The organism is Methanolobus psychrotolerans (assembly GCF_002243045.1).
GTDB lineage: Archaea > Halobacteriota > Methanosarcinia > Methanosarcinales > Methanosarcinaceae > Methanolobus > Methanolobus psychrotolerans.
In genome coordinates, this window is sequence record NZ_MBKP01000001.1 from 1 (window position 1) to 57,671 (window position 57,671).

Consider the following 57,671-nt stretch of genomic DNA (forward strand, 5'->3'; position numbering starts at 1 on the left):
CATCTTTAGACACAGATTCCACAGATTCCACAGATTAACTAAAAGAGATAATAAGTAACCATTCATTCAAGGAAAGTAACTGCCATATTGGTGTAAAAAACCATTTAACGCAAAATCAGTGTTAATCAGTGTTAATCTGCGTCTGGAATATAGTTACAATCCACGATGCTCATCTTTAGACACAGATTCCACAGATTTACACAGATCAACTAAAAGAGATAATAAGTAACCATTCATTCAAGGAAAGTAATTGCACATTGATGAAAAAAACCATTTAACGCAAAATCAGTGTGAATCAGTGTTAATCTGCGTCTGGAATATAGTTACAATCCACGATGCTCATCTTTAGACACAGATTCCACAGATTTACACAGATTAACTAAAAAAGACAATAAGTAACCATTCATTCAAGGAAAGTAACTGCCATATTGATGAAAAAAACCATTTAACGCAAAATCAGTGTTAATCAGTGTTAATCTGCATCTGGAACATAGTTACAATCTACGGTGCTCATCTTTAGACACAGATTTGATCTAAATTCATTTTGTGCCCTGCGATAGGATATTTGTTATTGGGAATAAGCTAAGTTTCCAGTGTATCTCTGTTCATATTTGGCCTGAATCTGTGTTGATCTTTTTATCTGGGTCTGAAAAACGAATGATACATTGCAAGAGATGTTACCCGCACGATGTAAAAGATAATCATAAATTAGTGCAGGGGATGATTTGTGTAAATCTTTAGCCATATCACTGAACGGGCCTCAGAGGATGTATACCCTAACCAAGAAGAGCGCATTTAGTTTTCGATCAGCCTCTTCCTGAATATCCTTGCAGCAATGAACATGGCAACCACTACAGTACTCATGTAAACAAAGCTAATGCCGGCTACAAGGAGGAATTTGAAATCCTTCAGTATGAATGTGACCGCTACAATAATTCCGAAAAGGATTACAGAATAGGACACAAAGCTGAACAGCATTGCTTTTTGCCAATTCTTAAGACTTCTAAAGAAATAATTGATCTCTGATAGCATGATAACACCTCTGTTCAGTTTATGCCAGTTCCTTCGATTGCCCTCAATCTATGAGACAGGTCCGGTTTCATATTAAATAGGGACAGGTGAACATCCATAAAAGAATTCACTTTCACAGGGTTTATTGCAAAAAGGTGTACATGACCGGGGTTGAAATATTCCACACAGTTCAGGTTCATATCTGTTTGTGCTCTTTTCAGGGCCGAAATAAGTATTTTTTTATTTCCAAGCGTTTTGGCAGCCATCATGTCTGAGCGCAAGGTCATGTCAGCAGAACCCAGGTACACCACCAGGGCTGCCGGGAGCATCACAATGCCCATTGCAAGAAATCGTATGAATTTAGGCGCAGGATCGTTCTCCTGCCCAAAACCACTAAGCAGGGACATCCACAGGATGATTGTAGAGAAAGATGCGATAATACCTGCAACAAGGGCTGCAAAAGTATTTTGGGGTACACTTCCCTCTGACACTCTTGCCATCTCACGTGCAAATAAGGCCTCCAGTTCTTCACTGTCCAGAAGATCCAGTATCCGGGGAGACATAACGATTTCACATTTCCTGGCAGATCCTACTGTAAAGAGAATTGGTACCGATGATCTTAACATATAGGGTATGGGACATTTAACATCAAACTTTTCTGCAAGCCTGTCAAGGGTCCGGTGTACGTCTGCATATTTAACAGGGGGCATCTTCTCACACTGGTACCATCTAAGGATAATGCGCGAAGCGCAAACATATAATTGCCTGTCCAGTATGAGCATGATCAGCAAGCTTGCACCTGCAGCTACAATCCCCAAAAAATAATATGCCAGAAGGATTACAGGCAGGGAAATTACAATGAACAGCAGATATATCCAGAGTTTATTTCTAATAGGAGACCCCTCTTTTATTTCATATGACGTATACCAATCTTAAGGATTAATACAATAGCACCCTATACTTATATATTTTAGCAAATAATTACATTAAATCTCTAAATTATTCATTATATATTAATCACTCTGCAAGGATATCGTGAACTGATGTTTGGCTCTAACAAATGTGCATATACCCAGGACCTTAAGCTACTCTTAGCAGCATCGCTATTATCAGTTATATGTATCCTTGTCCCGCCTTTTAGTGATATAGCGCTTTTGAGGATAACCTTTGCCTTATTGCTGATATTCTTCATCCCGGGTTATGCATTCATATCTGCCCTGTTCCCGGGTAACAGGGAAATATCCGGAATTGAAAGGTTTACCCTGAGCGTTGGTTTTAGCATTGTCATCATGGTATTTGATGGATTTATCATCAGTCTTACGGAATGGAAGTTCAGGCCCAATTCCATAACGATCTCACTTGTGGCCCTTACATTTATCTTCGTTATTCTTACATTCTTATCCAGGAAACGTATTCCTCAAGAGGAGCAATTCAGTTTTTCATACAATGCTTTTATCCAGTCGCTGAAATCTGAAGAGACAAACAATGCAGCAATAGAAGAAGAAACTCTGAAACCAAACCAAAATATCGAAGCTGAAAAAAGATTCTCTACAACTAACAGGAGAAAAGTCTCATCGGTACGTAAAAAGAAGGAGTGCCGCCCTACCTCGATAAACTCAACTATACATGAGATATCCCCCAGGATAACAAAAGCACTTATGATAGCAATGGTACTTTCGATAATCATTGCAGGTGCAATGTTTGCCTATGCAAAAGCAACAAGGGAAAAAGAAACATTCACCGCCCTCTATATTCTGGGACCTGACGGAAAGGCAGAAAATTATCCGCAGACCATCTCAGCTTCAAATCCTGCCCGCGTAATTGCAGGTATAGAGAACTATGAACATGCAGATGTGAACTACATACTGCAGGTGAAACTGGATGGCTCCGTACTGGAAGAGATCAAAATAACCCTGGGACATGAGGATAAATGGGAACAGGAACTTGTACTCACTCCGGAGAGGATTAAACAGGAAAGACAGAGACTCGAGTTTGCTCTTTATAAAGATGAAGTCAGAAATTTTGCTTATCGGTCAGTACACCTATGGATAACACAGGAGATAAGTACGGAAGATGTAGAATCCACTGTTTCCCAGATAATAGACTTTATCCAGATGGAAAACCCGGACATGGAAACAGATGAAGGATGGGAGTTCATTTCAAACAATGAGACAGCATTCTCTGGCTCATACGTGAACGGTTCAGGTATTTACTCATCAAGGGCCTTTGTGATCAATAACACTTTTGAAGGAACGATGGGCCAGTTTGGTAATGACCAGTACTATCTGCAGCAGGAAATTTACAGTGATAAAAAAGAAGATGTATTGCTCTCGGTTTATCTCAGGGACAGTTATACAAAAGGCACCCCGAATAAAGAGGAATCTCAGTTCAAGAGAGTCATCTTTAATGATCAGCTGCTATGGTCCGATGGAATATATGGTGATGAAGGCTGGCAGCGCCTCATGGTACCTGTCACGATACAGGAAGGAAAGAACACACTAATATTTGCCCTGTCACAGAACCGCAACATGGACCTTAAAGCGGTCAAATTTACCATTGATGAAGTAAGCTTCATGCCACTATCAGCCTTATCCCCATACATCCGGGAAGACAACACCGTTGAATTTGACCTTCCGGTGTCCAAAGTGCTTCCGTTGCCAATAAGCGTGGGTAATAATAAATTCACTGTAAGCTGGAACGGCACTGATAGAACGTCAGGTATCTACTACTACGACATCGATTACAGCACAGATGGCAGCACCTGGAAAAGGTGGATAAGCAAGACCACTGCAACCTCGGCAGAATTTGAAGGAAAACAGGGCGAAACATACTACTTCCGATCAAAGGCAGTTGACAACGCCCTTAATGAGGAAGCAGTTCATCCTGTTGCAGATACCAGCACAAAGGTTGACAGCACAACACCACAAATAGAGCTTGACATCACACCAAACCCTACCAGCGATACAACTTACCTGACAGTGACAGCAAGCAAGCCTTTGAAAGAAGTGCAATGCCTGATGGTGCCATGGACCTTTGGAGATTCCGAGTCTGTAAAACTTACAACAACAGACAACCTGAAGTGGACTGCAAAATACACGGTCAAACTGCAGGATAACTACAATGTGGAGATCACTGCCAAGGATTATGCAAATAACACTGCCTACACATTTGGCACACTATATACAGATGAATCCCTGGAAGAGCTAACAATAGATGTAAAACCGGAGAAGACCTCCGTCGATGTTGAGATCATAGTGACGTCTTCCACAGCACTTAAGACAGAACCGACCATCGTAGTAAGAGACCGAACTGGACGGACACTTGATGTCAGCTTCCAGAATATGGACGGGAACAAGTACATATATAAAGCAGAAGTGGACGATGACATCTATGACGGTGTTGCACGTGTAACAGCAACTGCAAAGACCATAGATTCGCAGAGCCTCTATGAAGAAGAAACATTTATCATCGACAGGGTAGATCCGACAATAAAGAGCTTCAGCCCGGCCAATGGTGAAATTGTCAATACGAACAGCCCGTCTATAAGAGCTTCATTCTCCGATGACCGCGCAGGCATAGAAAGAAGCAAGATAACCATGCGGGTGAATGGAAATGATGTCACAAATAGTGCAGAGATCACTTACGCATCCCTATATTACAGCACAGCAGCACTTGACGAAGGAGAAGTGAAAGTGATTCTTAGTGTCACAGACCAGGCAGGAAACACTATTGAGAAATCATGGAGCTTTTATGTGTCAACAGGATAAAATGCAAATATCATAATAATGATGAGTATCATTTTAGGTTACATCCACAAATGTTTATATAGATGAGAGATATAATAAGGTGTTTGACAGTAAAAAACCTTAACAATCAATAGGTGGTACGAAAATGAAGAAATTAATAACTATAGCAATTATAGCGCTGATCGCTCTGGTTGGGACTGCAAGTGCAGGACTGACCCACGGAGCAGACATATGGAATGCACTAGGAAATGCACCTGCTGACAACCCACTTCAACTAAAGCCAGGACAAACAATAATACTTAGCTACCAGGCAACCAATCTGGTTAACCCATCTGGCAGTGAAGCATATACATATGCAGCAAGAGCCCTTAGTGGTGGACTTGACAGTGATGTCACAATAGTTTTCGATCATGACTTTGCACCAACAACATCACCAACATACACAGATGTAGGCGTAATTGCACTCACCCTGGATGAGGGAGTCCTTAATGGCGCAACATATGAAGTAACTATACAGGTTGCTGACAATGATCCGGTATTCATTTACGGACAGGCATCAAGAGAACTTACAGCAATCCCTGAATTCCCAACCATTGCACTCCCAGTAGCTGCAATACTCGGTCTTGCATTCTTCATGCAGCGCCGCAAGGAAGAGTAAGTTAACAAACTTACTTCTATCTTTTTTTATTCTTTTTTAATTATCTCATTCTTTTCTGACTCTAACATTTATATTCATTTAACCCCCATACGTCCCTGAATAGCATCAGAAGATGATCGTCATGGAAAAATTAATCACAAAATTATCAAATGCTCACGGCATATCCGGTAGCGAAGGGAACATCAGGACCATCCTTGAGGAAGAGCTCAAGCCATACGTGGATGAGATGAGAGTTGACAAGATGGGCAATCTCATAGCTGTCAGAAAGGGTGAAGGACCATCCATCATGCTTGCAGCACACATGGATGAGATCGGACTGATGGTCAAATACATTGATGACAAGGGATTTCTCCGGTTTGTGAAGATAGGCGGATGGTTTGACCCCACATTACACAGCCAGAGGGTTGTTGTCCATACCACAAAAGGACCTATCCCCGGGGTTATCGGTTCAAAGCCACCACACGTCATGAAGGATGAGGACAGGAAAAAGCCGGTCAACGCAGATGATATGTTCATTGACGTCGGTGCAAATGACAAGGAAGATGCCATGAAGATGGGAATTATCATAGGCACTCCTGTATCCATGGACCGTGAGGTCAAAAAACTTGCAAATGGCAAGATAACCGGCAAAGCATTTGACAACAGGGCAGGCTGTGCCATAGTCATCGATGCCATGCGCCAGCTTTCAAAACTGGACATTAAAGCAACCGTTTATGCTGTGGGTACCGTGCAGGAAGAAGTAGGCCTTAAAGGCGCACGTACAGCCGCTTTCGGACTCGATCCGGACATTGCCATAGCCATAGACACCACCATTCCCGGAGACCACCCCGGCATCGATAAGAAGGATTCCGTACTGGACATCGGCAAAGGCGGAGCCATAACCATAGCAGACGCAGCCGGACGGGGCATAATCTCAGCACCCCAGGTCGTCAAATGGCTCGTAGAGACCGCAGAGAAGAACAACATCCTGTACCAGACAGACGTAGGGGACGGCGGTACAACCGATGCAACAGCTATCCACCTTACAAGGGAAGGGATCCCATCCACAGTCCTCAGTGTCGCAACAAGATACATACACTCACCTGTAGAGGTCCTTGACCTTGCAGACCTTCAGCACTGCTCCGACCTTTTAGCAAAGGCAGTGCTCAGTGTCAACGACTATTTCTAAACCGGGAGATGATCTCCCCTTTCTTTTTCCGTGATGGGGTGTCAAAACAATGCAACAACCACGGCGAAGCCGGCACAGTCCATTGCTGCGGTTATAAAGAGAATGCATTGGTCTTCGGTTAAGGAGTTTTTTTGACTTATTGATAGTGGTTTCGGACAATAACGACCATTGGCACTTAGTAATTTCAATTAAGAAGTTATCGTATACTACCGGTTTTGTTACTCACACATTTTAGACGAAGTTGCAAAACTACATGCTATTTATCACGATTCATCTCTTAACCAATGACACATGAAAGAGAATGCATTTGTTTCAACATCAAAAAGCACCATCCTTAACACATAAAACTACCTCTCAATAAATTACCGATACAAAAAATAAGTATTCAGTAAAACTTACCGATACAGAAGTAAATTATATATAATCTGGTTGTCCATGAGTAATATTATGGAGAAAAAAGAAATATTAGAACTACTCATAGATTGGAATTTCTGGACAAAAGAGCAGTTTACTGGCACGTTAAGGAATGAACTGTTGACAGAGATCGAAAGAAAATCCAAATCAAAAGAGATAATAATAATTACCGGCGCAAGAAGAACAGGTAAATCTACGATCATCCTTCAATATTTGAAGAATAAGATAGATGCCGGAATAAAAAAAGAGAACATCCTCATAATAAACTTCGAAGATCCTCGTTTCAGGAATCTGGACCTTGGATTATTGAATAAGATATATGAACTATATATGACTGAGATCAAAACAAATTCCGGCGAACAATATGTGGTTCTTGACGAAGTCCAGGTGGTAGACGGTTGGGAAAAATTCGCACGATATCTGCACGAAAACCGTCGGATTCATGTATTTGTGACCGGTTCGAGTTCAAAGCTATTAAGTTCAGAGTATTCAACAGTCCTTGCAGGTCGCCATATGGATACAGAAGTATATCCTCTGTCTTTTAAAGAATACCTGGAGTTCAAAGGAATAAGTATAAACTCAAATCTTGATATGATAGCGAAGCGTCACACAATAAAAAAGGAACTAAAAGAATACATAAGGATGGGGGGATTCCCAAAGGTCACGCTTGAAGAAGAGGAAAGAAACAAAAAAGAAATACTTTACACATATTACAGGGATATAATAATAAAAGATGTTACAGTCAGATACAAAATAAAAGACATACAGAAACTGGAAGAACTCGCTAAATATTATATGACAAATGTATCCGCCCCAAACTCGTACAACCGGATCAAAAACATCTTCGGCATGAGCCTTGACACAGTTGAGCGCTACTCTTCATACATTGAAAGCACTTACATGCTGTTTTTCATAAAAAAATTCTCTTACTCTCTAAAAGAGCAAGTGCTCAATCCAAGAAAAGTATATGCATTGGACACAGGCCTGAGGAATACTGTTGCTTTCTCATTCTCAGAAGATTATGGCAGGCTAGTTGAAAATGTAGTGTTCATGCATCTTAGAAGAGAATACACAGACATATACTACTGGAAAAATGAAACTCAGAAGGAAGTAGATTTCATAATCAACGAAAATAACAAAGTAAGTCTTGCAATACAGGTCTGCTGGGATATGAGCAACGAAAGTACAAGAAAAAGAGAGGTTGAAGGTCTTGTAGCAGCCATGGAAACATACTCAATAAAAGAGGGGTTCATACTCACCGATGACATCGAAGAAGAAATAGAGATGGATGATAAGAAAATATTTGTAGAACCTATCTGGAAATGGCTGTTGACATAACTGCTTCCACAACTGAATAGTTAGCAGTACAACAACCACGCAGAAGGCGGCGCAGTCCATTGCTGCTGTAGAAAGAATATCTTTTGTAGCATTAAACTTAAAATCAACAACATTTTATTCAACCGTCTTTTGTTAAGCTTAACATTGAAACCAGATAAGCACATAATTCAAAATGGCATGCATTGGGCAGCTCGGCTAGTATGTTCTTGGTGGTGTGGCCCACCCATACTTACCGATATACAAGAGAAGTATTCTGCAAAACTTGCCGATATATAAGTGAATTTTATGTGATCGGGTCGTCTGATTAATATCCCGGGTTTGGCAGTTTTCACTTTCCTGATGTGAATTCATCCCCAATAATTTGAAAAAACAGGTTATACTATGAACTGAGTTTCAGAAAATAATATGGCATCCCCCATGAGGAATCATGATAAATTAATCGTTATACATATATAGCACTTCAGTGTATCCCTTTAGGCTGCTACCTAATGGCAGACAACTATCGTGAGGGATTATATTATTCGAAAATGTCCGGTTTTTAGACACAACTCTTAGAGACGGCGAACAGACACCAGGTGTAGCACTCACCAGCACAGACAAAGTAGCTATTGCTACAAAACTGGATGAACTTGGTGTAAACGTTATCGAGGCTGGTTCGGCCATCACCTCTGAAGGTGAGCGCGAGTCCATAAGAGCAGTGGTTGCCCAGGGACTTAACGCAGAGATATGCAGCTACTGCAGGATAATGAAGCCAGATGTAGACTATGCACTGGCATGTGATGTGGATTCTATTCACCTTGTAGCCCCGGTATCAGATCTTCATATCAATGTAAAGCTTAAGAAAGACAGGGAAACCGTAAGGCAGATGGCTGTGGAGGTAACCGAATATGCAAAGGAACACGGCCTTATAGTAGAGCTTAGCGGAGAGGACGCTTCAAGAGCAGACATTGAATTCCTGAAGTCATTATACAACGATGGCATTGAAGCAGGAGCTGACAGGTTATGCTTCTGCGACACTGTGGGATTACTTGTCCCTGAAAGGACAGAAGTCATTTTCAGCGACATCTGCTCTGCAGTAAAGGCACCGTTAAGCATTCACTGCCATAATGACTTTGGCCTTGGAACAGCCAATACTATAGCAGCCTTAAGAGCAGGCGCACAGCAGGCCCATGTGACCATCAATGGCATTGGTGAAAGAGCAGGTAACACTGCCCTTGAAGAAGTTGTGATGACCATTGAATGGTTATACAAATGTAAGACCGGAATCAATACTCAAGAGATCTTCAAGACATCCAGACTTGTAAGCAGGCTCACAGGCTTACCTGTGGCACCAAACAAATCACTTATCGGCGGTAACGCATTTACCCACGAGGCAGGCATTCATGTACATGGCCTGCTGGCAGACACATCCACATACGAGCCGATAAAACCCGAGGTACTTGGCAGGGAAAGAAAGATAGTGCTTGGAAAACATGCAGGCAAGAGTTCAGTAACATTAGCTGTCAAGGAAATGGGATTTGAGACCGATGATGCACAATTGCATGAGATACTTAACCGCGTCAAGGAGCTTGGAGACCACGGTAAGAAGGTCACGGATGCAGACCTGCAGTCAATTACCGAAACTGTGCTCAATATCCAAAGGGAGGCAAGAGTTCTCCTTGAAGAGTTTACAGTCGTGTCAGGCAATAAGGTAACACCGACCGCTTCTGTCAAACTCATGGTAGACGGAAAGGAAATCGTGGAGGCAGCAACCGGAGACGGACCTGTTGATGCAACACTTGCAAGTATAAAAAAGGGCATATCAGGCATTGCCGATGTGCAGCTTGAGGAATATCATGTTGATGCCATCAGCGGAGGAACCGATGCACTTGTAGAGGTATTGGTGAAACTCTCAAAGGACGGGAAGATGGTTACATCCAGAGGATCACGCACAGACATAGTAATGGCATCTGTGGAAGCAATCCTTAACGGAATAAACCGCCTGATCTGACCAATAAAATGTCAGAAACTTAAAGTCAGATAATATTCAATTTACGCGCAGATCAGAATTAACATTTAGAGGTTTTATATGACTGAATCGACGGAAAAAATGACAGGTGCACGAGCCCTCATCGAGTGCCTCTACAGAGAAGGTGTTGATACCATCTTCGGATACCCGGGAGGAGTACTGCTCCCCATATACGACGAACTGTATGATGCGAACATCCGTCACATACTTGTCCGCCACGAACAGGCTGCAGCCCACGGGGCAGAAGGATATGCAAGAGCTACCGGAAAGACGGGCGTATGTTTAGCAACCTCCGGACCCGGTGCAACAAACCTTGTAACCGGCATTGCAAACGCATACATGGACTCCATACCCATGGTCGTTTTCACCGGTCAGGTCCCAAGCAACCTCCTTGGCAATGATGCTTTCCAGGAAGCAAATATTACCGGCATCACGATGCCAATTACCAAGCATAATTACCTTGTACAGGATGCAAATGACCTTCCAAGGATAATCAAAGAAGCATTTCATATCGCATCCACGGGCAGGCAGGGTCCGGTGCTCATAGACCTCCCAAAGGACATCACGCTTCAGGAAATTGAGTTTTATTATCCGGACAAGGTAGACCTGCGAGGCTACAAGCCCACATACCAGGGCAACCTCCAGCAGATAAAAAAGGCAGCTTCAGAGATAGAGATATCTAAATGTCCAGTGATCTACGCCGGTGGCGGCATCATCAGTTCAGACGCCAGCAAAGAGCTCCTGGAATTTGCAGAGAAGATCAAAGCACCCGTAACAACAACCCTTACAGGCATGGGAGGATTTCCTGCAGAGAACCCCCTGTTTTTGGGAATGCCCGGCATGCACGGAACAAAATACGCCAACTATGCCATCCAGGAATCAGACCTTTTGATAGCCGTGGGCGTAAGATTTGATGACAGGGTCACAGGCAAACTGAAGGCATTCGCAGCCAATGCAAAGATAATCCATATCGATATCGACCCTGCAGAGATATCCAAGAACATAAAAGTGGACATACCAATTGTCGGAGATGCAAAATGGATATTGCAGAAGCTTTTGAAATATGCATCACCATCTCAATCCGAAGCATGGATCAAGAGGATAGACCACTGGAAGAAAGACAATCCGCTATACTACGTAGAACCTGCAACCGGCGATGGGATCAAACCTCAGTACATAGTCGAGCAGATATGTGAGGCATGCAAAGATGCTATTATCGTTACAGAGGTCGGACAGCACCAGATGTGGGCTGCCCAGTACTTCAAATTCAGCAAACCAAGGACATTTATCACATCCGGTGGGCTTGGGACCATGGGCTACGGATTCCCTGCATCCATTGGAGCGAAAGTAGGAAGACCTGACAAAGTGGTCTTTGACATTGCAGGTGATGGCTCATTCCAGATGAACTCACAGGAGCTTGCAACAGCAGTCCAGGAAAACGTACCGGTCATCGTGGCTATTTTCAATAACGGGTACCTTGGAATGGTCAGACAGTGGCAGGAACTGTTCCACAACAAGAGATATTCTTCAACCTGCATACAGAACAGTGTTGACTTTGTAAAGCTTGCAGAAGCCTATGGTGCACTGGGACTCAGGGCTACCAAACGGGAAGAAGTGCGTCCGGCCATAGAACAAGCAATTGCATCCGGAAGACCTACGGTCATTGATTTCATCATCGAATGCGAGGAGAACGTATCACCGATGGTCCCGGCAGGTGCTGCTATTAATGAAATACTTGACCTGGAGAGGAAAGAATGAGACATACACTTGCAGTCCTGGTTGAGAACAAATACGGAGTGCTCTCAAGAGTCGCAGGCATGTTCTCAAGAAGAGGGTATAACATTGACAGCCTGACAGTAGGAGTTACTGATGATCCCACCATTTCCCGTATGACCATAGTGGTAAGAGGAGATGATGAGGTCCTGGAACAGGTCACAAAACAGCTCAACAAGCTTATAGACGTTATCAGGGTCACAGACCTTAAATCAGAAGATTCCGTTGAAAGGGAACTGGCACTCATAAAGGTAAACTCTGATGTCAGCAACCGTTCAGAAATAATGCAGATAGCAGACATATTCCGGGCCCGCATAATCGATGTTGCTTCAAAGTCCATGGTCATCGAAGTTACAGGCGATGAAAGCAAGATAGCTGCTATTGAACAGCTGCTCAGGCCATTTGGAATAAAAGAAATGGTCAGGACGGGAAAAGTAGCCCTGAGAAGAGGACAGAAGAGTTCTTAATTATTCAGACGCTTATAGATATTTCACTTAAAGAGGTACATAAAATGGCACAGATGTATTACGATAACGATGCAGATCTTAACTTACTGAAAGGTAAAAAAATAGCAGTAATGGGCTACGGAAGTCAGGGACATGCACAGGCACAGAACCTGCATGACTCCGGACTTGATGTTACCGTAGGCTTAAGAAAAGGCAGCAGAAGATGGAAACAGGCAGAAGAGGATGGCCTTAAGGTCATGACTGTTGCAGAAGCCGCAAAGATGGCTGACATAATCCAGATACTGCTACCTGACGAAACACAGTCACAAGTCTACTACAGCGAAATTGAGCCAGGACTTGAGCCGGGCAATGCAATAGTATTCTCACACGGATTCAACATCCACTACAACCAGATAGTTCCACAGAAGGACATCGATGTTTACATGGTAGCTCCAAAGAGCCCGGGACACCTCGTAAGAAGAACCTACAGGGACGGGGCAGGCGTACCTGGACTTATCGCAGTCTTCCAGGATGCGACCGGCAATGCAAAGAACCTGGCCCTTGCACATGCAAAAGGTGTCGGATGTACACGCGCAGGAGTATATGAGACATCATTCCGCGAGGAAACAGAGACAGATCTTTTCGGAGAGCAGGTGGACCTGTGTGGTGGAGTTGCTTCTCTTATCAAGACTTCCTTTGAAGTACTTGTGGAAGCAGGTTACCAGCCTGAAATGGCATACTTTGAAACATGCCACGAACTGAAACTCATTGTTGACCTCATCCATGAAGGTGGCCTTGACAAAATGTGGTACTCAGTATCCAACACCGCAGAATACGGCGGAATGACTGTCGGACCTAAGATCATCAACGAGCTTTCCAGGGAAGCTATGTACGAAGCTCTTGAGAGGATCCAGAACGGAGAGTTCGCCCGTGAGTTCGTACTTGAAGGCAAAGCAAACAGGCCGGTCCTTACCGCAATGGAAAGGCAGGACAGGGAACATCCTCTGGAAGTCATCGGTAAAGAGATAAGAGCCAAGATGCCATGGCTGAACAGTGAATTGAACGAAAAGTAGGCCTTCAGGTCTACACAACCTTTTTTTATTCTTTATCCTAATATTATTCTTACAAGCTCATTCCCGCTAACCAGAGGTATCAAACATGCCTGAAGTAACTGACATAATCCTTTCAAGAAGAAGCGTAAGAAAATTCACAGAAGAGCCGGTTGAAAACAAGGAAATCAAAACCATACTGGAAGCAGGCAGGTGGGCACCATCCGGCCTCAATAACCAGCCATGGAGATTCATCGTGATAAAAGACAAAAGCACCATGGAGGAACTGGCAACCTGTACACACTACGGAGATATAATCCAGAATGCACCTTTACTGATAGCAGTTTACCTTGATCTGGATGTAATGTACAACCGGACAAAGGACGTCCAGGCCATTGGCGCATCAATACAGAATATGCTTCTGGCATGCTGTGATCTGAAACTTGGGGCAGTCTGGTTGGGAGAGATACTGAATAACTCAAATAAAGTTAACTTGATTCTGAGTTGCCCGGATACTTTGGAACTCATGGCAGTACTTGCCATAGGCAAACCTGCAATAACTGTCACGGCCACAGCAAGAAAAGACCTGAAAGACATAGCATATTGTGAAAAGTACGGAATGGCATTTTAATAAAAAAAGGAGGTAGAGACGAATTAATGGTAATTGGAGATATAAATGTGGTATATTGGAGGTAGTAGATTGCATGACCCATTTATAGTAGACTATGATCAGGAAATAGGTCGACAATTCGTCTCTAAATCTTAAAATGGATGTTATAGTATATAAAATTTTGCCAAACAATCGGTTAAATCAAGCAAAACTGATTTAGCCATAAATCAGTTTTTGTTGATTGCGCCGGATCTCTGCTTTCTGCCGGCACATTGACGGTTGGCACAGAACTCCACAGCATCTTTATCCTTCTCTTTGACACGTAGTATGTGCCAGCCACAGTGCTCACACAAAGTGCTAAGGACAGTGAGCCTGCCATCCTTTGGAATTGACTGCGTATGCCCACACCGGTTAGTACAGCCAAGAAAACGGGAATCCTTTACAGATATAAGAAAAATAGACCCGTCACATACCGGACAGGGACCAACTACCTCGGGAGGGAAACATTTCTTCTCCATCTCACAAGTAAAACAGGGACCAATTCCCACAGCCCAGTTGTATTTATTGCCAACCTTTAAAACCGCAACCCCATCTTTGCTACACTGCTGGGAACGCAGGACAGTAAGAGCACCTGCCTTTGGCAGAGGATATGTATTTTTACATTCAGGATAACCAGTACAACCCACAAACCTCCCCTTTTCGGTCTTGATCATATGCAGCATCCGTCCGCACTGCGGACAGGTCCCCACAAAGTTCTTCTTATCAGTTGACACCTGTTCATCAGTTATAGTACCTGCCATTCTTGCAGCAATGGCATCTTTGCTTGATCTTAGCTGAGAATACATCTCCCTGATAAGCCCGGTCCCCTCAGCAAGCGCATCATCAAACGTCTTTTTCCCATCTTCAACATCCTGTATAAGAGATTCTATACGAGACCTGATCTCCGGCTGTACAAGTATAGGAACTGTGGCATCCAATGTATCCATCAGTGTAAAACCCGTATCAAGGATTGAGATTGTCTTCCCCTTTGTTTCAAAATAACCTCTTTTCTTATTAGTTTCAATATGAGTTGGAGCTGTTGCTTTGGTACCAATACCATGCTTGTCCATCAAAGTAAGCAGCTCTGCCTCAGTAAGCCTTTTTGGAGGGGTTGTTTCTGATTTTATGTTCTTGATACCCTTGACATCAACCTCTTCCTTTTCTTCTACATAAGGCAGTAGTTTATCATTTTTCGTTTCAAAGGGATATACGTCAAGCCATCCGGCATCCTTAAGTACAGAACCCGTAACGTCAAAGATCTCCCCGCCAACCAGGATCTCAAACCTTGTCTTTTCAAATATTGCAGGTCCCATAAGATTTGCAAGAAAATGACGCACAATAAGATCATACACCTTCCATGCATCCGGCATTCTGATACTCCTCTCCACATCATCCCTTGAAGCCGCCTTTATAGGATGTATAGGAGGATGGTCATGCCCATCACGAGTACCGTTCCTGCAGGCAATTTCCCCGGCCGAAAGTATTGAAAGTGCATACTTCTGGTAAATGCCCGATGAAAAAGCCACCAGTTTTGACCTGAAATCAAAATCATCAGCATATTTGTTTGTCTCAGTCCTCGGGTAACTTGTAAAACCTGAAAGGTAGAGCTGTTCTGCGACCTCAAGAGCATTTTCAGGACTGACGTCCAGGAATTTGGAAGCGCGTTTCAGGAACTCAGTTGTATTCAAAGGATACGGAGGACTTGTAAGAGCCTCTTTTACGCTTTTTTTGTCTACAAGACCTTTCTTGCAATTTTTGATCCTGGCAAATATCTCGTCTGCTTTTGCCTTCTCGGAAATGTGCCCTCCCCTGTGAGTGCCTGAAAAATCTGCGCCCCTTGCACTAAAAACAGCCTCTATCTTCCAGAAATCCTTTGACTGGAAGTTCTTTATGAGCTTCTCCCTCTCATAGACAAAACCGCACGTTGGAGTCTGGCAAGGGCCTATTGAAATAACACCCTTGGTGCGTGCCCTTTCCCGAACTGCCAGTGTTATGAAACGGGTAAATGCAGCGCCCATCTTCAGGTCAAGTATCTGGCGAGCCTCTGCTGACATTGCCATATTATAGTCCGGTTCAACAAGATTTGCAAAAGCATTTTTGATTTCACTGGCAGATAATGAAGAAAAACGAGCCCTTTTAACCGGGAAAGAAGCTACCTTCTCTGCGATCGATTTTGCCTCAAATCCTATATTTTCCCCTTCCCTGTCAAAGTCACAGGCAAGGACAACTTCCTCAGCACCGCCTGCAAGAAGTGAGATAGCAGCAGCATATGGCTTTTTAGTAACATTTTTTACAGGATCGGTGTCAAGAAGGATGGCAGGATCATAGTCACGCCAGTTGTTGAACTGCTCAGGAAAATCATAGCCCATGATATGCCCGGCAAGACCCATTATCCTCCACTCTTTTCCGTTAAGTTTGAAATCGTACACAGGAACACCTTCCACCGATGCACGGTTGAAATGTCCACCGCTGAGAATGCCTGCTATCTGGGAAGCTGCCTTGTTCTTTTCTGTGAATACGACTATTGACATGCTGCATCCGTATGTCCTGATATTAGATAAGAATTGAGCTTGTAGAGTGAAAGTAATACAGAATGATAGAATCAACAAATATTCGATAAGTTCTGTGAAACATATATATTCCCCAAGAATGTATCTGCACCTAAACAAAGACACTGCATACCGGAGTTACAATGACATTAATGGAAGATGCAAAAAAAGGCATAATAACATCCCAGATGGAAACTGTTGCCAGGGACGAGGGTATTGACGCAAAGACCATCTGTTCATGTGTTGCCAGGGGACTCATCAGCATCCCCAACAACCCTGTAAGAGACTGCAGAGTTGTAGGTATAGGCAAATATCTCAGTACAAAGGTCAACGCTAATATCGGAACCTCCCGTGACTACATCAACATCGGGGAGGAAGTGGAAAAGGCAAAGACAGCAGAGGTATTTGGTGCCGATGCACTCATGGACCTGTCTACCGGCGGGGACCTGGACCTTATCAGGAAAAAAATAATGGATGCTGTAAACATCCCAATAGGTTCTGTTCCCATATATCAGGCTGCAGCTTCGCAGAAAGCAGTTGTGGATATGACATCCGATGACATGTTCAACGCAGTACGCAAACACGCAAAGGACGGTATCGACTTTGTCACCATACATGCAGGTGTGAACCAGGATTCCATTAAACGGATAAAGCAGAGCGACAGGATAACAAATGTTGTCAGTCGCGGCGGTTCATTCACCATTGCCTGGATGCTGCATAACGGAGAGGACAACCCCTTCTATAATGAGTACGATTACCTGATGGAGATCGCCCATGAGTATGATATGGCGATAAGTCTTGGCGACGGCATGAGACCCGGATGCATCCACGATGCTTCTGACAGGCCATCATTTATGGAATTCATATGCCTGGGGGAACTGGTCAAACGCACCAGGGAAGCGAACATCCAGTGTTTTGTGGAAGGCCCCGGACATGTCCCCATAGATGAGATAGAGCTCAGCGTTAAGGGAATGAAGAGCCTGTGTGACAATGCTCCACTCTATCTGCTGGGTCCTCTTGTCACAGACATAGCCCCAGGATATGATCACATCACCGGAGCCATAGGGGGCACATTGGCCGGCATGTACGGAGCCGATTTCCTCTGCATGACCACCCCCGCAGAACACCTTGCACTGCCAACTAACGATGATATCCGCGAAGGGACCATTGTCACAAGAATAGCAGCCCATGCAGCAGACCTTGCAAAGGAAGGCCAGAAAGAGCGTGCAAGAGCCATTGATGATAAAATGGCATATGCCCGCAAGAACCTTGACTGGGAGACCCAGTTTGACCTTGCCATTGACGGAGAAAAGGCAAAGCACATACGGGAAAGCAGAAACACAGGAAGCGATGCATGTTCAATGTGCGGTGACCTGTGCGCTATGAAAATAGTAAGCAAGGCTTTTGAGGAAGAGAAGAACAGGTGACAGGATGCTCACCTATTGCTTTCCTGCAATGTAACTCTTTTAAATGTTAAATGACAAATTAAACCAATATGAAACTTACAGTCCTTCTGGATAATAACACCTTCATTGACCGCTATTTCTTAGGTGAACCAGGAGTGTCCTACTTTATAGAAGACAATGGAAAGAGAATACTTTTCGATACTGGATACTCTGATGCATTTCTTAGGAATGCGCACAGGATGAAGATAGACCTGCTAGACCTTGAGCATATAGTCCTGTCCCATGGCCATCTGGACCATACATGGGGACTTGACTCCATGGTAAAATTATTCACAGAAGCAAAAATAGAAGGTTTTAAGCATTCCAAACCAACTGTTGTAGCCCATCCGCTGGTCTTCAATACAAAGATCCATGCAGATCTTGGTGAAATTGGAAGTCTTTTCTGCGCAGAAAAACTATCGAGAATCTTCAAACTGCAACTAAGCAAGGAGCCTTTGTGGCTGACAGAGAACATAGTATTCCTTGGAGAGATCCCCCGGATATATGATTTTGAACTCAGTGAACCTGAAAGCAAAGTTATCATAGAAGAAAAAGAAGAAGAGGATAACCTTGTTGAGGATACTGCCCTTGCAGTTAAGACCGAAAAGGGTCTTGTTATTGTAACAGGTTGTTCGCATTCCGGGATATGTAACATGATCGAGTATGCAAAAAACGTCTGCAACGAGGATAGAATTATAGATGTAATAGGAGGATTTCATTTACTCCGGCCATCTGAAAAAAAGATCAACGGAACAGTTGAATACTTCAGGAAACTCAATGCCACAGAAGTTCATGCATGCCATTGCACAGATCTTACATCGAGGATAAAACTGTCAACGGTCTGTGAACTTAAAGAAGTAGGTTCCGGCCTTCAACTTGAATATTAAAATAAGGATGATAGAATTTCAACAGAGCCAAAAAAGGAAAGTTAAGAGAGAGGCCTCTATTACTGTTTCTTAAAGCACATGAACCAGTCAAGACAGTATTTTCCCTCTTCCTTTGATTCAACCCTTTCCTTAGCAGTTCCACATGATCCAGGTGGCGGAATTATCACATCTTCACCTGGCTGCCAGTTAGCAGGAGTTGCCACCTGTTCTGAATCGGATTTTTGCATGGCCAGCAGCAGTCTCTTGATCTCATCCATGTTTCTTCCGTTGGAAAGCGGATAATAGAGTATGGCCCTTATCTTTGCTTTCGGATCGATCATGAACACTGCCCTGACAGCCTGGGTGTCCGAGGCATTTGGCTGCAGCATACCAAACTTCTTTGCAATATCCATCTTAAGGTCTTCAATGACAGGGAAGTTCACTTCCACATTTTTCATGCCCTTATATTCTATTTTTTCCTTAATGGTCCGAAGCCATGCAATATGGGCATAGATACTGTCAATGGAAAGACCCAGCAGTTCAGCATTCAGTTTCTTGAAATCATCCTGCATACCTGCAAAGGTCATGAACTCCGTAGTACATACCGGAGTGAAGTCAGCCGGGTGACTGAAAAAAATTACCCACTTGCCCTTGTAATCCTTTGGGAAATTGACTTCACCTGCAGTAGTAACAGCAGTAAAAGATGGTGCATTATCACCTATCAAAGGCATATTCACAGGTGTTGCAGGAGTTTTATCACCTATTCCTGCTTTTAACTTCTTCATACTGCTGTCAAAATACTCATTGATATCCTTTACCTGCTTATCGAATTCCTTTTCCAGTTCCAGGTCCTTTATGTTCCTGGAAATGTATTCCCTCATATCTTTGAACTGTTCTTCAAGATATTTTTTTGTGTCTTTTTTCTCATCCATATCAAATCACCATTTCTGAGAAGTGTAAACTACATGAACAGATCAAAATATAGCAATATCTGTCCACACTCCATTAAATATTAAGGACTATGAACATAAGAACTTGATCATAAGAAAACGAATATTAATGATGTCAAAAGTGCAGCATTAAATAGTAGAATAAATTATAAATACAGGCGTATACAAATGTTTTACTGCATACCATATAGAATATACCATTTTTTGATCACATCGACCTGAAACTAAAAAAGATGACAACAAAGTATAACTTGAATGCAGATAACTCGCATGATCTGCCTGAGAAAAGTCACGATGGGTTTGAGAACCTGGTTGACCAGCTGCCCCTTGGCATACTTTCGTGTGACAGGGAAGGGAAAATAACTGCTGTAAATGATTTTCTCCTGCAGATATTAGGATCTCCTTCACCTGAAGATACAAAAAAAGTAAATATGCTGACTTTTCCACCTCTTGTTGAATCCGGCATTTCTGCAACTATTGAAGAAACACTTGTCATCGGCAGCAATTCTTCGATAGTGACAACTTACAGGTCTATATGGAACAAGGAACTATTCTTAAGTTTCAATGCCTTTCCCAAAAGAGATGAAATGGGTGAGATTAACGGATGTCATGCCATTATTGAAGACCTGACAAGTAAAAAGGAAATGTCTCTTGAACTTCAACAAAGCATGCGCAAGGACAGGCTCATAAATCAAATATCAAGCCGTTTTATCAACAGCAATTTCATGGACATTGACAGAGATGTCAATATGACCCTTAAGGATCTGGCAAATTTCATACAGGCAGATCGTGCATCGTTATTCAGTGTGGACCAAGATACGGACTACATTACAAAAACACATGAGTGGCATGTTGACGGAATCGTTTCGAAAATTCCACTCGATCAAAAAGTGGATTCGAAAAAAATCGTTTTTGAACAACTTGGCAATTTACAGATAGTCAACATTCCTGATGTCGATAAAATACCAGACGAAAAAGAATATTTAAAAAGGATACTCCAGGATCTGGGGATTAGATCCATTGCAATGATCCCCCTTTCACGTTATGGGGTGTTCAAAGGTTTTATCAGCATTGATTCTAAAATAAAGAAAAGAGATTGGAATGATAATGAGCTCTATATACTAAAGATTGCCGGAGATATGATAACCAATGTCCTTGATCGTAAGAATACAGAGACAATACTACTTCAAAAAGAAAGGGATTTTGAGGAAGTCGTTAATTCTATAGATTCGATAATATGGAAAGCTAGCTTTGATAAGGACGGAAATGTACTGAGTACCTATATTTCAAAACCTGTTGATAGAGTACTGGGAATCCCTGATGGGACCATCGGAAATAATTGGGGTAAATACTTTGCACACATACATCCCCAAGACCTTCCCAAAGTAAATGATACATTCAAACTTTCTTTTGTACAGCCCGATACCCCCATTGATCTGGATTATAGATTGCTCTCTGATGACGGAAATACCGTATGGGTAAACTCCATAGGCTCTTCACATCTCCAAAATGACGGAACTTTCCTGACATACGGAACATCAGTGAACATCACCGAGCGCAAAATAGCCGAGGAAGAAGTCAATCGAAGTGAAAAAAAATATAGATCACTTATAGAACAATCAAATGATGCAATAGTTCTAAACACACTTGATGGACAAATAGTAGACGTGAACAACAGGGCCTGTGAAATTTTTGGATATTCCAGAGAAGAATTACAGAAAATGAATGTAGTTGATCTATTGATCCCGGAAGAGAGGGACCATGGCACAGAGGTTAAGAAAATTATTAGAATTAATGGTTTCATACGGGCTGATACAAAATACCTCACTGCAAACGGAGATGTCATTGATGTAGAGATCAATGCCAAGATCCTTGAGGGCTATAAAGGAATTGCACAGGCTGTTGTAAGAGATATAACAGAACGCAAACGTGCTGAAGAGAAAATGCGTGAAAGTGAGGAAATGCTAAGGCTGTTCATAGAGCATGCACCCGCCTCATTAGCGATGTTTGACCGCACTATGTGTTATATCGCTGTCAGTCAGCGCTGGCTCAATGATTATTCCCTTGGTGACCGGGATTTGCGCGGCCTGTGTCATTACGATGTATTCCCTGAGATCAGTGACGAATTGAAATCGATACATCGCCGGGTTCTGAAAGGAGAAGTTATCCGTAAAGATGAAGATTGTTTCCAACGAGCCGATGGGAGTGTACAATGGTTGCGCTGGGAAGTCCGGCCCTGGAAAGCAGCCGATGGTACAATTGGCGGTCTTGTGATCTTCACAGAAGATATCACCGGAGGTAAAGAAGCCGAAGAAGAACTCCAGCGCAATGAAGAAAGATACAGGACACTCTTTGAGCAATCAAACGATGCTATATTCCTGAATCATGTTGATGGTCAGATAGTTGATGTAAATGAGAAAGCCTGTGAGATGTTCGGGTACACTAAAGATGATTTGCAGAAGATGAATGTTGTTGACCTTCTGGCTCCCGGGCACATGCGTGCCGGTGTCATGGGAATGCAACTGTTCAAAGAGCAGGGATTTGTGTATGTACATACTGTATATGCAAAAGCAAATGGTGAAACTTTCGATGCAGAGGTCAATGCAAAGGTACTTGAAGGATATCCAGACCTGGCGCAGGCCATTGTAAGGGACATTAGTAAGCAAATAAAGGCAGAAGAAGATATAATCAGAAGTGAGACTAAATACAGGAGCCTTTTTGAAAAGTCAAATGATGGCATAATGATCCATCACATCAATGGATCGATAGTTGATGTTAACAAAAAGGCTTGTGAAATGTTTGGGTATACTGAAGAGGAGCTTAAACAAAAATCAATTCTAGAATTGATCGTTCCAGATGAAAGAGAAGATAATATCACAAAAATGATGGAACTTCGATTGAAAGGATCCATACGTAATGAAACAAGAATGTTGGATTCTAATGGGAAGATCTTGTACATAGATGTCAGTGCTTCAGTACTCCAGACACAGAACAATCTGATCCAGGCTGTGGGAAGAGACATAACTGACAGGATACGGGCTGAAGCAGCCATGCTTCAAGCTAAGATCGAAGCTGAGACTGCCAACCGCACTAAAAGTGAATTCCTTGCCAATATGAGCCATGAACTGCGCACACCATTAAACTCCATCATAGGTTTCTCTGATGTCATGCTGGATGGCCTTGCAGGGAAACTTGGTCCTAAGCAGGAACACTACATGAATCATATATCTAACAGTGGATATCACCTGTTAAGCCTCATCAATGATATCCTTGACATTTCCAAGGTAGAAGCTGGGAAAATGGAACTTCATATAGAACTGGTGGATATGACTGCAGCTGTGAATGAAATAGTAACTATGACAGAAACCCTTGCATCAAGCAAGATGATAAGTGTTAACGTAAATATGTGTGAGGACATGCCAAAGGTGAAGGCAGACAGATCAAAGCTCAAACAGATAATGTATAACCTTATAGGGAATGCGATAAAGTTCACAGACGATGGAGGTAATGTCACCGTAGTTACGTGTGTGAATGACAAGAAACTGCGTATATCCATTATCGATACCGGCATAGGCATCTCTCCGGAAGACCAGAAGAGTTTGTTTAAACCATTCAGCCAGATCGATTCATCTATTTCAAGAAAGTACCAGGGAACAGGACTTGGACTTGCATTGGTCAAGGAACTTATAGAGCTGCATGATGGAAATATATGGGTCCAAAGTGAAATCGGAAAAGGAAGTAATTTCACATTTGAATTGCCAATAGCTGAAAAGGACCGCAGCTGAGCCTTATTGTAAACCACATAATTACTCTTTTAGTGTCAACCCTAATTGTATACTTCTGGCTGAAGAAGATATCAACTGTAAAAGACCTTTTTATCCATGGGAAGTGACCCTGGATAAACCAGGGTAACTTTGGAAGTGGGATGTGGTGGAGTTTTAAGGAGGTAGTTTGATGGAGAATCAAATGACCCACATCCGCAATACACCAGAGTAATAATTCTCTGGCAATTCGCAGTTTTATAATTACTACTATATAGATATATCGTCAAAATATAAATGCAGTATGCATTATTTGAGATTGTGCAACAAAATAGACAGAACCGGATGAAATTGCTATATATACCAAACCTGGATCCAGGAGATTTATGTAAACCTTTCAAGACTAAAAATGACTCACGCACACTCAGGTAAATTTGCATAATGACATCAATAACCGCAACTCTTATGTATGTCTGGAAAATACGTAAAGCAAGTTGAACAGGGGAGGGAACAAAGACGGATAATATTGCATTTCTGATATACGCGTTCAGTTCCCTATTTGCCATAATCAGCCCGGTCAGCGGAGTTGTCACATTCGTTTCACTGACTAGTGAACTGAAACTGGAAGAGAAGAATGCACTTGCTACCAAATCAGTGATTCTTGCCTGTATCATCGCTTTATTTTTTGCGATATCTGGAGAAATGATACTGGACTTTTTTGGAATAAGCATCGATTCATTAAGAGTGGCTGGTGGAGTGCTGCTTTTTACCGTAGCCTTTGACATGATGCTTGCAAAAGTTTCCCGCGAAAGTATCACCGAAAAAGAGATCGACAAATCAATGGACCGCAGCGATATATGGATATTCCCGATCGCGCTCCCTCTTTTGACGGGGCCGGGTGCAATCACAACAGTAATAGTCCTTATGGGAAGTGCATCTTCAATTTTGCAAAACATAGCAGTCCTTTTTGCAATACTACTCACATTCGCAATAACAATGGTACTATTCCGTTTTTCCAGGAGAATATACAAATTCCTCGGATACACCGGAATGCTGGTGTTCACACGGCTTATGGGTCTTTTACTTGCGGCAATGGCAGTTAATTTCATCTCCCAGGGACTCTGGAATATTTATGTCTCATTCCAGTAAACTATTTTGTAAGCGGATGAGAGAACCACAATCACAATGATTTTATGTTAGTACCCCATAAATATCAAAGAGTGCGGGTGACAGGGTGCCTGAAGAAAGGAACTTCCAATGCAAATCCCGTGGTGACGAACATAACATCTTGCGGGAGAAAATATTTGAAAGGCTTAATGCAACAGCTGAGGGCTTGTCTTCTGAAGAAGCAAGCCGAAGAATAGCCCTTTGCGGAAGGAACATTTTCGAAGAGACCGGAAAGGAAAGTCCCATAATCAAATATATCAAACAATATAATAACTTCTTCTCACTTCTGCTTCTATTTGGATCTATACTATCATTTATTGCCGAGTGGCTTGACCCCGGACAGGGTAACATCTTCATAGCCATAGCCCTGCTTGGAGTTGTGATTCTTAACGGTAGTTTCACATTCATTCAGGAATACCAGGCTGAAAAGATAATGGCAAGTTTCAAAAACCTCATCCCGCCAAAAGCCCGGGTACTGAGGGATGGAGAGATCAAAGAGATACTTGCCACTGAGATTGTTGTTGGGGATGTTATTTATCTGGAGGAAGGTGACAAGATACCTGCTGATGGCAGGCTCGTCGAAGAAAATTCGCTAAAGGTTGACAACTCACCAATAACAGGAGAAGCTGAACCACAGCTGCGTTCCCTTGACTGCACTCATCCCAACATGCTGGAATGCAGGAATATGGTATTCTCAGGAACGCTCGTCCAGACCGGAAACGGCAAAGCACTTGTCTTTGGTACCGGTTCGGATACACAGATAGGAAAGCTTGCAGCCCTGACCGAACAGACATCTTCCGTGGACACCCCTATACGCAGGGAACTAAATGATTTCATCAAGGTCATTTCTGCAATTGCCATGTTTCTTGGAGTTTCTTTCTTCCTGATAGGGTCCCTCATTCATGACACGTTCCTGACAAATCTGATATTTGCCATTGGCATCATCGTTGCAAACGTACCTGAAGGTCTTCTGCCAACGGTAACGCTTGCCCTGAGCCTTGCATCAAAGAGAATGGCAAAAAGGAACGCTCTTATAAAACAACTGGAATCAGTTGAAACACTTGGCTCCACAACTGTCATCTGTACCGATAAAACAGGAACCCTTACACAAAATAAGATGAACATACATTCTGTTTATACTGGTACCGGACATCTGGATGTGGAAAAAAAGGCAGAACCACCAGAAATGCTGTTACGTGTGGCGATCGTATGTAACAACTCAAGGCTCACAGAAGAAAAACCCGGATATAAAGGGGATCCCACCGAAGGTTCCTTGCTCGTTTATTCCAGTGGGTTCACAGATATTGGAAAAATGAAAGATGAATATCCCAGGATGCAGGAATATCCTTTTGACTCCAAAAAACAGAGAATGCAGGTCATCTGTAAAACACCATCTGGAGACACGGAAGTATACCTTAAGGGAGCACCGGAAGTCATTCTTGACATGTGCAGCCACATACTGGTTGGAGGAAAAGAGGAAGCACTTGATGATAAACGGAAAAATGTCCTTGAAGAAGAACATCTTTTAATGGCAAACAAAGGAGAAAGAGTGCTTGCCTTTGCTTACAGAAAAGCAGACAATGAAGACGAATATGATAATGGATTCATCTTCCTTGGATTTGCAGGAGCTGTAGACCCTCCACGACCGGAGGCCAGAGAAGCCATCAGGAAGTGCCACCTTGCCGGCATCAAGGTTGTTATGATAACAGGCGACCACCCGGTGACGGCCCGCTCAATCGCTGCAACTGTGGGCCTTACCGATGATCATATCGAACCTGTATTGATAACAGGTGCAGAACTTGAAGAACTCTCTACAGAAGAACTTATAACAAAACTGAAGGCACCAAGCATTGTATTTGCACGCACCTCCCCCGTGCAGAAACTTAAGATAGTGCGTGCCTTCCAGGCAGCAGGCGAAATTGTAACAATGACCGGAGATGGCGTGAATGATGCGCCTGCCATGAAGAACGCAGACATGGGTGTTGCCATGGGAAGTGGTACGGACGTTGCCAGGGAGGTAGCAGATATGGTACTACTTGATGATAATTTTGCAACTATTGTCAACGCCATTGAAGAAGGCAGGACTGTCTTTGATAACATCAAGAAATTCATAGCCTACATCCTTACAAGCAATATCCCTGAAATATTGCCATTTATCGCCTTTGTACTGCTGGCACTGCCCCTGCCAATGAACGTACAGCTCATCCTTGCAATAGACCTTGGAACAGACATACTCCCTGCATTGTCCCTTGCTGTTGAAAAAGGAGAAGGGGACATAATGAAACGTCCGCCACGCTCCAGTGAAGAAAAACTACTCACTTCGCCGTTAATGTTGACATCATACGGCATCAAAGGGCCAATTGAAGCTGCCGCTGGCTTTGCATGCTACTTTGCAGTGCTATTTGACGGGGGATGGACATGGGGACAGCAGCTTCCATTCTCTGATAGCCTTTACATGCAGGCCATAACAGCATTTTTCGGAGCTGTTATTGTCTGCCAGATAGCAAACGTATTCACATCAAGGACAAGGCGTCAGTCGGTGTTGACAAAAGGATTTTTCAGTAACAGAATGGTGCTTTTTGGTATTGCCAGCGAGCTTCTGATACTATCCTTAATAATCTACAACCCACTTGTGAATCTGGTATTTAACACAGCAGCAATATCCCTGAGATATATACTCCTGGCAGTACCATTTGCCTTGTTACTACTAGCAGTAGATGAATTGAGAAAATATGCTATAAGGAAAGAATCGGTACTTGCTACTCGATTCTTAAAATGGTGATAAATATACAAATATAGTGATCTAAAATAGGAGATCATTCGACCCTCACAACTATTCCCCTGAGCAACCGGCCAAGTATATCCGAACCGGTTATGATGATCTTTTGAGGGTCATCCTGGTTCCAGTAGATGATCAGGTCATTATCAATGACATCATCCTCGGCATCCACTGGGTAGACCTTCATCTTATGAAGCACATCGCCTATCTTCTCTTTAGGATTACTTACAACTATAGGATGATGACAGTGCCGATAGGGATTGAAATCCGTTTTCCTGCATGTAACATCCCTCAGGAAGGAACCCGAATCAATGGCCATTATCGGTTCATTGTTCTCATCCACCACTATGACCCATTTCTTTGAACTGGAAGCTATCTTTTCCAGTAACTGGTCAAAACTCTCTTCCCCAACGGGTGGAAATATGATAAGACCATTGTAAGTAGGCAAAGAGATTATACTTGCAGGATCTATCAAAGACCCTTCCTGTTTGATGTAAAGGTCATCTATAGAAAGGAAATTCAAAGCACCAAGGCCTTCAAGACGATCGATGTCACTGCTCTCTGAAACCATATGTTTGCTAAGCATGATCCTAAGGGAGCGCTCTTTGAAGAACTCCATTTTCTCTTTTCCAAGCCACATATCCAGAAGCATTGAAGATGGTTTTGCAACCGGATACAACAAAGCTACATAGAATTTGACAACCGGAGAAAAGGCAGCTCCAAGTCTTAAGGAGTTACGTGTGAAATAAGCCTGTGGAGCTATCTCACCAAAGCAGGTAATCAGAACCGTGGAAAATACAAATGCTGAAGCACCAGACATTATGGAATCCGTCAGCAACGCCAGAAGAACATTGATACCCACATTGCCCCACAGCAAAGTAGAAAGCAACAGATGGGAATTGTGCCTTAGTTCCAGTATTTTCCTTGCGTCCTCATTCTTAGCTTCAGCCTCTATCTCAAGACGAAGCCGACTCAATCCGAACATGCCTATTGTCAGTCCGGAAAATATTCCGGATTGAACCAGGCAGAGAACTATAAAAAACCATATTAATACGTCATTCATACGTTATTCCGCTAAGGTACTATTCAAAAACCTCAGCTTTGTTATGTATATAAAAGTAATAATACTTTTCCATATATGACCGCTTTTTTTTAATGTAAATATAGCATACGCACTTTAGAGATAATGCTTGAATATGTAAGGAGCGGGAACTCTTTGCAGATATTATAATATATAATTGGAACTCTATTTAGAAAAGGCGAATTTTCAGGGGGAAAGGAATGATGTTAGAAAGCAAATGTATAATAATAGCAGGCGAAGAAGCCGGACCGAAGTCCAATAAGATGGGAGGCATATGGAATGTTATTGATGCCGAAGCAAAGAACCTTGCAAATCTCATCAGTAAAGGGATCATTGATGAACAAAAAGTTCCCTATATCATTGTAGCAGGTCCTTACTATGGTCACACTGGTTCTGACTGGAATAAAGGGCAGAATCGTATCACCGATATGAGCGGACTTGAAGAGATAGAAAGCGAAGGCGAGATATTTGAGACCGTTGAAGAGCTTAAAAGAAAGGGTATCGATGTGCACCCCGGAATTGAATATGTAAGAGGTGTGAAAATAATACACCTGATGTTCAGGACAGATGATTTTTGCCGGGTCAGCAGGGAATACAAGGGAAATGAAATGTGTCTGGCCAGCATGATAAAAGCGGAAGCATTTGACTTTATAGGCCTGGATTCCATGACCTATGAGAGTATGGGCAATGGTATGGAATATACACATTATCTGAATTTATCCTATGCAATTTCCGAATTCGTAAGGACACTTGTAACGGCCCGGGAAAAAAGGTCCCAGAAATATGAAGATGAGGCAATATCGGAATTTGCCGCATCCCTCATGCCCGCAGTCCATGTTTCACTTCATTGTCATGAATTCGGAGTATTCTATGCTCTTGCCCGTCTGAAGAAACTTGGATTAAGTGTTAAAACTGTTGCAACTTACCACGCAACACTTCCAGGCAGGTCATCAGGACATCGTTCAATTCAGAAAATAAGAGAGAACGACAGTTCATGGGACAGCGGCGTTCCGGTCAATCATGCAAAACTGGAGTCACTTTCAGCATATGCAGACGTTGTTACCGCAGTGGGGGACTCAACGCGTAAGGAAATAAAACTCTTCTACGGCATAGATTCGGTAGTCGTCCGCAATGGTATAGACAAAGAAGATGAAGAAATAGAGTGGGAAAAGAAGACAATGTGCAGGCAGAAGATACAGAGTAGTCTGTCTGAAAAGATATACAATGTATTTGACAGCAAGACTATACCACCTGACAGGATAATACCCATTTTTTCAATATCACGCATCGAAATAGAGAACAAAGGATATCCGGATCTGCTCGATTCCCTTTTATTACTTGACAGGATGGTTAAAACTGAGATCGACGCTGGATATCTTGATGAAAACTACCGGGTAATCTGTTTTATTATTGCTGCACACGGACCAAAGACAAATCTACCCGACAACTTCCCGGTAAATCTTCCAGAAGAGATACTGGTTGGAGAAGAAATACGCCTTCAGCAGATGATCAAGGCCAGGGGACTGGAATGCTCTAAAATACCGGATGGCAGCAGGCATGTTGCTGCAGTATTGTATCCGCAGTGGATATCCGACCATGATGGCGGGCTAAACCTGAGACCTGATGAATTCATGGCAGGTTGCATTGCCGGTGTGTTCCCTTCAAAGTATGAACCTTTCCTGCTTACAGGACTGGAAGCAGGGAAAGAATCAACCCCAAGCATTGTAAGCAAGATCTGCGGTTTCAGTGACGCACTTAAAACCCTCAAACGCCTTGTCATGGGGATGGGAGGAGTTATCGTTGTTGATAATATTAATAGCTCTTATCTGGAATCTATTGCAGACTACGCCCTTGCCATGGACTATTTCATTGACACATACACAGATGACAAAGTAAAGTACAATCTTCTCTGCCAGGAAGCAAATCTTCTTGCAAGAGACATGAACTGGGAAGAGCCCATCAAAACGTACTATGAGCTTCTCACCGGAACGAGGATGGAATAAAATGTCTGAAATACGTAAGCACTATTTTCTTGACGAGCATTGTATAATAGCATTCGGAAGAAGTAAAAGACCATCTGCTCCAAAGGCTTGTGGCGAGGATGTCAAATCTGAAAGCTGTTTTTTTTGTAACGGTCACGAGGATCAGACCCCGCCTGCAAATGCAGTGTACAAGAATGGTGAGATCCTCAGGGACACTGATGGACAGCGTGTTACAAACTGGCAGATAAGATGCATCCCAAATCTCTATCCTGCATTATCCCCAAATGCCCCGGAAGTCGGACAGACTGTATTTGAAGTTGAAAAAGGATACGGATTCCATGAAGTGATCGTTGAGGATCCACTGCATGAAAGCAAGCTCCATCTTTTTTCGGATGAAGAGATACTTCTCCTGATGAAAGTGTACAGGGACAGAGTAATGCACTACCAGTCACAGGAAGGGATAAGGTACGTTTCACTTTTCAAGAACTGGGGGAAAAAAGCAGGCGCATCCCTGGAACATACCCACTCGCAACTAATAGCTCTCCCCATAGTTCCCTGCACTATCACAAGAGAAAGGAAGGCAATGGAAGAACTGGGAACCTGCCCTTACTGCAGGATAGTTGAAAAGGAAATGGGAAAAGAAAGACTTGTGTACGAAAACGATGCTTTCATCCTGATAACACCATATTTTTCCAGGGTTCCCTATGAGATGTGGATGCTTCCAAAACAGCATGTGAACCATATATCAGCTTTTAGTGATGAAATGCTGCTATCTCTTGGAGACTGCATCAGGAAAACTGTTTCATTGCTGGAACAGACTATACCTGAACTGGCATATAATTACATGTTCTTCCAGGTAGAAAATGACCTGAGTTACCATTTCAATGTCCGCATATCACCCGTGACATCGATTGCTGCTGGTTTTGAAAAGAACACAGATATTTATATCAATTCAATGCCTCCGGAAACAGCTGCTGAGCACCTGCTTGGAAAATCATAGGAGAACATAAGGTGAAATAATGAAAGAAAATTTAAGAATAGCCATGTTCTCATGGGAAAGCCTTCATTCTGTGAAAGTGGGAGGACTGGCCCCTCATGTGACCGAGTTATCAGAAGCTATGGCTTTGATTGGACATGAAGTTCATGTATTCACCCGAAACAAGGACATGCTCCCATACGAAATAGTAAATGGGGTACATTATCATCGGGTATACAATGCACTTTACGGAGGCATAGTACAACAAATGGACAGTATGTGTGATTCCATGCATACGGCCTTTGTTGAAGCTACCAGGAAATTTGGCGATTTTGATCTGACACATGTACATGACTGGCATCCCGTAAATCTGGTCTGCAGACTGAAAGAAGAATATGACATCCCTTTTGTTATCACCTATCATAGTACCGAATGGGGAAGGAACGGAAATAAACATGGTAACTGGTGGGAAGCCATGGAGATCAGTCACCGTGAATGGAGAGGAGGATATGAGTCGTCATGTGTGATAGTCACCTCCACTATTCTAAAAAACGAAATACAGCACCTTTACCAGATACCTGACAACAAGATTGCCATCGTACCTAATGGAATACATGAGAACAAGATGAAAATGGATGTGGACCCGGGCAAGGTCAAAGCAGAATACGGAATACATCCATACGCTCCGGTAGTCCTTTTTGTGGGGAGGATGAGTTACCAGAAAGGTCCTGACCTTTTTATCCGGGCTATCCCGGATGTGCTTGCAAGCAGGTGGGATACAAAATTTGTTATAATCGGTGAAGGTGAGATGAGACCAGAATGTGAACGCATAGCCCATGAACTAAACATTCAGGACAGTTGTCGCTTTTTAGGCTATGCGGATGAATCCGATAAAAAGAAATGGATGAATGCCTGCAATCTTATATGTGTTCCAAGCCGCAACGAACCATTTGGCATAATTCTTCTTGAAGCATGGGACATAAGTAAGAATATCGTTGCAACCAATGCAATATCGCTGATAGATAACTTCAGGGATGGGGTCATAGTTTACCAGAAACCTGAGTCCATTGCATGGGGAATTAAATATGTATTTGACAATTTTGCAGATGGGCAGCTTGGGAAAGAGGGTAAGAAACTGATCGGAACCAGATATAACTGGAATAACATCGCTGAACTGACAGTGAACCTTTACAAGGGTATTTGCCCATAAGAATTTATTGAGTATTCAAAATATTAACGATCTCAATCGCACAAGGGGTGAGGCATATAAAGGCATTTGGAAACAGGGCTTCAAAGAAGGCAGGACTGGCACCTGGGACCCTGGTGCATGTTGGTGAGGAAAGGACTGAGAAACCAAAGATAACAATAATAGATTATGACAGGGACAACTATCAGGAACACGTCGTTGAAAATGTAGAAGAATGCTTCCCCTTCAAGGATTATCCGACAGTTTCATGGATTAACCTTGATGGTATCCATCAGGTAGATATTATTGAAAAGCTGGGTAAACACTTTGGTCTGCACCCACTTGTAATGGAAGATATCCTGCACACAAGCCAGAGGCCAAAAATGGAGGATTATGATTCCTACATTTATATAGTCCTTAAAATGCTCTGGTTTGCTGATGATGATGATAAAAATGTGCAAGCTGAACAGGTAAGTATAATACTTGGAAATAATTTTGTCCTGTCTTTCCAGGAGATAGAAGGCGACACTTTTAACTTTTTGAGGGAACGTCTGAGAAATGCCAAGGGCAGGATACGCCTGATGGGAGCCGATTATCTGGCATATGCACTTCTTGATTCCATAGTTGATAATTATTTTATAATAATAGAGAGGTTTGGAGAAATAATTGAGGACCTGGAAGACAAACTGATAGAGAACCCATCTCCTGAAACCCTGCAAAGTATCCATGACCTGAAGAAGGAAATGATATACCTGCGCAAATCCGTATGGCCTCTTAGGGAAGTTATAAACGGGCTGGAAAGGACAGAATCACCTCTGTTCAAAGACACGACATCCGTATTCCTTAAAGATGTTTATGACCATACAATACAGGTTGCAGAAGCCGTTGAAACATATCGGGATATACTTTCCGGGATACTGGATGTATATCTTTCAAGCATTAGCAATAAGATGAACGAAATTATGAAAATGCTTACGATCATAGCAACTATATTTATACCTCTTACCTTCGTTGCCGGAATGTATGGAATGAATTTTACTTATATGCCTGAACTTGATTGGAAATGGGGATATCCTGCCGTCTGGTTTGTCAATATACTGATATTCCTGTCTATGTACACATACTTCCGTAAAAAGAAATGGCTTTAATAACAAAACGGATACCGATGACAAATGTTTGACATATATCAACCGCCATTCACCATTGAAACTGAAGATACTGTAATCACTGTTGAGAAACATGGAGATGACCTTATCTATAAACGCATGTTCCACGGGGAAGAAGAAACTGAACTCCTGTTGCTGAATAATGATGGAGATATCCTTATCAACCCAATTGAACCTGTGAATCTTCCAAAGAAACTTACTTCGTTCCTGCTTGTAGATTTTAAGCGGCCTGCCCTTATCCGTCCTGGTGACAGGAAAAAAATATACCTGACATTCCCGGTTGAGATAGGGGTTTTCATTTCAGATAAGTCAGGGAACCATGAAGTAATTGATACTTTCACGTACTCAAAGATTAAGTTCACACTTTATGGAAGCCACAATCAGGGACTCATATGCAGGTACTGGGAAAGTGACGTATTCACCGAGCTTCCTCAGACAGACATCCTCTATGAAGGATACATTGAACTGGATATCATCAATGATTCCAGTCACATGATGGAGGTAACAAAAGCAGTTTTAAATGCTTATGGAATGAAGATCTATTATGGGGACAAAAGACTTGGTATGAAAGCATCCATGAGGATAATCAATAAGCTGCTTGCAGAAACTGATTTCAGCACATACCCCACAACTTCAAGGTTCAAAAGATCAATGGAGCTCTATACTTCACGTAAGTTCATGCCCATCGGAACAAAAGGCATCATGGAGTTCGGATTATGAACAGTACCGCAATAACAAAATACATTCCTGCCCTTTCAGATCCTTTCCTGCAGATCATTACAGTTATTATAATTTTGTTCCTGACCATTGTGATAGGCAAGGCCATAACAATATACCTGCAGAGATCACTCAAGGACAAGATGGACAAAGAGCATCTGAATATACTGCTCAAAGTGACATATTACGGCATAATCTTTGCTTCAGTGATCGGTTTTATTTTCCCTGTGCTTCAAATCGATACCTCAAGCCTGCTTGTTGCAGGTGGTGTTTTGGGTATAATACTTGGTTTTGCCAGTCAGAGCATAGTAGGTAACCTCATATCCGGCATTTTTCTTATGATTGAGCGTCCTATTAAGATAGGAGATACTGTAAATATAGATAATAACCTCGGATTTGTTGAGGATATAAATCTGATATCAACTATAATCCGTACATTTGATGGCCTCTATATGAGATTGCCAAATGAGACTGTGTTTACCACCAACATTACAAACTACGTGGCCAACCTGGGAAGAAGGTTTGAATATGTGATAGGTATCCGCTATAGTGATGATGCTGATAAGGCAATAAAGATAATACAGGACATCATCGATAAACAGCCATTTGCATTGGTAGAACCAGCACCCATGGTGTTTGTAGATAACCTTGGAGATAATTCAGTAAACATCATCGTCAGGATATGGGCTCCTGCCACCGAGTGGTATGACATGAAGAAAGAGCTTCTATGGGTAATAAAAAAGACACTGGAGAAGAATGGAATAGAGGTACCCTTCCCACAGAGGACCCTTTGGTTTGCCAACGAGCTTAATACAAAAAAAACCAATACATATAACGATGATAATAGAATCGTTCCGGGAACTGATCGAACATGAAAGCTGTCTGCGTTTGTTTTGAGGTACATCTGCCATTGCCATTACGCTGGTACTGGCCACAGGAAGGGTATGGAGAAGCACATATTGAAAAATACTTTGATATGGAAAAAGCATTCCATAATTTCAAAAAGCTGGCTGAGAACCTGGAAACATTAAATGACACGTTATCAAGATCCATAGATAATGGAGGTAAATATACCCTGGATGTTTCTGGTGTGTTCCTTGAACAATGTAAATGGGCGCCTGAAGTGATCGATGGTTTCAGGAAACTTGACCCGGAATCTATTTCATTTGCTGCTTCACCTTATTACCATTCGGTCTGTTCACTGTTTCCTGACCTTACTGAATTCAGGGAACAGCTTGAGATGGATATCGAAATGATAAAGGAACTTTTCGGCCAGGAACCGAAGACATTTGTCAACACTGAACTTCTGTTTGAGCAGAGAACAATGAAAATGCTCAAAGAGATTGGTTTTAAATGTTTCATATCGGAAGGTTCCCATAACCTCATGAACGGTTATGACCCCACGCACGTTTACAGCAACGATGTTCCCACACTGCTTCGGCACATTAACTTAAGTGAGGATATGGAGATCAAATTCTCAGACAAAGGATGGCCCGGATATCCACTGATAGCCGACAAATTTGCATCATGGATAGCAAGTATGGATGGGGATGTGATAACCCTGTACATAAAATATGATGCAATGAACACACACTTACAGAACAATAAAGAGATACTTGAATTCCTGCAGGATATCCCTCTGAGCTTTGAAAAGCATGGAATAAAAATGCTTTTGCCTGAAGAAGCTGTGGAGATGTTCAATAAGACCGAATTATCGTCCCTCGATTCAAAGATGACAGCACGCTATGGAATGCACAACCTTCTTGGAAATCATGCACAACACCTGTTCATGCATGAACTTGTAGATATTGCCAAGCAGCTGAAAATGGTCAAGCAAACTGAAAGAAAAACAGAACTGCAAAGAATATTCCGCTATTTGCAACAAAGCGAGATATTCCTGGAAATGAATTCTGAGGAAAGGCGTCTTGGATATGAAAGGGCGGTAAATGATCTATCGATACTTTCCGACATTGAGCGTGCCATACTGGAGGCAGGAAAATGAATTCTATCTGTCCTTTCTTTGAAGTTCACCAGCCATACAGGCTCAGGTGGTTCTGGCCTGATGATAAACAGGGTTTTGACAGGTATTTTGATGAAGCTGTTAACAGAGAGATATTCCGTAAGGTTGCCGGCAAGTGTTACCTTCCTGCAAACAGGACCCTGCTTGAACTTGTAGACAGCACGGATGGTGAATTCAGGGCAAGCATGTCGATTACAGGTACCCTGCTTGAGCAGTGCCAGGAATGGGGGGAGGATGTGCTTGACTCTTTCTGCGACCTTGCACAAACAGGTTGTGTAGAATTCCTGGATGAAACATGCTACCATTCCCTTGCATCACTTTTCGAGTCAAAGGATGAGTTCATCGATGAAGTGAAAGAGCACCGTGAACTTGTTTCGGAACTACTTAGCGTCACTCCGCGCATATTAAGGAACACCGAGATGCTCTATAACAACAGCATTGCACAATTTGCAAGTCAGATGGGATACCACGCAATACTTACGGAAGGTATTGAACGTATCCTGGAAGGGAGGTCTCCTGATCACGTATATAAAGCAAAAGGTAGTGATATAGCTGTCCTGCTTCGTAATTATAAACTAAGTGATGACATCGGATATCGTTTTTCTTCCAGGTGGTGGGAAGAATATCCGCTTACTGCCGGTAAATGGGCAAACTGGGTATCCTGGCAGAAAGGTGAAACCATGAATATCTTTATGGATTACGAGACATTCGGTGAGCATCAATGGGAAGACTCAGGTATTTTTGATTTCCTCAAGGCGCTACCTGGCGAAGTAAAGGATAGGGGAATGCGATTCCTTACGCCGTCACAGACAATTGATACCTACATGCCTGCCGGCGAGATAGACGTAGGTGATTTTTCCACAATATCATGGGCAGATATAGAAAGGGACACAAGCGCATGGCTTGGAAATGACATGCAGCGTCGTTGTTTTGAGGAAATGAAAATACTTGAGACATATGTAAAAAGAACAAAAGATGCAGAACTGCTGAGAATATGGAAACACCTGCTGACATCAGACCATTATTACTACATGAGTACAAAATGGCTTGGGGACGGGGATGTTCATTCATATTTCAGCATACACAGCAGTCCCTATGATGCAGCGGTTAACTTCATGGCAGCACTGACGGACTTTAAGGCACGTGTCTTCAGGACCCTGACAGGAACAGAATAATTCATTTAAACCATTATTAGTTATCAGGAGGTAGTGTATGGTACGAGACCTTTACATGTTCTCCAGGATCGATAAAGAAGCAGAAGTAGTCTGGTTCAAAATCACATACGAGAACACATTACATTCAGAAGCCGATATAACATCTTTTTTTGCAGAAAAGGAGCTTGACATAAGGTTTGCATATCTGGACTGCTCGGAAGATCCTTCCAGAGGCAAATATGTCATGTTCACTGAAGCTGAGAAAGGAAGAGACATCAAAATAGTCGCAGACGAACTTGAAGACATGGATGTAGTACTTGAACTTGACTGGGGATTTTCAAAGAACAGAGTAATTCAGTCTGTGGAATTCCCCCTTCACCTGCTAGGACAAAGGGCTGTTATTGTAAGGGCAAAAACCTTTGTGAACATTCTCAATATTATAGCTGAGAACGTGCCACAATCCGAGGGATTGCTAACTATAATCGGATTGAAGAGCGGGACAGGTACTGTAAAATACCTGAGGGAGATCGTGGATGTAAACGACAGCAATTTCTTTGACCTGCTTAAAGAGCTCCTGATGGCTGCAGGATGGGGAATTCTTGATTACGAAATGGACACTGTGGAATTGAAAGGAACTGTAAGGATTAGAGAATCGTTCATTGCTGATGAATACGGAGAAAGCGACGTTCCTGTATGTGGATATATAAGTGGTTTTCTTGCAGGATATATTTCCGAATCTTTAAGCCAAACGGTCCAGGTACGTGAAACAAGATGCAAAAGCATGGGTGACATTTTCTGCGAACACCTGGTTTCACCTGCTCCCAAAGGTGTTAACATAGAGCATTTACTCAGGGGAGAATCACAGTGATACGGCAGCCCAATGCCATTCTTGGCAATGACAGGTTGCTTGTGACCATCGGGAAAAAAGGCGAGATATTCGGATATTATTATCCCGGAAAGGATTTTGCACAACATGTTGAAGAATCACAGGCCTGCCTGCATGACGGAAAAAAACTCATATGGTCAAATGACCCTGAGTGGGTAGCAGACCAGAAATACATAGAGAATACAAATATAGTCCGCACGGAGCTTATCCATCCCTCCGGGCTTACCATGAATATCCTGGATTTTGCTCATCCAACACTGCCAGTGCTTATCCGCAAATATAAGATAAGTTCTCCAACGAAATTTAAAGGGAAGTTTTTCTATTACTCAAATCTCCAGGTTGGGGAGATGAAGAAAAAGAACTCAGCATTTTGTGATATTGATTCCGGTCTGCTGGCACAGTACTGGAAGAATTACTATATCGGTATAACTTCAAACCCGATGTTTGAGGAATGGCAGATTGGTAAGGCCATGGATACGATCTGGTGGATGGATGCAAAATACGACATGGAAGACGGTGAACTCCAGAGAAATAAAGAGGACATAGGTAATCTCAACTGTGCTGTTGGATGGAAACTGGATATTGACATATTAAATCCTGCTGAAATAACAGTATTCATCGGTGCAGCTTCAAGAAGACCGGCCCTTTACAGAAGGATGCGTGAGGTACAGAAAGAACCTGTTGAAAGTATATATAATGAAACACAGGAGAAATTGATCAAATGGCTTTCAAGGAAAAAACTTCTTGAAATGCCGGAGTACCCGGGCTTTGAAACGTTCAGACAGGATCTTTTTAAAGCCTTTAACCGTTCACTGCTCACATTAAGTATACTCAACGACCCTGCCAAAGGCTCATTTATCGCAGCTCCGGAATTTGACCATGAATTTGAGATGAGTGGAGGTTACGGATATTGCTGGAACAGGGATTGTGCAGAAATTGTCACTTCACTGATGGAAGCTGGATATCCGGAATATTGCACTCGTTTCTTCAAGTGGTGTAAGATCACCCAGCTGCAGGACGGTTCATGGTTCCAGCGCTACTGGCTTGATGGGAACACAGCACCCTCATGGGGAAACTTCAGTTTCTCTACTCAGATAGATGAGACCGGATCCACTATTTTTTCTATGGACTGTTTTTACAATACACTGGAACAACCCATTAAAGCAGAATTCCTGGATAGCATATGGGCAACTGTATTATGTGCTGCTGAGTATCTCATGAGAAGAACTGCGCAAGGCCTTCATGAACCCTGTATCTGCCTCTGGGAGACACATTCAGGAGTATTCACATACACAAACGCCGCCATATATGCAGGACTGATGGGGGCGGCAAACATGGCCAAGGATTACAACGAAAAGGAACTCGCTGACAGGTGGATAGAAAGGGCTGAGCTTATCAAAAGCACAACTATTGAAAAATTATGGCTTGACGAAGGTTATTTTGCCAGGGGAATAACCCACGGTAAAATTGACACTGCCATTGATGCAAGTATAATTGGTACCTTTGTCCCTTTCAATATGCTCTCGCCCCATGATGAAAAAGAGAGAGAGATGATCATGTCCATCATCAGAAATATAGAACATCAGCTAAGGGTACCTGTGAATGACCATTTCGGAATTAAGAGATATGTGAATGATAGTTATATAGACGGCAATCCCTGGATAGTCACAACCCTCTGGCTCTCAAAAGCATTGCTTGAGATGGCAATTACCAGTGATAACAAAGATAATAACAATGAAGAGATAAAAACTCTGACCAATGATGCCCTCAAATATATCAGATGGGCACTGAAAGGTGCTACCGGGGCAGGAATGCTACCGGAACAGGTCAACAAATATACGGGCAGGCCTGCATGGGCTATACCTCTTAGCTGGAGTTGTGCACTAATGCTTGATAATATCCTCCTGCTGGACAAACTCCAGAAGAACTTGTCAGCTTAACGCATCTTAAACTACAACATCAACAGGATGATACATGAACTATGCAGATTACACAGAAGGAACAGGCAATGAATGGCTCATTACTAATGGTCTTGGCGGATATGCTTCCTCCACGGTCATCGGAACTAACACACGCAAGTATCATGGTCTGCTGATAGCTTCTGTAAACCCTCCTGTTGAAAGAAAGCTCCTGCTTTCATCCCTTGATGAGGAACTTATTAGTGGAACACATATTCACAAGCTTGCCGTACACAGATATCCTGATGTAATTTACCCACACGGCAACAGGCATATTGAAACGTTCAGCATAGAACCGTTTCCTACTTTTGTGTACAATGCTGGTGGAATGAAGATCAAAAAGCAGATAATGATGATACATGGTGAGAACACCACCATCGTAAGGTATAAGATCAGTAACCCTTCGGGAGAACACGGGATTTTCAGGATACTGCCGCTTGTAAATAACAGATCTATCCATCATATGACAAGTGCAAATGGACTTTCCTTCCAACAGGAAGTATTTCCGAGGGAAACTATACTTAATTCTGGCACATCTTCTCTAAAAATTTGCTCAGACCTGCCCTACAAAACAGATGAACACTGGTACTACAATTTTGAATATGAAGTGGAACTCTTAAGAGGATACCCACACAGAGAAGATAACTTCAATCCCGGATACTTCGACCTGGAAATAAATGGCACTGATACTTCCTGTTTTGTACTGGCATCCACAGAACTTGATAAAAAATGGGATATCCAGACTATTCCTGAACTGTTCACAGATGAGACAAAAAGGCAGGTTGAGCTTGTTAAGGATGAGCTTAAAAGAGACCGTTTTTTCCGAAAACTTGCAATTGCAGGTGATTCATTCATAGTTCATCGCAGATCAACCGGATTAAGATCCGTTATTGCAGGATATCACTGGTTCGGGGACTGGGGAAGAGACACCATGATCTCATTGCCGGGCCTGACACTTGTGACAGGAAGGTTCAGTGATGCCAGATCGATACTTTCCACATTCGCGGCTCATTGTAAGGATGGGCTAATACCCAACCTGTTCCCTGAAAATGCACCCGGATCACCGGTTTATAATACAGTGGATGCATCCCTCTGGTTTGTTCATGCCATGGGAAGGTACTGGGATTATACAGGAGATCTTGAATTTACCGAAAGTATGTGGCCTGTCATTGAAAGCATACTGCACCATTATCATGATGGCACTGCCTATAACATCAAAATGGATGATGACGGCCTGATAAAACATCCAGGACAACTTACATGGATGGATGCAAAGATCGGGGATATGGAAGTTACCCCAAGACATGGAAAAACATGTGAGATCAATGCTCTCTGGTACAACGCCCTGGTGTATGCAACCGAAATCGGCGGGAAGCTTGGAAGAGATGTTTCCGGTTACCAAGAGATCGCAGGTTTAACAAAAGACAGTTTCAGGGAAAAGTTCTGGAATTATGACAAAAACTGCCTTTATGACTGCCTTCCATATCTTGGAGAAAAATATGGAACAGATGCTTCAATAAGACCAAACCAGATCTTTGCAGTTTCACTTCCCCATACAATGCTTTCCAGCGAAATGGAAAAGGACATTGTTGACGTGGTCACGGAAGAATTGCTGACACCTTACGGACTCAGGACACTCTCACCTCATGATAACAGGTACAAAGGCCAGTACAGAGGTAACACGGAGATGAGGGATAGCGCCTACCATAACGGTACTGTCTGGCCCTGGATGCTTGGCCCTTACATAACGGCTTATGCAAAAACATACACAAATATGCCGGAGCTGAAGGAAAAACTAAGGACTTTCCTTCATATGATAGAAAAACACATGGATGAATCGTGTATCGGCACGATATCAGAGGTGTTTGATGGTGATATGCCATATAATCCGGGTGGTTGTGCATCACAGGCATGGAGCGTGGCTGAGGTTATGCGTTGCTATGTGGAAGATATTTTACCACAACGATAAAAAATTCATTCGCAATCTTTATGACAGGTTAAATTCATTTTTATAATACAATTTGTGGGTTTTAATTGTAGAAGTGTGCGGGGAAATGGAATCACTGAGAATTGCAATGTTCTCATGGGAGAGCCTTCATTCTGCAAAAGTCGGAGGGCTGGCTCCTCATGTGACCGAATTATCAGAGCAACTGGTAAAGTTAGGACACGAGGTCCACATATTCACCCGGAGTGGGTGGTACAGGGACTACGATGAAATAAATGGTGTGCATTATCAGAGATGCAGGTTTGAAGAATCCGGGGATATAATCGCCCAGATGAATAAAATGTGCGATGCGATGTACTCGAGATTCATCCAGGTATCAAAAGACTACGGAAATTTTGATGTTATACACGGACATGACTGGCATCCTGTAAATGTACTAAACCGGATCAAACAAGAACTTGGTAAAAGCTATATAATGACATACCACAGTACTGAATGGGGACGCAATGGAAATATTGATCTTAAATCTCCGACCTCCAATGAAGTATCCCACCGGGAATGGCTTGGGGGATATGAAAGTTCTAAAGTAATTATAACTACTGATAACTTCAAAAATGAAGTACAGGATATCTACAGTATCCCGGATTACAAGATAACTGTGATCCCTAATGGGATATTCCCCGGTAAAATGAAGAAAGATGTTGATTCCGGATCTGTCAAAAAGGATTATGGCATCCATCCTTTTGCACCTGTAGTGCTGTTTACCGGCAGAATGAACTACCAGAAAGGACCGGACATGCTGGTGAAAGCGATCCCAAAAGCACTTGATGAAAACTGGGGCGCACATTTTGTATTCATAGGTGAAGGAGAGATGAGGCATTATTGCCAGAATCTTGCAAATGATCTGAATATAAGCCAATCATGCCATTTTTTAGGTTACTCACCTGATGAAGTGCTCAAGGACTGGACAAACGCATGTGATGTGACATGTGTGCCAAGCAGGAATGAACCTTTTGGGATAGTTGTACTGGAATCATGGGATGCGAACAAGGCAGTCGTTGCAACAGATGCTGTGAACATAGTGGACAATTTTCAGAACGGCCTGATCAGTTACAGGACGCCGGAATCCCTAGCATGGGGAATAAATTATGCCCTTGGTGGTTTGGATTCTATTACACCCATCATGGGAAAAAATGGCAAACAGCTAGTGAGAACAAAGTTCAACTGGGACAACATTGCCAGAAAAACAGTTCATGTTTATAACAAAATTACATGAAGTGATATAAATGGAAGAAATGTGTTTTAACATAGGCGAAGCAGCGGGTTATATTTACAGGCTGCTTGAAAATGGTGAATCGAACATGGCAAACCTGAAGAATCACCTCAAAAATAATGGTTTTGATTCACAGGTATCATTTATGGCAATCGGATGGCTTGCAAGAGAAGATAAGATCTGCATGGCAAAGAATGGTAATTCCTGGTCATTGAAACTGAAGAGAGACAGTAATGTGTTAAAGTAAGGTTAATGTTATTCTATTCCAGGATTGTCTGCCAGTCGACTTTACTTACCTTTGGGTAGAAGTACAACCTCTTTGTGAGATATATTTGATTAATATCTTTAGATATCAATATAAATTACATTGATATAGAGGTACCTTGATAATTTAATGTACCATAATAATAAACTAAATGTGGGGGAATAATGTGAGAAATAAGAATATATCGAATTTATCAGTATTATTAATAGCAATGCTGATAATGCTATCAAGCACTGCTATGGCTGCAAACAACAGCACTGGCAATAGAATATGGGATGCGGATGAGAACCTGTCCCTTGATTATACATGGACTGCCCTAAGCTACTCCGGGTTCTATTTTGATCTTGATTCTGGAGAAGGGTCTGAAACACTTACAATCAAACTGGACAGTAATAGTGACAGGAGTATAGGAGCCGGAGATCTCAAATATTCAACAGCCCCTATAGCTACGAGCTTTGAACAGGGGGACTGGGGGTCCTATCAGGTAATCGGATTTATGGCTGAGCGCTATTTTGCAGGATATACTGACACTACTGAATTTGCAGATGATGATGTGAGCCTGATATCTGACGGCATACTTACAAAAGTCCTGCTTGACGATGACGAGAAGCTTTCCCTGTATTCCGGCTCTTCACTTGTACTTGAAGAAGGATATGAGCTGAATATAGTAGAAGTGGACTTGAACGGTAACAGTGTGATGGTAACCCTGGAAAAGGATGGAACTAGTGTGGATACAGACATATTATCCTCGGGTGACAACTATGTATACGCAACGGAGATTGGAACTGATGATGAGGTACCTATAATAGCTGTCCGTTTCAGCAGTATATTCCAGGGAAGAGAAACCACTGCCGTATTTGTTGAGGGTGTGTTCCAGATCTCTGAGGACTACGTAGAAGTAGAATCGGGCGATTCCTTCGGCAGGATGGAAATTACATCCCTGAGCTCTGATGAGATAACAATGGAGAATTCGGGTTCTGTCAGCCTTGGCAGAGGTAATACCATAACGATCATGGGCAAGCTGAAATTCATGGTTGCTGATGACAGCACTCTTAGGTTTGGTCCTGTGGTGGACATGTCAAAACCAGGCATCTATGAACTAAGAGGTACTGTTGCAGAGAATGAGAAACTCAAATGGACGCCAATGAACTTCGAAGGTTTCTACTACAACATTGATGAAGGCATTGGAACCGAATCCCTTGATATCACAGACATCACTGGCAGAACCATCAACCGGGGAGACCTTCTTTATACCAGCAAACCCCTGGATGTCAATTTCGAGCATGATGAATGGGGTAAATTCCAGGTAATCGGCTTTATGGCAGAGAAATATTTTGCCGGCTATCCGGATAATGAATTCACAGACGATGTGAGCCTTCTGTCTGACGGCCAGCTCTCAAAAGTGCTTATTGATGATGACAACAAGAAGTCCCTTTATACAGGTTCTTCACTTATGCTGGAAGAAGGATACCAACTCTACGTTGTTGAAGTTGACCTTAACGGCAACAATGTGATGGTTAACCTTGTAAAGGATGGAGATAACATTGACACAGGAATCATTTCTGCTAATGATGACTATGTTTATGAGATGGACATCGGCTCAACAGATAATGTGCCTGTCATAGTGGTGCACTTTGCTGAGATATTCAGGGGAACCGAAACTAATGCCGTGTTCGTTGAAGGTATTTTCCAGATATCAGAAGACGTGATCGAGATCGAGGCAGGTGAGAGGTTTGGAAGGATGGAAATAGCAAGCTTCTCTGAAAATGAGATAACCTTTGAGAACAGGGACTCTGTTTCACTGACAAGAGGAAATACTATCAGTCTCATGGGAGATATTTCATTCAAGGTTGCAGACTCCACTGATGTACGCTACTATCCTTTCGTGGAAGTGTCCACACTACCTTCACAATCACTTTCCATTGATATGCCTGCTGTTATAAGACAAAATGAGGTACTGGAAATTGAGGTCACCTCCAGAGGTGCAGCCGTAGACAATGCTGTTGTGATGTTTGGTAACATTGATATCGGCAGGACAGCAACTGACGGTACCGTATCCTATACCCCGCAAAGTGCAGGCACTTTTACGGTGACGGCTGAAAAGGATGGTTTTGTTTCAGCAAGTGAAAAAGTGGAAGTTATCTCACCTGAAGATGCGACAAGGAAACTTGTTATCGAAGTATCCCCTGAAACCGTTGTTGAAGGAGATGACATTACCATTTCGGTGATGAAAGCTATCGGCGGGGATCCTGTGGAAGGTATCCAGGTCTACTATGACAGCAATCTCATAGGCAGTACAGACTCTGATGGTATGCTTACATACAATGTGAAGGAAACAGGCGTTCACAAACTGACGTCTTCATCAGATGAATACCTCGAAGCTGAACTCAACCTTGAAGTTCTTGCGCTGGAGGCAATGTTCTCATACTCCAACCTTCAGGTCACACCTCTTCTTGTAAAGACAGGAGAAGATGTTACAGTTACTGTTGATGTGATGAACACAGGCACTTCCGCAGGCCAGACCGATGTTCAGCTGCTTATCAATGGTTCTGTTGCTGACTCAAAGAGTGTGTTACTCGATGCAGGAGAGGAAACAACTGTCACCTTCACTGTCTCTGAAGATGAGGCAGGCAGCTATGAAGTACAGATAAGTAGTTTTACAGTAATCTTTGAGGTGGAAAAGAAGTTCCTGCCTGCACCTGGCATAATCGTTTCAATGACAGCAGTGCTTGCTGTTGCTTTGCTCATTCGCATGAATAAAAGAAAGGACTGAACAAAAAGCAATTGAATAATGCCGGTACCTGCTTTTCTTGCAGGTACTCTCTTTTTTAAAAATAAATTGATTCATTTTACTTCTTCTATATGTACTATCGTACCGTCCTCAAGATATGCTATCCTGTGGCAAACATGACGCAGGACTTCAATATTATGGGACAAGATATGAACAAGAGACCTACCATAGACATATTATAAAATTTTTAAAAATATATAGAGAAACTTAAGTAATTGCGTATTAATATACTGTCCACCAAAAGTAATGCATCCGGCATACAAGAGGTTAATAAAAATGGACGCAACTTCTTACATATTCTATATTCTCTACACATTCTCATCTGCACTACTGTGCCCGGTAGTTATCACGCTGATACTTCTGGCGGTTTATTCCCTGGTATTAATCGGGGAATTTGCTTCGGAATCTGCAAGGAGACACCGCGATATAGAAAAACTTGATTTTTACTGTAATAGTACCCGCAAGCATATTGTGAACCGGGATCTTGAAAAAGCTGCAAGTTCACTGAGGCTTGTCGGGCAGAATTTCCTTGTAAGATCTTTTGCCATGGCTGCAGCAGACCACCTGGAAAAGAATATGATACCAGCTATCGAATGGATCTCACAGGACTATGAGATTAAGATGGCAAAGAGACTTGAACAGACCAGGATTGTTGCAACTATCGCACCAATGCTGGGCCTGATGGGGACCCTGATACCTCTTGGCCCTGCACTTATAGGTCTCTCACAGGGAGATATCGTTCAACTTGCAAATAACCTGATGATAGCCTTTGCTACTACAGTCATAGGACTTTTCGCAGGATGTATCGGTTATGTACTCACACAGATCAGAAAAAGATGGTACTGGCAGGATATGGCTGACATAGATTACATTCTCGACACTCTGGAGGTTGGAGAGTGAAGAGACGAAAATATACCCGCATGAGGCTGATAGATAACGAAGAAGAGCAGAACCCCCTTACAGGGGTTGCCAACCTCTTTGACATTGCAATGGTGTTCTCTGTAGCACTGCTGGTTGCACTTGTCATGTCATACCAGCTTCCTGAACTGCTGAGTCCCACAGATGACATTACTATCGTGAAGAATCCCGGACAGGAAGACATGAAGATAATCATCAAGGAAGAAGGCAAGCCTATTGAAGTTCTGAACATGACCGACCAGATCGACGGTGGAACAGGAGAAGCTCTTGGTACGGCTTACAGATTGGCTGATGGCAGGATAGTGTATGTACCAAATGAAGAGAATGAAACTGTAGTATGAACACATAAGAATGGAATGTCTGAAATAAAAATTGGAGTATGCGGGATTGCCTGTGAGAAATGTCCCATAATGAAAAGAGCTGGTGTCCAAATGAGAAAAATGGCTGCATTGCAAAACCGAATAAAAAACCTAATCAAAGATTTAAGAAATAATTCGATATATGCTTCATGCTCATATGCTGACAAGGCCTGCTATGGCAAATACTGTAACGACCATAGTTATGTAAAGGAATACTATTAATCCTACTTTAGTCGCACTAATTATAGCTTTATTATTCATTATTATGCCTCTGTTTTATATATGCACTGATAGAATATAACGATATTCGAACATTAAATATATACAATGAATTATATGATTGGGTGATATTTGGTTTGATCGGGAAGTGTCCCGATTCGAGAGTAGTTATACAGCGATCTGCAAATCATGTTTGCAGGGATTTTAGATTATTATCAGATCATTTCCACATGAACATCAAGCTCATGTACGCCGGGTTCGGTAGGAACCGGGTTGTGCCAGGTACTATAATAATCACCATTTGAAAGACTACCGTCACCGTCTACATCCACATGTACTGAAAGTGAATATGTCCTTCTTTCTTCAAGTTCGGGGTACTGGATAATGTATGGTACCGGCTGAATGTCATTGGTATTCATGGAAACTCCAATGATGGAGTCTTCTGATATTATAGTGGATGCAACATCCTGAAGACTGACATCCTCTACTTCCAGGTATACAGTAGCATTGGAGAAAGATTCCACAGGTTCATCAAAGATTATCATTCCCTGAATTGTATTTTCTTCAGAAACCTGATTTTCATCTAATTCATTAATTATACTATCATCTACTCCACCTGTTTCATTTGTAGGTTCTTCATTATCAGTTCCAGTACATCCCATTGAAAATGCAGAAGCCATTATTAGTAACATTGCCAGGCTGAATATAATATATCTACTCATCTCGATTATTCCCTTTTTTTGAACTACATGAACAAATGGTTCTTTTGATATAATTCATTTATGTAAGCTACAAAATGATATGTAGTATTAAAAATCAGCGTCTTAATCACTTTTTGAAGAAAAATGCAATGGAGATGTCAGTAATATTAATAAGTAAGATATAGTATTAACTAATTAGCATCGTTTGTAAATTATAATATTGGTTTTTATATGTCAGTTAACAAACACAATTGTAACGTGATTTGCATTTTAATTTTAATTTTAATTTTACAGGTGTTATAATATGAATGGTTTTAAAAAAATATCATGTGTTCTTTTTGTCACAATTATGTTACTGGCAGTTGCTGGTTGTGTGCAATCAGAAAATACAACCCCAGATGAGCAGGATGCTGCTGACTCTTTTGAGCAGGAAGTTCAAACAACAGAAGAAGATACTGTCGGACTGGCTTTCCAGAAAGAGGCCACAATCTCTCTGGTCAATGAAGCTGTCGAGCTTATGAATGAAAACGGAGAACTTGCATTTGATGAGTTCAGGAAAAAAGACAGCAAGTGGTTCCATGATGATACATACCTTAGCATATGGACAACTGAAGGAATACGTGTAGCTTACGCTCCCAATGTCAGCTGTGAGGGCGAAAACGTATCCGGCCTTAAAGATTATGACGGTAATCCTCTTGGCAAACTTTTCATAGATACGGCCCTTAGTGAAGATGGCCAGGGATGGATCGATTACCAGTGGCCAAAACCTGGTGAGACTTCTCCTGCCCTGAAGTATACATTCGTCAAGAGAGCTTCGATCGGTGATCAGGTATACCTTGTGACTTCCGGTTTCTATGTAGATGATTACGTCTACACCAATAATCTTCAAGACATTGATTATTTCACACGCTTTGGAACTGTATCACTTGGAAATCTCCTTCATCCGGGAACAGTTGACAAAGACCTGGGTGTGGATTACAGCATTGCACATGTGATCATCAAACCGGGCGGTTCCATTGACCCTCACATGATGACAAATCCTGAAGTTCATTATGTTCTTGCAGGTGAAGGTGTACTTTACATAGAAGATGTGCCATTTGAACTGAGTGAGGGACTAATTGTACTTGTGCCTGCAAACTCAAAGCAGCACACAGAGAACACAGGAGATTCTGATCTTGAGTTCTTTGCCATAGACCAGCCTGCGTGGGCAGAGGAGAATGAAGAAATGGCGGAGTCAACTACCCACGACTAAAGTCGTGGGCTTCTTTCCTTAAACCGTCGTGATTTTTATGGTTTGATGTTTCGTTAGAACAAGCACCAAAAGATATTGGAACTTCTGATGTTGTTGAGGAAGAATTCCTTGTGCTGCGATAAACAAAAAATGAATATCATGATTCATGGAACGATATCAAGGTCAATATCTGCAGAAGACCGAGAACAAGACCTATTGAAGTTCTCGCCAATCCCGATTATATCGATGTCGATATAAGGTGGTATCTTAAATGCAGAGCGATAATAAGCAACATACCCCATCAATAGAAGGAATAGTAAGCGAAAAAAAAGAGATTGACCAGATGGTCAATCGCTAAACAAAAGACACAATGTGGGACTTTATTTCTTTTCTTTTGCATAGGCTACAAGGGCGTCTTTTATACCCCACTTGAATGCTACAACAATTGCCACACCCCATGCAAGCGGACCTATCAGGATATAGAATATACTGGTGTCTATGAGCATTGCATCCAGTGCAAGCAGTATTATCACAAGTGAAAGAAAACCCCTAAGTGCGGGTATCCATATGTTTGCACCTTCCACATTCACATTTTTCATCATGTTTCCTATGTAATCTGCAAACAGATCTATTGCCAGAAGTCCTATCAACAATATCAGTACTCCTGCGAACAGGTTGGGCAGGTAGGTCAGAATAGCTTGTACTATTCCTGCAATCATTTCCAGTTTCAAGATGTCTAGTGCAGCAATAATGAATATCAGGTATCCAAACAGTTTCACAATTCCGGCTATAACTCCTGAAGAAGTCAGATTACTGCTCTTCATTGCAGCACCCATGGATGTTCGTTCTACACGTTCGTCCAGACCTGCTGCTATGAGGACATTCTTGAGAAGATCTGTAATGAAATCAACAACAAGCAATCCTATTATCAGTACTACCAGTGAAGAAAGTATTAGTGGTATGTACAGGATGATCTGCGTGATGAAAGCTGCAACGATCTGTATCTGGAGAAGGTCAATAATAATTACGGCAAAGATGAAGTAAATAAACCATTTAATGACACTTTCAAACAGTCCTACTGTAGTTATTCCCGTCCTCGCTATCATTCCACCAATCGATGTTTTATCGATCAGGTCATCAAGTCCGATCTTATCCAGAACTTTTGCACCTATTTTACCAAGAGCTTTCCCTGCAATCAGACCGACTACAAGAAGTACGATCACTGCTATTAAGGTTGGAAGGAAAGCGATCATCTGATCAAACATATCGTATACACTACCCATTATCTGCGATGTTGCCATCTTTAACACTCCTTTTGATTTATTTTGTATGTAGATGCCACAACCCACGAGACATCTTTCCCGTTTTACATACTAAGTAACCATTGTATACTATTCTATTTAAGTTAGTTCCCTTATGCAATCCTGAATCAGCAAACAATATTCTCTTGATTTTGTTATCCTTCTTTTTCAATCCTGAAATCATCATCGATATAGCTTAAACACCATTGAACTTTAACTTATAATCTGATGTCAGATGCCAGTCAAAATTGTTTACAGATAGCTGCTAATCTAATATGTGCATGAACTATTGGTAATAAGATAACAGATTTAAGGAGATATATATGAGTTCAAAAGATAATCTTAAAGCAGCCTTTACTGGTGAATCGATAGCAAACAGGACATACCTAGCTTTTGCAAAAAAAGCAGATGATGAAGGCTATCCACAGGTTGCTAAACTATTCAGGGCTACTGCTGCTGCTGAAACAGTCCATGCTTTTAATCACCTCCAGTGCATGGGTGGGATTGGAACTACAATGGAGAACCTGAAAGAGGCCATAAATGGGGAAACATACGAATTTGAAGAAATGTACCCTAAATTCATAGAAGAAGCAAAAACCGAAGGTGACAACAGAGCTCTCTGGAGCTTTGAAGTTGCAAACAAAGTAGAAAAGATCCATGCCAGATTGTATAAAAAAGCTCTTGAAGAACTCGGAAGCAATGAAGAGGTCGATTACTACGTATGCAGTGTCTGTGGCCATACTCACGAAGGTAAACCTGAAGATAACTGTCCTATTTGCGGGGCACCTGCCTCTAAGTTTGATAAGATCGAGTGAATACTTAAAGTGCAATGTATAGAATAGTGCAAAAACTGAGGGAGCTGACAGATGAGGAAAAGCTCTCTTTTTGTTACAATTTAGGTAACTATTCAGCCGGATTATTGCTAATGAGACAAAAAATACTATGACTTCATTATAAGCATTAAACAAATATTTCCTTCATATCATAAAAACATCTACTGATCGGAGGGGATTTGCATAGACTGCAAAGAAATACTTGCAGTTTATGAAGCTGGTCCTGAAGCAGTAGTCGAACTTGTAACTCGATTATTTGGAGTTATTGAACAACAAGCTCTCCAAAATTACAGAGTTGATTGTGAATGAAGAAATAAGCTTGCCGGAAGTAAGCCCTGCTGAATAGTTACAAAATAAATTGTTGAAATCACATATTGTTGTTCATTTATATCAGATTTGCACTGGTCATGCAGCCACATTGAGAACAATAATATATAGAATTCATGCCAAGTTTCTGTTTTTTTAATGGATTCCTGCAATATTTACAGGACTTTTTTGATTCTTGTTCCATTTTCCCCCTCACTCGTATAACATTACAGCTTCATCACACAACAATACGAATTCTACGCTTGCTGTGTTTTTCTTAGTCCAGTAATCACAGACCTTGCAGATCTGTATGTCTCTTGGATCATCGGCATACAATGTGTTATGACATTCCGGACATTTTGTTAATAATCCCATTTTGATCTCCTTTCGAAAGAAACTATAATTAAAAACTCACAGCAGAAAGAAGGATGAAGCAGTACCATACAGTTAGCAACATCCTTCTCCCTTAAGGCCCTTCATCAAGCCTTGCAGTGAGTCCACTCCCATATTTGTGCCGCTCTACCTACATCTCACGCCTGCTTAAGAAAACCCCCGTTTCCAACCCGCACGCATGTACGATTGAGAATATCTTTCAATTCCCGATTCCTTTTGTGTTATTTCTTTTATTTATAGATTATCTTTAAGAATTTATTACACGATAGTAAATTATAACGCCATTATAATTTCAACCATAAATTTATTAAAAAATTCCCAGAAGTCAATAACTATATTTGTTTAACGGTATTTTAAAAATCGAGTCCAAATTTGCCTGAACATGTTATTGATTTTATGAAAATTAGCCATAACTTGAGGCAGACATCTGGTGTAAAATCGATAGCTTTCAGGCAAGAATACTCCTTAACCGAAGACCAATGAACTTTCTTTAAAATATCGGTTCTTCTTCAGCCCTTCTATCCATTTGTAGAACCTTTATAAACACTGCTTACTGTCGTGTTTCGCCCAAACGGGGCCTTATCTGACCTTTCAACAGATTCAACATATAGTTGTGATAAATACTTCAAAACTCATACTGTAGTTAGGCATTTAACGAACTGATTAATTCACGGTCATAAAGGCATACTTTCACAACTAATTTGTTATTAGAAAAACGCTAACATAGCAAATTGAAAGCAATCTTCAACCTGTCGGCTTTAGAATTAGAACAAAAAGCCCCCGGGGGGATTTGAACCCCCGACCTGCTGATTACGAATCAGCCGCTATACCCCTAAGCCACAGAGGCAATATGAACGACTCTATAATCGTATATAATGATTTAACGATTTCGCTTATAACTACCTAACTAATAACTACCTAACTAATAACTACCTAACTAATAACTACCTAACTAATAACTACCTAACTAATAACTACCTAACTATATACCCTCACTTCAATGCAGACATTGAACTGGTGTGGGGCATAGGAACGGACGATCCTCGTATCAAAAACATCGGTTTTTCTGCCTGCCCTTTCTGCTGCTTCCATGATGAGCTTCAGGGAGCTAGCGAAAAGATCGCCCTCTTGTGTGATACCATAATAGTGAATAATTGCATTTGAGGCGCACAGTTTCATGGCAGCGTCAAGGAACTCGTGAGCATTGTGAGGAAGATTCATGATTACATGGTCGGCCATCGAGGCGAACTTTTCAGCTTCCAGGTTTGCATCACCTTCTATTGCCATTACGTTGACAGTGGAGTTAAGCCCGATGTTACGGCGCAGAAACTCCACTGCATCAGGGTTCTTATCGATGGCAATAACCTGGATTTCAGGGCTTTTTTTTGCGATCATGATGCTGTAAGGACCAACGCCTGCAAACATATCCACTACTGTCTGGCCTTCCTTTACCTGTGCCAGGATACGTGAACGCTCCGTAGCCAGGCGGGGAGTGAAGTATGCCCTCTCCAGATCGATGTAGTATCTGCAACCATATTCCCTGTGGATGGTGGAAGTTCTGTCCTCGCCGGCAACCGTTCTGAACCTGCGGGTCCTGAACTCTCCCTCAACAGGTCCCAGGGCAGCAAGCACTGTCTTAACGTTCTTCTTAACCTGCATGATAGCATCGGCAACCTTCATTGGCTCATATGTACCATCTTCGATGAGTGCGATATCTCCTATCACTTCAAAATGTGGCACTTCATCTAGCAAGTCCTCAAACTTAAGCTGCCCCTCCTGCTCCTCAAAATCATATTCAGTAAACTCGAGTTCTCCGGGAAGCTCCTGAAGTATTTCCTCCTGCGGTTCTTCTATCAGAGGCAGATACAAAAACTCTTCTTCTGAACAGATTCTGCATGAATTATCGAGCAGGTTCATTTCCAGAAGTGCTCTGCGTATGGGTTCGCCTTCTCTCTTTAAAACCTTGATGCAACTTTTTCTCATGTTCACGTACCTATGGTGAACTACCTCTCAGCTAAAGACTGAGAGGCTTCTTGCTTCATTCCCTGAACTAATGTTCATGAGTCCACAAGCTCTTCCCGCAGTTCCTGCGGTGCTTAAGTTATTCAATGCTATTTTTTTGATATTAATACTAGCATTAAGATCTCTGTCATGGAATGTCTTGCAATCAGGACATTCCCATTCTCTTATCTTGAGAGTAAGATCATCTTTCTTGTATCCACAAACATTGCAGATCTTTGATGAAGCATCAAATCTACCTATCCTTAGAATGGTCTTTCCATACCATTCTGCTTTGTAGATAAGTTTCCTGATGAATTCAGACCAACCCACATCACTGATTGCCTGAGCAAGCTTGTGGTTTTTGATTAATCCTTTTACATTAAGGTTTTCGACAGCCACTGCTTGGTTTTCGCGAATTATTCTGATAGTGACCTTATGCTGGAAATCATTTCTCTGGTTATTAATTAATTGATGTTGTTTTGCTAGTTTAACGATTGCTTTTTTCCTGTTCTTAGAACCTTTCTGTTTTTTACTCACATTTCTTTGTAGTTTCTTCAACTTCATGAGTGATTTCTTCAGGAACTTAGGATTTTCAATAACTTCTCCTGTTGACAAAACAGCAAAAGATTTGATTCCAACATCAATTCCTACTGTAGTCTCGGAATCAAATTCAACAAGTTTTGGTTCGGGAACATGGTCATCAATAAGTAGACTTATGTGATATCTTCCAGCTGATGTTCTGGAAACAGTCAGAGTCTTCAGAATATTGAACTTCCTGTTAAGTTTCTGGTCAAGAATTACTTCTCCGTTGACTCCTTTTGTAACAAGGTTGTTCTCAATGAATTCCTTATCAAGAAAGTCTCGATGAAGAACTATCTTTATCCAACCAATCTTAGGCAGGTAAATTTTTGAACTGGTTAAGTTAATCTGGTAATTCTGAGGAACCTGAAATGAATAATTGTTGTTCTTCTTCCTCTTCTTTGTAGGATAGGATCCTCTTCCTTCAAAGAAGTTCTTGAATCCAGTCAACAAGTTCCTGTTTGCTTGTTGTAAAGATTGTGAATTTAAGTCTTTCAACCATGAATGATGTTCTTTCAACAAAGTCAAGTTGGTGTTCAGGTTGATCTCACTCACATTGATCTTGAACTTCTTATACATTAGATTCTTGATGAAAAGTGACCGGTTGTACATGAATCGACTTCCACCGAAATGTTTTTCGAGAAGAGAGCATTGCTCTTTGTTAGGGTATATTCGATATCTATAACCTTTTTTCATCAAGATCACTCATGTTTCAAAAAGCAATTTTTAGTAACAAATATTAAGATTTTCATACTATATATGCTTTTTTTGTTGTAGTGAAACGCTTACATCCCCTGAGCTAAAGACTCAGGGGTTTTTCGCTCCAAATTATAAACCATGACCCGAACAGGACAAGAAACAGACCACAAGATGTTGTAACCATAAAAGGTACTGATTTTTTTGAATTATAATAGTCATTGTTAATAATCCTTTTGATATTTGGTGCTTCAATTTTCATATAAGGCATAGATGGGATATATTGTTATTAATGATTTCAGTCAAGTTTGTAAAAATGGTTTTGGATGACCACACCAAGAATGATTTACACCCATTTTAAAATGATGTAGAATTGAGCAGATGGCATTATCAGGGCGTAAGGCATACACTTACACCTCTACAACATTTTTTCATTTACCAGATTATTTCAGTTAAGTAGAAGTCGCCATTTTAAATTAGTTCTAACTGTCATCAAATAAGTTTGAATTTTTCTATAGTGGACATACATTATATCTTCATTTAAAAAGAAATAATAAAAATTATGTGGAAGGTATTGGGTTAAGATGCCAGTAGAAATTCCACATAATTCCTACAATCGATTATTTTGTATTTTTGATATATTCACACCATTTGCATAGGTTCATCATATTTCAGTAATTCACGCTGTAAATCTTCAATTGAATAATGAAGATAATGCATAGTGGTTTCAATATTCTTATGCCGGAGATAGCGTGAAACCGATATCAGGGGAACGCCGGAATCAAGCAAGTGCTGGGCACGGCTTCTTCTGAAGGTATGAGTTCCGATTTTTTTATTTATTCCTGCTTTTTTACATAATTCATTAACAATTACATATACATGTGAACGATTAACCTGTTTAGATTTATTGGAGAACATGATAAAATCACCATCTTTTAATTTATTATGTTGAATGTA

General features: G+C 41.8%; 45 protein-coding genes and 1 tRNA gene (1 of these 46 running past the window's edge). 33 read left to right on the forward strand and 13 right to left on the reverse strand.

The annotated features are described in order from the left end of the window. Positions 1-795 precede the first annotated feature (795 nt). Together BB781_RS00005 and BB781_RS00010 are read right to left on the reverse strand one after the other, a co-directional pair. Positions 796-1,032 carry a hypothetical protein gene (locus tag BB781_RS00005; RefSeq protein WP_094226450.1) on the reverse strand — a complete coding sequence of 79 codons (237 nt, stop codon included), beginning with the start codon at positions 1,030-1,032 and terminating at the stop codon, positions 796-798. 14 nt (positions 1,033-1,046) lie between these two features. Continuing rightward, positions 1,047-1,829 carry a M48 family metallopeptidase gene (locus tag BB781_RS00010; RefSeq protein WP_129582587.1) on the reverse strand — a complete coding sequence of 261 codons (783 nt, stop codon included), beginning with the start codon at positions 1,827-1,829 and terminating at the stop codon, positions 1,047-1,049. A gap of 225 nt (positions 1,830-2,054) precedes the next feature. Between BB781_RS00010 and BB781_RS00015 the strand changes: the two genes are divergently transcribed. From BB781_RS00015 to BB781_RS00055, 9 genes are all read left to right on the forward strand, one after another. Continuing rightward, positions 2,055-4,778 (forward strand): DUF1616 domain-containing protein, encoded by a 2,724-nt coding sequence (locus BB781_RS00015; protein WP_094226452.1) that lies wholly within the window; start codon positions 2,055-2,057, stop codon positions 4,776-4,778. A gap of 124 nt (positions 4,779-4,902) precedes the next feature. Then, positions 4,903-5,415, forward strand: a complete 513-nt coding sequence (locus BB781_RS00020) for a PEF-CTERM sorting domain-containing protein (RefSeq protein ID WP_094226453.1) — start codon at positions 4,903-4,905, stop codon at positions 5,413-5,415. Between the two features lie 121 nt (positions 5,416-5,536). Continuing rightward, entirely contained in the window at positions 5,537-6,583 is a 1,047-nt protein-coding gene (locus BB781_RS00025) for a M42 family metallopeptidase (RefSeq protein WP_094226454.1), read from the forward strand. A gap of 447 nt (positions 6,584-7,030) precedes the next feature. Then, complete coding sequence (locus tag BB781_RS00030) at positions 7,031-8,335, forward strand: ATP-binding protein (protein ID WP_164997730.1); 1,305 nt, start codon at positions 7,031-7,033, stop codon at positions 8,333-8,335. Positions 8,336-8,849: 514 nt separating this feature from the next. Beyond that, positions 8,850-10,325: a (R)-citramalate synthase gene (locus tag BB781_RS00035; protein WP_164997734.1), complete on the forward strand. Its 1,476-nt coding sequence runs from the start codon at positions 8,850-8,852 to the stop codon at positions 10,323-10,325. 78 nt (positions 10,326-10,403) lie between these two features. Beyond that, the gene (locus tag BB781_RS00040; protein ID WP_094226457.1) at positions 10,404-12,101 is read left to right on the forward strand and encodes an acetolactate synthase large subunit; all 1,698 of its coding nucleotides are present in this window, start codon (positions 10,404-10,406) and stop codon (positions 12,099-12,101) included. Continuing rightward, a complete protein-coding gene (gene ilvN / locus BB781_RS00045) occupies positions 12,098-12,583 on the forward strand; it encodes an acetolactate synthase small subunit (RefSeq protein ID WP_094226458.1) in 486 nt (161 codons plus the stop codon). Before BB781_RS00040 ends, ilvN begins: the two co-directional genes overlap by 4 nt. A gap of 44 nt (positions 12,584-12,627) precedes the next feature. Continuing rightward, positions 12,628-13,635, forward strand: a complete 1,008-nt coding sequence (gene ilvC / locus BB781_RS00050) for a ketol-acid reductoisomerase (RefSeq protein WP_094226459.1) — start codon at positions 12,628-12,630, stop codon at positions 13,633-13,635. 85 nt (positions 13,636-13,720) lie between these two features. Beyond that, entirely contained in the window at positions 13,721-14,242 is a 522-nt protein-coding gene (locus tag BB781_RS00055) for a nitroreductase family protein (protein ID WP_094226460.1), read from the forward strand. A gap of 206 nt (positions 14,243-14,448) precedes the next feature. Here the strand turns inward: BB781_RS00055 and BB781_RS00060 are convergent, their stop codons facing one another. Beyond that, positions 14,449-16,791: a DNA topoisomerase I gene (locus tag BB781_RS00060; RefSeq protein ID WP_094226461.1), complete on the reverse strand. Its 2,343-nt coding sequence runs from the start codon at positions 16,789-16,791 to the stop codon at positions 14,449-14,451. Positions 16,792-16,952: 161 nt separating this feature from the next. Here BB781_RS00060 and thiC point away from each other — a divergent pair, with 161 nt between their 5' ends. Next, positions 16,953-18,236, forward strand: coding sequence for a phosphomethylpyrimidine synthase ThiC (thiC, locus tag BB781_RS00065; RefSeq protein WP_094226462.1), 1,284 nt, complete (start codon positions 16,953-16,955; stop codon positions 18,234-18,236). Positions 18,237-18,304: 68 nt separating this feature from the next. Beyond that, the gene (locus tag BB781_RS00070) at positions 18,305-19,141 is read left to right on the forward strand and encodes an MBL fold metallo-hydrolase (RefSeq protein WP_094226463.1); all 837 of its coding nucleotides are present in this window, start codon (positions 18,305-18,307) and stop codon (positions 19,139-19,141) included. Positions 19,142-19,200: 59 nt separating this feature from the next. On the opposite strand, the gene BB781_RS00075 is transcribed toward BB781_RS00070, so the two are convergent. Next, on the reverse strand, positions 19,201-19,851 hold the full coding sequence (locus BB781_RS00075) for a peroxiredoxin (protein WP_094226513.1): 651 nt from the start codon (positions 19,849-19,851) through the stop codon (positions 19,201-19,203). 452 nt (positions 19,852-20,303) lie between these two features. Between BB781_RS00075 and BB781_RS00080 the strand changes: the two genes are divergently transcribed. The 3 genes from BB781_RS00080 (at position 20,304) to BB781_RS00090 (ending at position 27,780) form a co-directional block, all read left to right on the forward strand. Next, positions 20,304-23,855: a PAS domain S-box protein gene (locus BB781_RS00080; protein WP_094226464.1), complete on the forward strand. Its 3,552-nt coding sequence runs from the start codon at positions 20,304-20,306 to the stop codon at positions 23,853-23,855. A gap of 513 nt (positions 23,856-24,368) precedes the next feature. Beyond that, complete coding sequence (locus tag BB781_RS00085; protein WP_340637499.1) at positions 24,369-24,980, forward strand: MarC family protein; 612 nt, start codon at positions 24,369-24,371, stop codon at positions 24,978-24,980. 85 nt (positions 24,981-25,065) lie between these two features. After that, positions 25,066-27,780 carry a cation-translocating P-type ATPase gene (locus BB781_RS00090; protein WP_094226466.1) on the forward strand — a complete coding sequence of 905 codons (2,715 nt, stop codon included), beginning with the start codon at positions 25,066-25,068 and terminating at the stop codon, positions 27,778-27,780. A gap of 34 nt (positions 27,781-27,814) precedes the next feature. Here BB781_RS00090 and BB781_RS00095 read toward each other — a convergent pair whose 3' ends face one another. Next, entirely contained in the window at positions 27,815-28,840 is a 1,026-nt protein-coding gene (locus BB781_RS00095) for a DUF21 domain-containing protein (RefSeq protein ID WP_094226467.1), read from the reverse strand. Positions 28,841-29,061: 221 nt separating this feature from the next. Here BB781_RS00095 and BB781_RS00100 point away from each other — a divergent pair, with 221 nt between their 5' ends. The 17 genes from BB781_RS00100 (at position 29,062) to BB781_RS15230 (ending at position 48,676) form a co-directional block, all read left to right on the forward strand. Beyond that, positions 29,062-30,861, forward strand: a complete 1,800-nt coding sequence (locus tag BB781_RS00100) for a glycosyltransferase (protein ID WP_094226514.1) — start codon at positions 29,062-29,064, stop codon at positions 30,859-30,861. Position 30,862: 1 nt separating this feature from the next. After that, entirely contained in the window at positions 30,863-31,840 is a 978-nt protein-coding gene (locus tag BB781_RS00105; RefSeq protein ID WP_094226468.1) for a galactose-1-phosphate uridylyltransferase, read from the forward strand. Between the two features lie 19 nt (positions 31,841-31,859). Next, positions 31,860-33,026, forward strand: coding sequence for a glycosyltransferase family 4 protein (locus BB781_RS00110; RefSeq protein ID WP_094226469.1), 1,167 nt, complete (start codon positions 31,860-31,862; stop codon positions 33,024-33,026). 56 nt (positions 33,027-33,082) lie between these two features. Continuing rightward, complete coding sequence (corA, locus tag BB781_RS00115) at positions 33,083-34,150, forward strand: magnesium/cobalt transporter CorA (protein ID WP_094226515.1); 1,068 nt, start codon at positions 33,083-33,085, stop codon at positions 34,148-34,150. Positions 34,151-34,174: 24 nt separating this feature from the next. Beyond that, on the forward strand, positions 34,175-34,888 hold the full coding sequence (locus BB781_RS00120; protein WP_094226470.1) for a DUF432 domain-containing protein: 714 nt from the start codon (positions 34,175-34,177) through the stop codon (positions 34,886-34,888). Next, positions 34,885-35,760, forward strand: a complete 876-nt coding sequence (locus tag BB781_RS00125; protein WP_094226471.1) for a mechanosensitive ion channel family protein — start codon at positions 34,885-34,887, stop codon at positions 35,758-35,760. The genes BB781_RS00120 and BB781_RS00125 overlap by 4 nt, the downstream gene beginning before the upstream one ends. Further along, positions 35,757-36,887 carry an alpha-amylase gene (locus BB781_RS00130; RefSeq protein ID WP_094226472.1) on the forward strand — a complete coding sequence of 377 codons (1,131 nt, stop codon included), beginning with the start codon at positions 35,757-35,759 and terminating at the stop codon, positions 36,885-36,887. Before BB781_RS00125 ends, BB781_RS00130 begins: the two co-directional genes overlap by 4 nt. Further along, entirely contained in the window at positions 36,884-38,080 is a 1,197-nt protein-coding gene (locus BB781_RS00135) for a glycoside hydrolase family 57 protein (RefSeq protein ID WP_094226473.1), read from the forward strand. The genes BB781_RS00130 and BB781_RS00135 overlap by 4 nt, the downstream gene beginning before the upstream one ends. Before the next feature lie 37 nt (positions 38,081-38,117). Beyond that, on the forward strand, positions 38,118-38,927 hold the full coding sequence (locus tag BB781_RS00140; protein WP_094226474.1) for a V4R domain-containing protein: 810 nt from the start codon (positions 38,118-38,120) through the stop codon (positions 38,925-38,927). Then, entirely contained in the window at positions 38,924-40,885 is a 1,962-nt protein-coding gene (locus BB781_RS00145) for a glycoside hydrolase family 15 protein (RefSeq protein ID WP_094226475.1), read from the forward strand. Before BB781_RS00140 ends, BB781_RS00145 begins: the two co-directional genes overlap by 4 nt. Positions 40,886-40,919: 34 nt before the next feature. Beyond that, positions 40,920-42,872, forward strand: coding sequence for an amylo-alpha-1,6-glucosidase (locus BB781_RS00150; RefSeq protein WP_094226476.1), 1,953 nt, complete (start codon positions 40,920-40,922; stop codon positions 42,870-42,872). An 85-nt stretch (positions 42,873-42,957) separates the two neighbouring features. Beyond that, positions 42,958-44,124 carry a glycosyltransferase family 4 protein gene (locus BB781_RS00155; protein WP_094226477.1) on the forward strand — a complete coding sequence of 389 codons (1,167 nt, stop codon included), beginning with the start codon at positions 42,958-42,960 and terminating at the stop codon, positions 44,122-44,124. Positions 44,125-44,134: 10 nt separating this feature from the next. Further along, on the forward strand, positions 44,135-44,368 hold the full coding sequence (locus tag BB781_RS00160; RefSeq protein WP_094226478.1) for a winged helix-turn-helix domain-containing protein: 234 nt from the start codon (positions 44,135-44,137) through the stop codon (positions 44,366-44,368). Between the two features lie 229 nt (positions 44,369-44,597). Then, positions 44,598-47,159 (forward strand): S-layer protein domain-containing protein, encoded by a 2,562-nt coding sequence (locus tag BB781_RS00165; protein ID WP_449288759.1) that lies wholly within the window; start codon positions 44,598-44,600, stop codon positions 47,157-47,159. A gap of 294 nt (positions 47,160-47,453) precedes the next feature. After that, positions 47,454-48,077 carry a MotA/TolQ/ExbB proton channel family protein gene (locus BB781_RS00170; RefSeq protein ID WP_094226480.1) on the forward strand — a complete coding sequence of 208 codons (624 nt, stop codon included), beginning with the start codon at positions 47,454-47,456 and terminating at the stop codon, positions 48,075-48,077. 20 nt (positions 48,078-48,097) lie between these two features. Continuing rightward, positions 48,098-48,436: a DUF2149 domain-containing protein gene (locus BB781_RS00175; protein ID WP_094226481.1), complete on the forward strand. Its 339-nt coding sequence runs from the start codon at positions 48,098-48,100 to the stop codon at positions 48,434-48,436. Between the two features lie 15 nt (positions 48,437-48,451). Next, positions 48,452-48,676: a hypothetical protein gene (locus BB781_RS15230; RefSeq protein ID WP_129582588.1), complete on the forward strand. Its 225-nt coding sequence runs from the start codon at positions 48,452-48,454 to the stop codon at positions 48,674-48,676. A gap of 212 nt (positions 48,677-48,888) precedes the next feature. On the opposite strand, the gene BB781_RS00180 is transcribed toward BB781_RS15230, so the two are convergent. Then, a complete protein-coding gene (locus BB781_RS00180) occupies positions 48,889-49,395 on the reverse strand; it encodes a YbaY family lipoprotein (protein WP_094226482.1) in 507 nt (168 codons plus the stop codon). A 283-nt stretch (positions 49,396-49,678) separates the two neighbouring features. Between BB781_RS00180 and BB781_RS00185 the strand changes: the two genes are divergently transcribed. Continuing rightward, positions 49,679-50,626 (forward strand): cache domain-containing protein, encoded by a 948-nt coding sequence (locus BB781_RS00185; protein WP_094226483.1) that lies wholly within the window; start codon positions 49,679-49,681, stop codon positions 50,624-50,626. Positions 50,627-50,769: 143 nt separating this feature from the next. Here the strand turns inward: BB781_RS00185 and BB781_RS15495 are convergent, their stop codons facing one another. After that, positions 50,770-50,907, reverse strand: coding sequence for a hypothetical protein (locus BB781_RS15495; RefSeq protein ID WP_164997731.1), 138 nt, complete (start codon positions 50,905-50,907; stop codon positions 50,770-50,772). 78 nt (positions 50,908-50,985) lie between these two features. Next, positions 50,986-51,906 carry a mechanosensitive ion channel family protein gene (locus tag BB781_RS00190; RefSeq protein WP_094226484.1) on the reverse strand — a complete coding sequence of 307 codons (921 nt, stop codon included), beginning with the start codon at positions 51,904-51,906 and terminating at the stop codon, positions 50,986-50,988. Between the two features lie 323 nt (positions 51,907-52,229). Here BB781_RS00190 and BB781_RS00195 point away from each other — a divergent pair, with 323 nt between their 5' ends. After that, entirely contained in the window at positions 52,230-52,721 is a 492-nt protein-coding gene (locus BB781_RS00195; protein WP_094226485.1) for a rubrerythrin family protein, read from the forward strand. A gap of 537 nt (positions 52,722-53,258) precedes the next feature. Here BB781_RS00195 and BB781_RS15500 read toward each other — a convergent pair. From BB781_RS15500 to BB781_RS00215, 5 genes are all read right to left on the reverse strand, one after another. Then, positions 53,259-53,420 (reverse strand): hypothetical protein, encoded by a 162-nt coding sequence (locus tag BB781_RS15500; protein ID WP_164997732.1) that lies wholly within the window; start codon positions 53,418-53,420, stop codon positions 53,259-53,261. A gap of 793 nt (positions 53,421-54,213) precedes the next feature. Next, positions 54,214-54,285, reverse strand: a tRNA-Thr gene (locus tag BB781_RS00200). A 131-nt stretch (positions 54,286-54,416) separates the two neighbouring features. Then, on the reverse strand, positions 54,417-55,421 hold the full coding sequence (locus BB781_RS00205; protein ID WP_094226486.1) for a class I SAM-dependent methyltransferase: 1,005 nt from the start codon (positions 55,419-55,421) through the stop codon (positions 54,417-54,419). A gap of 27 nt (positions 55,422-55,448) precedes the next feature. Further along, positions 55,449-56,714, reverse strand: a complete 1,266-nt coding sequence (locus tag BB781_RS00210; RefSeq protein WP_094226487.1) for an RNA-guided endonuclease TnpB family protein — start codon at positions 56,712-56,714, stop codon at positions 55,449-55,451. Positions 56,715-57,356: 642 nt separating this feature from the next. Next, positions 57,357-57,671, reverse strand: the 3' portion of a protein-coding gene (locus BB781_RS00215) for a tyrosine-type recombinase/integrase (RefSeq protein WP_094226488.1). It continues 297 nt past the right edge of the window; only the last 315 of its 612 coding nucleotides appear in the window; its start codon lies beyond the right edge, outside the window; its stop codon occupies positions 57,357-57,359.

What these genes read in the sequence shown, in the direction of transcription:
- BB781_RS00160 (WP_094226478.1), top strand. Translation starts at nt 44,135, where the DNA reads ATGGAAGAAATGTGTTTTAACATAGGCGAAGCAGCGGGTTATATTTAC.
- BB781_RS00070 (WP_094226463.1), top strand. Translation starts at nt 18,305, where the DNA reads ATGAAACTTACAGTCCTTCTGGATAATAACACCTTCATTGACCGCTAT.
- BB781_RS00095 (WP_094226467.1), bottom strand. Translation starts at nt 28,840, where the DNA reads ATGAATGACGTATTAATATGGTTTTTTATAGTTCTCTGCCTGGTTCAA.
- BB781_RS00080 (WP_094226464.1), top strand. Translation starts at nt 20,304, where the DNA reads ATGACAACAAAGTATAACTTGAATGCAGATAACTCGCATGATCTGCCT.
- BB781_RS15500 (WP_164997732.1), bottom strand. Translation starts at nt 53,420, where the DNA reads ATGGGATTATTAACAAAATGTCCGGAATGTCATAACACATTGTATGCC.
- ilvN (WP_094226458.1), top strand. Translation starts at nt 12,098, where the DNA reads ATGAGACATACACTTGCAGTCCTGGTTGAGAACAAATACGGAGTGCTC.
- BB781_RS00110 (WP_094226469.1), top strand. Translation starts at nt 31,860, where the DNA reads ATGAAAGAAAATTTAAGAATAGCCATGTTCTCATGGGAAAGCCTTCAT.
- BB781_RS15495 (WP_164997731.1), bottom strand. Translation starts at nt 50,907, where the DNA reads ATGGGGTATGTTGCTTATTATCGCTCTGCATTTAAGATACCACCTTAT.
- BB781_RS00055 (WP_094226460.1), top strand. Translation starts at nt 13,721, where the DNA reads ATGCCTGAAGTAACTGACATAATCCTTTCAAGAAGAAGCGTAAGAAAA.
- BB781_RS00190 (WP_094226484.1), bottom strand. Translation starts at nt 51,906, where the DNA reads ATGGCAACATCGCAGATAATGGGTAGTGTATACGATATGTTTGATCAG.
- BB781_RS00015 (WP_094226452.1), top strand. Translation starts at nt 2,055, where the DNA reads ATGTTTGGCTCTAACAAATGTGCATATACCCAGGACCTTAAGCTACTC.
- BB781_RS00105 (WP_094226468.1), top strand. Translation starts at nt 30,863, where the DNA reads ATGTCTGAAATACGTAAGCACTATTTTCTTGACGAGCATTGTATAATA.
- BB781_RS00020 (WP_094226453.1), top strand. Translation starts at nt 4,903, where the DNA reads ATGAAGAAATTAATAACTATAGCAATTATAGCGCTGATCGCTCTGGTT.
- BB781_RS00210 (WP_094226487.1), bottom strand. Translation starts at nt 56,714, where the DNA reads ATGAAAAAAGGTTATAGATATCGAATATACCCTAACAAAGAGCAATGC.
- BB781_RS00075 (WP_094226513.1), bottom strand. Translation starts at nt 19,851, where the DNA reads ATGCCTTTGATAGGTGATAATGCACCATCTTTTACTGCTGTTACTACT.
- BB781_RS00135 (WP_094226473.1), top strand. Translation starts at nt 36,884, where the DNA reads ATGAATTCTATCTGTCCTTTCTTTGAAGTTCACCAGCCATACAGGCTC.
- BB781_RS00150 (WP_094226476.1), top strand. Translation starts at nt 40,920, where the DNA reads ATGAACTATGCAGATTACACAGAAGGAACAGGCAATGAATGGCTCATT.
- BB781_RS00155 (WP_094226477.1), top strand. Translation starts at nt 42,958, where the DNA reads ATGGAATCACTGAGAATTGCAATGTTCTCATGGGAGAGCCTTCATTCT.
- BB781_RS00205 (WP_094226486.1), bottom strand. Translation starts at nt 55,421, where the DNA reads ATGAGAAAAAGTTGCATCAAGGTTTTAAAGAGAGAAGGCGAACCCATA.
- BB781_RS00140 (WP_094226474.1), top strand. Translation starts at nt 38,118, where the DNA reads ATGGTACGAGACCTTTACATGTTCTCCAGGATCGATAAAGAAGCAGAA.
- BB781_RS00195 (WP_094226485.1), top strand. Translation starts at nt 52,230, where the DNA reads ATGAGTTCAAAAGATAATCTTAAAGCAGCCTTTACTGGTGAATCGATA.
- BB781_RS00165 (WP_449288759.1), top strand. Translation starts at nt 44,598, where the DNA reads ATGCTGATAATGCTATCAAGCACTGCTATGGCTGCAAACAACAGCACT.
- BB781_RS00005 (WP_094226450.1), bottom strand. Translation starts at nt 1,032, where the DNA reads ATGCTATCAGAGATCAATTATTTCTTTAGAAGTCTTAAGAATTGGCAA.
- thiC (WP_094226462.1), top strand. Translation starts at nt 16,953, where the DNA reads ATGACATTAATGGAAGATGCAAAAAAAGGCATAATAACATCCCAGATG.
- BB781_RS00060 (WP_094226461.1), bottom strand. Translation starts at nt 16,791, where the DNA reads ATGTCAATAGTCGTATTCACAGAAAAGAACAAGGCAGCTTCCCAGATA.
- BB781_RS15230 (WP_129582588.1), top strand. Translation starts at nt 48,452, where the DNA reads ATGTCTGAAATAAAAATTGGAGTATGCGGGATTGCCTGTGAGAAATGT.
- BB781_RS00180 (WP_094226482.1), bottom strand. Translation starts at nt 49,395, where the DNA reads ATGAGTAGATATATTATATTCAGCCTGGCAATGTTACTAATAATGGCT.
- BB781_RS00025 (WP_094226454.1), top strand. Translation starts at nt 5,537, where the DNA reads ATGGAAAAATTAATCACAAAATTATCAAATGCTCACGGCATATCCGGT.
- BB781_RS00100 (WP_094226514.1), top strand. Translation starts at nt 29,062, where the DNA reads ATGTTAGAAAGCAAATGTATAATAATAGCAGGCGAAGAAGCCGGACCG.
- BB781_RS00120 (WP_094226470.1), top strand. Translation starts at nt 34,175, where the DNA reads ATGTTTGACATATATCAACCGCCATTCACCATTGAAACTGAAGATACT.
- BB781_RS00130 (WP_094226472.1), top strand. Translation starts at nt 35,757, where the DNA reads ATGAAAGCTGTCTGCGTTTGTTTTGAGGTACATCTGCCATTGCCATTA.
- BB781_RS00185 (WP_094226483.1), top strand. Translation starts at nt 49,679, where the DNA reads ATGAATGGTTTTAAAAAAATATCATGTGTTCTTTTTGTCACAATTATG.
- ilvC (WP_094226459.1), top strand. Translation starts at nt 12,628, where the DNA reads ATGGCACAGATGTATTACGATAACGATGCAGATCTTAACTTACTGAAA.
- BB781_RS00030 (WP_164997730.1), top strand. Translation starts at nt 7,031, where the DNA reads ATGGAGAAAAAAGAAATATTAGAACTACTCATAGATTGGAATTTCTGG.
- BB781_RS00040 (WP_094226457.1), top strand. Translation starts at nt 10,404, where the DNA reads ATGACTGAATCGACGGAAAAAATGACAGGTGCACGAGCCCTCATCGAG.
- BB781_RS00175 (WP_094226481.1), top strand. Translation starts at nt 48,098, where the DNA reads ATGAGGCTGATAGATAACGAAGAAGAGCAGAACCCCCTTACAGGGGTT.
- BB781_RS00125 (WP_094226471.1), top strand. Translation starts at nt 34,885, where the DNA reads ATGAACAGTACCGCAATAACAAAATACATTCCTGCCCTTTCAGATCCT.
- BB781_RS00170 (WP_094226480.1), top strand. Translation starts at nt 47,454, where the DNA reads ATGGACGCAACTTCTTACATATTCTATATTCTCTACACATTCTCATCT.